63 protein-coding genes, 1 pseudogene and 1 riboswitch (2 of these 65 running past the window's edge) are annotated in these 56,813 nt (G+C 47.3%); of the genes and pseudogenes, 37 read left to right on the forward strand and 27 right to left on the reverse strand.

The genetic code is table 11. The features are described from left to right. The 8 genes and pseudogenes from CWC46_RS14340 to CWC46_RS14375 form a co-directional block, all read right to left on the reverse strand. Positions 1-732, reverse strand: the beginning of a protein-coding gene (locus CWC46_RS14340; RefSeq protein WP_021015869.1) for a DNA cytosine methyltransferase. 1,008 nt of this gene lie to the left of the window's left edge; only the first 732 of its 1,740 coding nucleotides appear in the window; the start codon lies at positions 730-732; its stop codon lies off the left edge, out of view. Positions 733-1,013: 281 nt separating this feature from the next. Beyond that, a pseudogene (locus CWC46_RS23300) lies at positions 1,014-1,487 on the reverse strand (class I SAM-dependent methyltransferase); the annotation flags it as partial. After that, positions 1,480-2,169, reverse strand: a complete 690-nt coding sequence (locus CWC46_RS14350; protein ID WP_021015867.1) for a hypothetical protein — start codon at positions 2,167-2,169, stop codon at positions 1,480-1,482. The pseudogene CWC46_RS23300 and the gene CWC46_RS14350, both read right to left, overlap by 8 nt. Next, positions 2,166-2,450 carry a MarR family transcriptional regulator gene (locus tag CWC46_RS14355; RefSeq protein ID WP_021015866.1) on the reverse strand — a complete coding sequence of 95 codons (285 nt, stop codon included), beginning with the start codon at positions 2,448-2,450 and terminating at the stop codon, positions 2,166-2,168. Before CWC46_RS14355 ends, CWC46_RS14350 begins: the two co-directional genes overlap by 4 nt. 49 nt (positions 2,451-2,499) lie before the next feature. Continuing rightward, positions 2,500-3,045: a replication protein P gene (locus CWC46_RS14360; RefSeq protein ID WP_084297634.1), complete on the reverse strand. Its 546-nt coding sequence runs from the start codon at positions 3,043-3,045 to the stop codon at positions 2,500-2,502. Next, on the reverse strand, positions 2,954-3,931 hold the full coding sequence (locus CWC46_RS22895; protein ID WP_021015864.1) for a DnaT-like ssDNA-binding domain-containing protein: 978 nt from the start codon (positions 3,929-3,931) through the stop codon (positions 2,954-2,956). The genes CWC46_RS14360 and CWC46_RS22895 overlap by 92 nt, the downstream gene beginning before the upstream one ends. A gap of 73 nt (positions 3,932-4,004) precedes the next feature. Then, positions 4,005-4,565 (reverse strand): toxin YdaT family protein, encoded by a 561-nt coding sequence (locus CWC46_RS14370; protein WP_021015863.1) that lies wholly within the window; start codon positions 4,563-4,565, stop codon positions 4,005-4,007. Positions 4,566-4,567: 2 nt separating this feature from the next. Beyond that, positions 4,568-4,798 carry a transcriptional regulator gene (locus CWC46_RS14375; RefSeq protein ID WP_021015862.1) on the reverse strand — a complete coding sequence of 77 codons (231 nt, stop codon included), beginning with the start codon at positions 4,796-4,798 and terminating at the stop codon, positions 4,568-4,570. 102 nt (positions 4,799-4,900) lie between these two features. Here CWC46_RS14375 and CWC46_RS14380 point away from each other — a divergent pair, with 102 nt between their 5' ends. From CWC46_RS14380 to CWC46_RS14425, 9 genes are all read left to right on the forward strand, one after another. Continuing rightward, positions 4,901-5,293, forward strand: a complete 393-nt coding sequence (locus CWC46_RS14380) for a helix-turn-helix domain-containing protein (RefSeq protein WP_021015861.1) — start codon at positions 4,901-4,903, stop codon at positions 5,291-5,293. 550 nt (positions 5,294-5,843) lie between these two features. Then, on the forward strand, positions 5,844-6,035 hold the full coding sequence (locus tag CWC46_RS14390; RefSeq protein ID WP_101377507.1) for a DUF1482 family protein: 192 nt from the start codon (positions 5,844-5,846) through the stop codon (positions 6,033-6,035). A 281-nt stretch (positions 6,036-6,316) separates the two neighbouring features. Beyond that, positions 6,317-8,002 carry a RecE family exodeoxyribonuclease gene (locus CWC46_RS14395; protein ID WP_101377508.1) on the forward strand — a complete coding sequence of 562 codons (1,686 nt, stop codon included), beginning with the start codon at positions 6,317-6,319 and terminating at the stop codon, positions 8,000-8,002. Between the two features lie 320 nt (positions 8,003-8,322). Beyond that, positions 8,323-8,985 (forward strand): exodeoxyribonuclease X, encoded by a 663-nt coding sequence (gene exoX, locus CWC46_RS14400; RefSeq protein WP_021017448.1) that lies wholly within the window; start codon positions 8,323-8,325, stop codon positions 8,983-8,985. After that, complete coding sequence (locus CWC46_RS14405; RefSeq protein ID WP_101377509.1) at positions 8,985-9,653, forward strand: DEAD/DEAH box helicase family protein; 669 nt, start codon at positions 8,985-8,987, stop codon at positions 9,651-9,653. The genes exoX and CWC46_RS14405 overlap by 1 nt, the downstream gene beginning before the upstream one ends. 17 nt (positions 9,654-9,670) lie before the next feature. Next, positions 9,671-10,375: a hypothetical protein gene (locus CWC46_RS14410; RefSeq protein WP_101377510.1), complete on the forward strand. Its 705-nt coding sequence runs from the start codon at positions 9,671-9,673 to the stop codon at positions 10,373-10,375. Between the two features lie 60 nt (positions 10,376-10,435). Next, positions 10,436-10,654, forward strand: coding sequence for a TraR/DksA family transcriptional regulator (locus tag CWC46_RS14415; RefSeq protein ID WP_037381585.1), 219 nt, complete (start codon positions 10,436-10,438; stop codon positions 10,652-10,654). 97 nt (positions 10,655-10,751) lie between these two features. Beyond that, positions 10,752-11,006 carry an excisionase family protein gene (gene xisR, locus CWC46_RS14420; protein ID WP_021015858.1) on the forward strand — a complete coding sequence of 85 codons (255 nt, stop codon included), beginning with the start codon at positions 10,752-10,754 and terminating at the stop codon, positions 11,004-11,006. 33 nt (positions 11,007-11,039) lie between these two features. Then, a complete protein-coding gene (locus tag CWC46_RS14425; RefSeq protein ID WP_021015857.1) occupies positions 11,040-12,323 on the forward strand; it encodes a site-specific integrase in 1,284 nt (427 codons plus the stop codon). 26 nt (positions 12,324-12,349) lie between these two features. Here CWC46_RS14425 and CWC46_RS14430 read toward each other — a convergent pair whose 3' ends face one another. The 3 genes from CWC46_RS14430 to CWC46_RS14440 form a co-directional block, all read right to left on the reverse strand. After that, positions 12,350-12,796: a YcgN family cysteine cluster protein gene (locus tag CWC46_RS14430; protein ID WP_021015856.1), complete on the reverse strand. Its 447-nt coding sequence runs from the start codon at positions 12,794-12,796 to the stop codon at positions 12,350-12,352. A gap of 100 nt (positions 12,797-12,896) precedes the next feature. Beyond that, positions 12,897-13,553 (reverse strand): fumarylacetoacetate hydrolase family protein, encoded by a 657-nt coding sequence (locus tag CWC46_RS14435; RefSeq protein WP_021015855.1) that lies wholly within the window; start codon positions 13,551-13,553, stop codon positions 12,897-12,899. 364 nt (positions 13,554-13,917) lie between these two features. Continuing rightward, complete coding sequence (locus CWC46_RS14440) at positions 13,918-14,196, reverse strand: YcgL domain-containing protein (protein WP_021015854.1); 279 nt, start codon at positions 14,194-14,196, stop codon at positions 13,918-13,920. Positions 14,197-14,332: 136 nt separating this feature from the next. Here CWC46_RS14440 and minC point away from each other — a divergent pair, with 136 nt between their 5' ends. From minC to minE, 3 genes are read left to right on the forward strand one after another with little or no spacing between them, the layout of a single operon-like run. Continuing rightward, positions 14,333-15,013, forward strand: coding sequence for a septum site-determining protein MinC (minC, locus tag CWC46_RS14445; RefSeq protein ID WP_021015853.1), 681 nt, complete (start codon positions 14,333-14,335; stop codon positions 15,011-15,013). 21 nt (positions 15,014-15,034) lie between these two features. Then, entirely contained in the window at positions 15,035-15,847 is an 813-nt protein-coding gene (gene minD / locus CWC46_RS14450; protein ID WP_021015852.1) for a septum site-determining protein MinD, read from the forward strand. A gap of 3 nt (positions 15,848-15,850) precedes the next feature. Further along, positions 15,851-16,120, forward strand: coding sequence for a cell division topological specificity factor MinE (gene minE / locus CWC46_RS14455; protein WP_021015851.1), 270 nt, complete (start codon positions 15,851-15,853; stop codon positions 16,118-16,120). Between the two features lie 205 nt (positions 16,121-16,325). Here the strand turns inward: minE and rnd are convergent, their stop codons facing one another. The 5 genes from rnd to CWC46_RS14480 all read right to left on the reverse strand — a co-directional run bounded on the left by rnd (position 16,326) and on the right by CWC46_RS14480 (position 22,917). Further along, the gene (rnd, locus tag CWC46_RS14460) at positions 16,326-17,447 is read right to left on the reverse strand and encodes a ribonuclease D (protein WP_037381580.1); all 1,122 of its coding nucleotides are present in this window, start codon (positions 17,445-17,447) and stop codon (positions 16,326-16,328) included. Between the two features lie 232 nt (positions 17,448-17,679). Next, positions 17,680-19,350: a long-chain-fatty-acid--CoA ligase FadD gene (gene fadD / locus CWC46_RS14465; RefSeq protein ID WP_037381577.1), complete on the reverse strand. Its 1,671-nt coding sequence runs from the start codon at positions 19,348-19,350 to the stop codon at positions 17,680-17,682. Between the two features lie 206 nt (positions 19,351-19,556). Then, positions 19,557-20,138: a Slp family lipoprotein gene (locus tag CWC46_RS14470; protein WP_101377559.1), complete on the reverse strand. Its 582-nt coding sequence runs from the start codon at positions 20,136-20,138 to the stop codon at positions 19,557-19,559. A 98-nt stretch (positions 20,139-20,236) separates the two neighbouring features. Then, entirely contained in the window at positions 20,237-20,935 is a 699-nt protein-coding gene (gene tsaB, locus CWC46_RS14475) for a tRNA (adenosine(37)-N6)-threonylcarbamoyltransferase complex dimerization subunit type 1 TsaB (RefSeq protein ID WP_021015847.1), read from the reverse strand. Positions 20,936-21,003: 68 nt separating this feature from the next. Then, positions 21,004-22,917 carry an ATP-dependent DNA helicase gene (locus CWC46_RS14480; protein ID WP_021015846.1) on the reverse strand — a complete coding sequence of 638 codons (1,914 nt, stop codon included), beginning with the start codon at positions 22,915-22,917 and terminating at the stop codon, positions 21,004-21,006. Positions 22,918-23,082: 165 nt separating this feature from the next. Between CWC46_RS14480 and CWC46_RS14485 the strand changes: the two genes are divergently transcribed. After that, complete coding sequence (locus CWC46_RS14485) at positions 23,083-23,427, forward strand: RidA family protein (protein WP_023278719.1); 345 nt, start codon at positions 23,083-23,085, stop codon at positions 23,425-23,427. Between the two features lie 18 nt (positions 23,428-23,445). Here CWC46_RS14485 and CWC46_RS14490 read toward each other — a convergent pair whose 3' ends face one another. Next, positions 23,446-23,643, reverse strand: a complete 198-nt coding sequence (locus tag CWC46_RS14490) for a YoaH family protein (RefSeq protein ID WP_021015844.1) — start codon at positions 23,641-23,643, stop codon at positions 23,446-23,448. Positions 23,644-23,793: 150 nt separating this feature from the next. On the opposite strand from CWC46_RS14490, the gene pabB reads away from it, so the two are divergent. The 3 genes from pabB (at position 23,794) to CWC46_RS14505 (ending at position 27,461) form a co-directional block, all read left to right on the forward strand. Then, positions 23,794-25,185: an aminodeoxychorismate synthase component 1 gene (gene pabB, locus CWC46_RS14495; protein ID WP_021015843.1), complete on the forward strand. Its 1,392-nt coding sequence runs from the start codon at positions 23,794-23,796 to the stop codon at positions 25,183-25,185. Between the two features lie 11 nt (positions 25,186-25,196). Beyond that, on the forward strand, positions 25,197-25,793 hold the full coding sequence (locus CWC46_RS14500; protein ID WP_037380940.1) for a CoA pyrophosphatase: 597 nt from the start codon (positions 25,197-25,199) through the stop codon (positions 25,791-25,793). 306 nt (positions 25,794-26,099) lie between these two features. Further along, positions 26,100-27,461: an L-serine ammonia-lyase gene (locus CWC46_RS14505; protein WP_021015841.1), complete on the forward strand. Its 1,362-nt coding sequence runs from the start codon at positions 26,100-26,102 to the stop codon at positions 27,459-27,461. Positions 27,462-27,692: 231 nt separating this feature from the next. Here the strand turns inward: CWC46_RS14505 and CWC46_RS14510 are convergent, their stop codons facing one another. Further along, complete coding sequence (locus CWC46_RS14510) at positions 27,693-29,246, reverse strand: TerC family protein (RefSeq protein ID WP_021015840.1); 1,554 nt, start codon at positions 29,244-29,246, stop codon at positions 27,693-27,695. Between the two features lie 832 nt (positions 29,247-30,078). Between CWC46_RS14510 and manX the strand changes: the two genes are divergently transcribed. The 5 genes from manX to mntP all read left to right on the forward strand — a co-directional run bounded on the left by manX (position 30,079) and on the right by mntP (position 34,227). Next, positions 30,079-31,041, forward strand: a complete 963-nt coding sequence (gene manX / locus CWC46_RS14515) for a PTS mannose transporter subunit IIAB (protein ID WP_021015839.1) — start codon at positions 30,079-30,081, stop codon at positions 31,039-31,041. Between the two features lie 67 nt (positions 31,042-31,108). Further along, positions 31,109-31,909, forward strand: a complete 801-nt coding sequence (locus CWC46_RS14520; protein ID WP_021015838.1) for a PTS mannose/fructose/sorbose transporter subunit IIC — start codon at positions 31,109-31,111, stop codon at positions 31,907-31,909. Between the two features lie 14 nt (positions 31,910-31,923). Beyond that, a complete protein-coding gene (locus tag CWC46_RS14525; protein WP_021015837.1) occupies positions 31,924-32,766 on the forward strand; it encodes a PTS mannose transporter subunit IID in 843 nt (280 codons plus the stop codon). Between the two features lie 47 nt (positions 32,767-32,813). Beyond that, positions 32,814-33,272, forward strand: coding sequence for a DUF986 family protein (locus CWC46_RS14530; RefSeq protein WP_021015836.1), 459 nt, complete (start codon positions 32,814-32,816; stop codon positions 33,270-33,272). A 194-nt stretch (positions 33,273-33,466) separates the two neighbouring features. After that, positions 33,467-33,605, forward strand: a riboswitch (yybP-ykoY riboswitch). A 49-nt stretch (positions 33,606-33,654) separates the two neighbouring features. Beyond that, positions 33,655-34,227 (forward strand): manganese efflux pump MntP, encoded by a 573-nt coding sequence (mntP, locus tag CWC46_RS14535; RefSeq protein ID WP_021015835.1) that lies wholly within the window; start codon positions 33,655-33,657, stop codon positions 34,225-34,227. A gap of 52 nt (positions 34,228-34,279) precedes the next feature. Here mntP and rlmA read toward each other — a convergent pair whose 3' ends face one another. After that, on the reverse strand, positions 34,280-35,107 hold the full coding sequence (gene rlmA, locus CWC46_RS14540; RefSeq protein ID WP_037381574.1) for a 23S rRNA (guanine(745)-N(1))-methyltransferase: 828 nt from the start codon (positions 35,105-35,107) through the stop codon (positions 34,280-34,282). Between rlmA and CWC46_RS23010 the strand changes: the two genes are divergently transcribed. Continuing rightward, positions 35,038-35,187 carry a hypothetical protein gene (locus CWC46_RS23010; RefSeq protein ID WP_162300156.1) on the forward strand — a complete coding sequence of 50 codons (150 nt, stop codon included), beginning with the start codon at positions 35,038-35,040 and terminating at the stop codon, positions 35,185-35,187. The genes rlmA and CWC46_RS23010 overlap by 70 nt on opposite strands. Before the next feature lie 8 nt (positions 35,188-35,195). Here CWC46_RS23010 and cspE read toward each other — a convergent pair whose 3' ends face one another. Beyond that, positions 35,196-35,405 carry a transcription antiterminator/RNA stability regulator CspE gene (gene cspE, locus CWC46_RS14545; protein WP_005968829.1) on the reverse strand — a complete coding sequence of 70 codons (210 nt, stop codon included), beginning with the start codon at positions 35,403-35,405 and terminating at the stop codon, positions 35,196-35,198. Positions 35,406-35,444: 39 nt separating this feature from the next. Further along, a complete protein-coding gene (locus CWC46_RS14550) occupies positions 35,445-35,561 on the reverse strand; it encodes a DUF2627 domain-containing protein (protein WP_071790862.1) in 117 nt (38 codons plus the stop codon). A 1,147-nt stretch (positions 35,562-36,708) separates the two neighbouring features. Here CWC46_RS14550 and CWC46_RS14555 point away from each other — a divergent pair. Next, positions 36,709-37,575 (forward strand): fructosamine kinase family protein, encoded by an 867-nt coding sequence (locus CWC46_RS14555; protein WP_021015833.1) that lies wholly within the window; start codon positions 36,709-36,711, stop codon positions 37,573-37,575. A 37-nt stretch (positions 37,576-37,612) separates the two neighbouring features. Here CWC46_RS14555 and CWC46_RS14560 read toward each other — a convergent pair whose 3' ends face one another. Beyond that, a complete protein-coding gene (locus tag CWC46_RS14560) occupies positions 37,613-38,161 on the reverse strand; it encodes a YniB family protein (RefSeq protein ID WP_021015832.1) in 549 nt (182 codons plus the stop codon). A 193-nt stretch (positions 38,162-38,354) separates the two neighbouring features. Here CWC46_RS14560 and hxpB point away from each other — a divergent pair, with 193 nt between their 5' ends. Next, on the forward strand, positions 38,355-39,020 hold the full coding sequence (hxpB, locus tag CWC46_RS14565) for a hexitol phosphatase HxpB (protein ID WP_021015831.1): 666 nt from the start codon (positions 38,355-38,357) through the stop codon (positions 39,018-39,020). A gap of 46 nt (positions 39,021-39,066) precedes the next feature. On the opposite strand, the gene CWC46_RS14570 is transcribed toward hxpB, so the two are convergent. After that, positions 39,067-39,399: a cupin domain-containing protein gene (locus tag CWC46_RS14570; protein ID WP_021015830.1), complete on the reverse strand. Its 333-nt coding sequence runs from the start codon at positions 39,397-39,399 to the stop codon at positions 39,067-39,069. A gap of 337 nt (positions 39,400-39,736) precedes the next feature. Between CWC46_RS14570 and kduI the strand changes: the two genes are divergently transcribed. The 10 genes from kduI to CWC46_RS14620 all read left to right on the forward strand — a co-directional run bounded on the left by kduI (position 39,737) and on the right by CWC46_RS14620 (position 50,529). After that, positions 39,737-40,573, forward strand: coding sequence for a 5-dehydro-4-deoxy-D-glucuronate isomerase (gene kduI, locus CWC46_RS14575; RefSeq protein WP_021015829.1), 837 nt, complete (start codon positions 39,737-39,739; stop codon positions 40,571-40,573). Between the two features lie 82 nt (positions 40,574-40,655). Continuing rightward, the gene (kduD, locus tag CWC46_RS14580; RefSeq protein ID WP_021015828.1) at positions 40,656-41,417 is read left to right on the forward strand and encodes a 2-dehydro-3-deoxy-D-gluconate 5-dehydrogenase KduD; all 762 of its coding nucleotides are present in this window, start codon (positions 40,656-40,658) and stop codon (positions 41,415-41,417) included. 258 nt (positions 41,418-41,675) lie between these two features. Next, complete coding sequence (gene pelW, locus CWC46_RS14585) at positions 41,676-43,307, forward strand: pectate disaccharide-lyase PelW (protein WP_021015827.1); 1,632 nt, start codon at positions 41,676-41,678, stop codon at positions 43,305-43,307. Between the two features lie 42 nt (positions 43,308-43,349). Then, entirely contained in the window at positions 43,350-44,240 is an 891-nt protein-coding gene (locus tag CWC46_RS14590; RefSeq protein ID WP_021015826.1) for a carbohydrate ABC transporter permease, read from the forward strand. Beyond that, positions 44,233-45,135: a carbohydrate ABC transporter permease gene (locus tag CWC46_RS14595; protein ID WP_021015825.1), complete on the forward strand. Its 903-nt coding sequence runs from the start codon at positions 44,233-44,235 to the stop codon at positions 45,133-45,135. Before CWC46_RS14590 ends, CWC46_RS14595 begins: the two co-directional genes overlap by 8 nt. Positions 45,136-45,148: 13 nt before the next feature. Further along, positions 45,149-46,276: an ABC transporter ATP-binding protein gene (locus CWC46_RS14600; RefSeq protein WP_021015824.1), complete on the forward strand. Its 1,128-nt coding sequence runs from the start codon at positions 45,149-45,151 to the stop codon at positions 46,274-46,276. A gap of 15 nt (positions 46,277-46,291) precedes the next feature. Further along, positions 46,292-47,581 (forward strand): ABC transporter substrate-binding protein, encoded by a 1,290-nt coding sequence (locus tag CWC46_RS14605; protein WP_021015823.1) that lies wholly within the window; start codon positions 46,292-46,294, stop codon positions 47,579-47,581. A gap of 251 nt (positions 47,582-47,832) precedes the next feature. Beyond that, a complete protein-coding gene (locus tag CWC46_RS14610) occupies positions 47,833-48,546 on the forward strand; it encodes an oligogalacturonate-specific porin KdgM family protein (RefSeq protein ID WP_021015822.1) in 714 nt (237 codons plus the stop codon). A gap of 316 nt (positions 48,547-48,862) precedes the next feature. Then, positions 48,863-49,828 (forward strand): pectin acetylesterase PaeX, encoded by a 966-nt coding sequence (paeX, locus tag CWC46_RS14615; RefSeq protein WP_021015821.1) that lies wholly within the window; start codon positions 48,863-48,865, stop codon positions 49,826-49,828. Positions 49,829-49,959: 131 nt separating this feature from the next. Continuing rightward, positions 49,960-50,529: a metal-dependent hydrolase gene (locus CWC46_RS14620; RefSeq protein ID WP_021015820.1), complete on the forward strand. Its 570-nt coding sequence runs from the start codon at positions 49,960-49,962 to the stop codon at positions 50,527-50,529. Between the two features lie 95 nt (positions 50,530-50,624). Here the strand turns inward: CWC46_RS14620 and osmE are convergent, their stop codons facing one another. Further along, complete coding sequence (gene osmE, locus CWC46_RS14625; RefSeq protein WP_037380933.1) at positions 50,625-50,954, reverse strand: osmotically-inducible lipoprotein OsmE; 330 nt, start codon at positions 50,952-50,954, stop codon at positions 50,625-50,627. A gap of 225 nt (positions 50,955-51,179) precedes the next feature. Here osmE and nadE point away from each other — a divergent pair, with 225 nt between their 5' ends. The 3 genes from nadE (at position 51,180) to CWC46_RS14640 (ending at position 53,470) form a co-directional block, all read left to right on the forward strand. After that, complete coding sequence (nadE, locus tag CWC46_RS14630; protein ID WP_021015818.1) at positions 51,180-52,004, forward strand: ammonia-dependent NAD(+) synthetase; 825 nt, start codon at positions 51,180-51,182, stop codon at positions 52,002-52,004. Between the two features lie 82 nt (positions 52,005-52,086). Beyond that, entirely contained in the window at positions 52,087-52,968 is an 882-nt protein-coding gene (gene yddG / locus CWC46_RS14635; RefSeq protein ID WP_037381572.1) for an aromatic amino acid DMT transporter YddG, read from the forward strand. Positions 52,969-53,113: 145 nt separating this feature from the next. Continuing rightward, positions 53,114-53,470 (forward strand): nitrous oxide-stimulated promoter family protein, encoded by a 357-nt coding sequence (locus CWC46_RS14640; RefSeq protein WP_021015816.1) that lies wholly within the window; start codon positions 53,114-53,116, stop codon positions 53,468-53,470. 54 nt (positions 53,471-53,524) lie between these two features. On the opposite strand, the gene ihfA is transcribed toward CWC46_RS14640, so the two are convergent. The 3 genes in view from ihfA to pheS are tightly spaced (at most 15 nt apart) and all read right to left on the reverse strand, a layout consistent with a single transcriptional unit that may run on beyond the window. Next, positions 53,525-53,821, reverse strand: coding sequence for an integration host factor subunit alpha (ihfA, locus tag CWC46_RS14645; protein WP_009112984.1), 297 nt, complete (start codon positions 53,819-53,821; stop codon positions 53,525-53,527). 4 nt (positions 53,822-53,825) lie between these two features. Continuing rightward, complete coding sequence (pheT, locus tag CWC46_RS14650; protein WP_021015815.1) at positions 53,826-56,213, reverse strand: phenylalanine--tRNA ligase subunit beta; 2,388 nt, start codon at positions 56,211-56,213, stop codon at positions 53,826-53,828. Positions 56,214-56,228: 15 nt separating this feature from the next. Then, positions 56,229-56,813, reverse strand: the 3' portion of a protein-coding gene (pheS, locus tag CWC46_RS14655) for a phenylalanine--tRNA ligase subunit alpha (protein ID WP_021015814.1). The gene runs 399 nt beyond the window's last position; 585 of the gene's 984 nt are visible here — the last part of the coding sequence; its start codon lies off the right edge, out of view; it ends in the stop codon at positions 56,229-56,231.

Raw genomic sequence — 56,813 nt, forward strand, 5'->3', positions numbered from 1 at the left:
CCACGGCACCAGCTTCCCACTTTGCACGTCCAGTGATTTCGGATCCCCGTGGCTCGCAGCAGGCCATTCAACTGGCTGGCCGTCACAACGCATCACCATGAAGAACCGGCGCCGCCTGGTCGGCGCGCCGAAGTCGCAGGCGCGTAACTCTTTGTGGTCAACAACGTAGCCCAGACCGGCGACCAGGCGGCAAACGTCGTCGCTGTTAACATCGATGTTCAGCACTTCGCAACACTCAGCAATTGCCGGATGATCCGCTGCAATGCCGGTGGTCAGCATGCCGATGAAAGCAGCAAAGGTTTTACCAGCGCGCGCCGGATCCGGATGCTCTGTGCCATCTTCGGTGGCCAGCAGTGGCCCCCACGTTTTAAACTCCTCGACGTTCTCCAGCATCATGACGCGTGGCCGCACGGCCAGCGCCCAACGCAGCACAATCCAGGCAAGTCCACGGATAGCCTTTTCAACAGGCTTCGCGCCTTTGGCCTTTGAGAAATGACGGCAATCAGGGCTGAACCATGCTAGGCCCACCGGGCGGCCAGAAGTTGCCGCCATGGGATTAATATCAAACACGCTTTCGCAGTAGTGCAAGGTGTCAGGGTGATTCGTCGTGTGCATGGCAACGGCGTTTTCGTCGTGGTTGATGGCGATATCAACGCTACGGCCAATCGCCAGCTCAATGCCGGTACTGGCTCCGCCGCCGCCCGCAAAATTATCAACAATGATTTCACTCACGAGTAATTCTCCATGGCATTGACCAGTGATTTGGTCGCTTTGACGATGTCCGGTACCGACATTTTTTCCAGCCACATACGATTAATGTGATGATGTAACCGACGCTGATGATGCGCCGGAATTTCCCCAGCGCGTTCAACCTGCGAGTAGACCATTTCAACTTCTGCAGGCCATACCGTTTCCGGCACATCCACCAGCATCATCGATTCCAACTCGATAATACGTCTGGTGGCGTATTGCAGGAGTGGATCGGTATCCTCCGCCACCGCTGGCAACACGCCGTCTTTCAGAAAACAGATCCAGTGTGTATTCGAGCGTTTGCCGGATTTATGCCCTATTACAGGCTTATGCTCCGTCAGAGTCAGAATCAGGCTTACAGGAATATGCGTTTCGTTCCATTTGAAAATAAGCGTACCTCTAGGCCGCAGCACCCGAAATGCCTCACGAAAACCAGCACGCAAATCATCTCGCCATGTTTCTTTGTTCAGCGCTCCATACTTGGCGCGCATGTAGCTGTCGTCACCAGCACGAGCAAGATGCGGCGGATCGAATACTACCAGGCTAAAATTTTCATCGGCGAACGGCAGGCTGCGAAAATCAGCGATCACATCAGGTGAAATCTCCAACGTCCGTCCATCACACAATGTATGCGTTTCCTGACGGATATCGCTGAAAACGGCACGCTGATCGCTCTTATCGAACCAGAACGCGCGGCCACCGCAGCACATATCAAGAATTGGTGATACATCAGTCATGCATCACCGTCCTTACGTTCAGTGCGTCTGTGTAGCGTACCCAGCACGCAGCCGCGCCATCTTCTGTATCGAATATACTCACTAGTATCCAGCCTGTGCCGTTCGGCGGTGTTGGGTTCCATGCCGAAACCGTGTCGCTGTTGTAAACGCATTCTTCACAAAAATCGAAAGACATAAACGTGTAGTCGTGCTCCATACCACGTTCAGCGTGCCAATTACGCACCTCTTCTGCCGTAGCCCCTTCTTCAAACGGCGGGTTGTATGCGGGGTGATACCAAAATCCACTCTCATCGCGCTCAGGGAGCGCAGGCCTAATGCGGGGATCATTCACGGACTGCGGGTCTACGGCGTCATTGCAGGCTTTTTCGATTAATGGAATGACCTCTGGCGTGGCACCATCCAATAATTTTCTCAATTCCGATCGTTCAGAGCGTAACGAAAGAATCTCCGCATTCATCCGAGTGTATTCCGTCACAACAACAGCCTGTACAGACTGGTCTGGTGGAATATCCAGCGCATGACGAATACATTCCACCTCACGTGACATACTGGATTCGGTAGACAAAAGCCGTTCAAGTCGATTGGCAATGGAAGCCAAAAACTGCCCTTTTAGTGATTGATCATTCGTGGCCATTGAGCGAATAACCTCAATCATCACCGCTGTAGACATTTCAGGTTTCATGCCCGTACCTCCGCCAATAGCTGATTAAATTGTTCCTGCCGGGGGTGTACGCCAAATTTCGGTACTTCAGCATATCCGTCGAACGTCGGATAATGCAGGTGACGACCATTAGCACCGGTGCCATTTACACAGACAATCCCTTCATCTTTCAATTCGCGGATTTCCTGGCTTACTACGGAGACACTCAAGTTTAATCGGCGAGCTATTTCTCCAATAGTCGACCCCTCGCTGGTCTTGATATAGCGAGCAACACGCTGTTTAGTCGTTAATTTTTTGGTCATTGGTCAAATCTCGATTTGTTTATCATTCGCCCATAATTCGGGCCGATTATTAATCAAAATATCCAGCGGCTTTTTTCCGCAGATACTCCGCGTGCAGCAATTGCGCCGGTGTTGGCCCACTCGGGTGCTGGGGTGCTGCCAGTTGGCGACGAATCGGCGGGATACTCATGCCATTACTCACGTTTTTTACCCACTTCGTCAGCAGCCGTTCTGCTAGCCGCTCCAGTTCTCCAGTCGTCATGCGTTTCTCAACACCAGCACGCCGCATTTCGATGCAGATGTGATACAACACCGGGTGGTGCCAAGGGAATTTGTCACTGCTGGAATAGCGATATGACTCGTTTCTCCAGCGCTTGTATTCAGCCATTACGTCATCGGTATTTAGGCCAAACGGGTTGGCGCCGCACTCTGCGGTCAGCGCCATAAATTCGGCCAGGTCTGGTGGCCACGTGTTTCCAGCGGCACAACGCGAAACGCAGCCATTACACACTCGAGTTATCTGGTCACTGGTCATGCTCCCAATCTGAGTAATCCACAGCTCGTTCGGCCGATTGCCATTCTTCGTGATCCAACGGTTCGAATAGATCTTTCCCATCGTTTCCCACATTGCCCATGCCATTTCCTGCGCGTTCACGTTCCCAACGTTCACGTTCTGCCCTGATTTGCTGTACTGCTGTTGATTCGCCACTGTTGTTGGCCTGATTTGTTTCTGCATTTGAACCTCCGATTGGTTTTCTCATTGACTCCTGACGGCGCTCGTACAGCACGCTGTCAGCAAATTTTTGTTCCCACTGGACGTGATTGAATACTTTCCCATCCGCTTTCCAGAACGCAGTAAACCTTTCCAAATCTGTAGTGGTGTACCCTGGATCCGGCCCGTCAAGAATTCGGTTCCAAAGCGCAACCCGTTTTCGGAAGTCCGGAGAAGGTTGCCAGCCCGAGTACATCGTGAATTTTCCAATCGGGATGTCTATGTCATCCAGGTAGTCCGGCAGTGTCGGTTCAGGTGGTGTTTGAGTTTCTGATTGAACCTCTCCGCTTAAATTTTCATCGCCCCCTATAGAGAGAGGTTTATCTTTTAGATCTTCTCTTCTCTTCTCTTCTCTAGTCCGCTTTTTGTCTGCATTGGGTGCGGACGATTTGCGGATGTTTCTTTTCCTGTCTGCCTCCTGCGCCCGACGTTTTGCCGATTGCCCGTTATGCTCAGAAAACCTTGGCATACATAGGCTTGCATCAACGTAATCGAGCCAGCCAACGGCAATCATTGCATCAGCGAAACCGGGAAAACCGATCATGTCGTCGAGTGTCTTTGGTGAGTACCCGTCTAGCATTCCGTCAACTGAATGCGCGTCAAACAGACACCATGCGGCATGCAATGCGCCGATTACGCGCAATCTGTCCGCATTGAGTGCGGACGCAATGCGGACGACTTTCGGATGCGTATGCAAATCAGCGCGCATCTTTATCCAGTCTCCGGCCATCAATTAACTCCTGGTCATTAGTTACTAATGTCTCTCATTCAAAAGACGGTGTTGGTTATTGGTCAAAACTCGATTAAAAACATTGCCCCAGCATTGTGGCCACGCTGCTGAGAACCGGTCCCCAGCTATCCGGCGGCATTAAGCGCATCAGCGCTTCAACGCCTTCCCTAACTTCTTTTTCAAGAACATGAACCTTGGCACCGAGCATTTTTGCCTGTTGAGCTTCGGAACATTCTTTGATTGCAGCAGCCACCAATTCCGCCTCCGTTCGCCCCTTCTTCAAACCATACCGTCGGGCAATTTCAATCGGCATTACGTCGGCAATCACTGGCGTTAATTGCGCGATATATCCGGCGTATCGTGCCGAGTTGAACGGGTTGTCCAGCCAGCGAAAAATGTTCTGCCTGTTGTTGCGGGCAGAATCGCCCAGTTGCAAGCCACGTCCACCATGACGACGCCATTCATCAACAACCAACTGCGCGATAGTGTCCTGCGCCCTGCCCGGCAATGTTTTCTGCCACGCTTCCACGGCTTCACGAACGACTGCATGAGCGGCGACAGAACGACGAGACTGATTCTGGGATTTCAAAAATCCTGCTTTTGCGTAGTTATCATCCTGAGAAGAGATGTGCATGGTTAGGCTTCCTGCTCCTTGGATAGGCCGTCGGTTGGATTTGGGTAAAGGTCAGGGCGTAGTTCGTGGGGGGTTACTCCTGTTGTGTTGTAAATAGCGAATACATGATTTGATGGGATCGCTCCCTTATGACGTCGTTTCCAGTGGCTTATGGCCATAGATGAAATGCCTAGTAATTCAGCCAATTTAGTGGCGCTACCGGCATTGTGGATGGCTTTATCAAGGGCGTTCATATGTTCTCCTGTATATCAACACCAATAATTAAACAATAAGTTTAATAAAAAATCAACATTATGAATGTTCATGACCTTAAACATATGGTTTAAAATGACCTCATGAAAGAGAACTCGCACCAAGTAGAACACCCGCAAGTAAAGCGACTAACGGAGTTGATGGAACTGAAGGGTATCTCGAAAGCAGAGATGGCCAGGATAGCTGGCGTCAGCCCACAATCCGTCAACAACTGGTTTAATCGTGGGACGGTGGGAAAAAGTTCAGCTTTAAAGTTAGCTGACGCGCTCGGCGTATCCGTTGCGTGGCTGCTGGGCGAGGATGTGGAAGAATCGACTGGGTTGAGTAGTGATGAAATGAAGATGCTTAATCTTTATCGTCAATTACCAAAAGCAGAACGCGAAAGAATGATTGACCTATTCCAGCTCCGATTGAAAGAAATTGATGACTACGTGGATAAATACCTCAGGGGCAGATATAAGCCCGTTGATGAGTGATCTATGCTGTAGTAAAGCCATAGGCACTGGACTAGCAATATTGCGACTCGCCAAATTCAGCTTTTAATCTAACCTGTGTTCATACATCTCCTCATCCCGCTCCGGCGGGATTTTTTTTACCTAAAATTCCCCTACCACAACCCGTCGGCTAACTCTCACTCAGGAAGGTAAACTTTTTGTTTATTTTTATATATTCATAAAGTTGACAAGAAGATAAACATTGTGTTTAATAATCCTAACAAAACGCAGTAACGCTACGACGCATAACACACTGAGCAATACCCCGAGTTACTCAGTAATGCGAAGAGGCTAAGTAGCCAGCCCGAGGCGTACGAACATGACGGCAGTTGCTGAAATTGGAATAGACGCGCAGCAGGTTAGAACCGTTCCGGCGACCCGCCGTTAAGGGCAAAGAGGGGCTGATGATTAACCACCAGCAGTTACGAGAAGCACAACGCATGGCCGCAGCCGCAGTATCAAGCCGCGACAAAAAAAAATGGGAAGAGGCTAAACGCCTTTTTCGGCAGGCAACAGGGAGGACTTTGCACTAATGGGAACATTATTCGCGCTCGTTATCAGCGTTTGCATGCTGAACGGCAACTGTGATGACGCAGTTCTGGGCGTTTATGGGTCCAAGCAGGAATGCGTTCAGGACATGTATGTTCAGCGCGTTCACGGTGAATGTTATCCAGTTGAGGGGATTGTCCCCACAGGAGATGGCCAGCGCCCCGCTACACGTTAATCGAGTTTTGACCAATTGCCATTTGTTGGCCTGTTTGCCAGCACTGGGGAAACGCCCGCTCCACGTTACGGAGCACCAATTGCTGTGTGTAGTCTTTCGGCGGTGCGGGTTTATTACTTTACCAATCCGCCGCTTTTTAAAACGCAAAAAACCGCCGAAGCGGTTTAATGCGCCGATTCGCCGACCAAAGCAAATCGGAATCGAGTTTTGACCAATAACCACTCCCTAAGGGCGCAATCAATGGCTCAGGGGATTCTACAACCCGAAGGAGCAAAAACGCAATGAACAACTATGCGTTTGTCATTAAAGCGAAAGCAAAATCGGACAAAAAAAGTCTGTTCTGCTGGTTCTCTGCAAAATCTGATTCACGCGCCGAGCGCGAAATTGCCAATATTCTTGAAGATGCCGAAATTGAAACTGGCCGCGGTACCGATTATCTCTTGCCCGTCCGTACCAACTGGCACGTTGTTGATGACCTGCCGGACGAGGGTGTCATTGATGATACGTGGTGCGATCGCTACGAGCTGAGTGAAGATAGCCTGACGTGGAAGCGGATCCCCGCGCCGCCGCCATCAGTTAACATTCATGACGACCACGCAACCGTAGCCGCTGCGCAAGTGGAACATTCTGGCGCGCAACTAGCACAGGATACAGAGCAGACCGGCACGCAATCGGAGCCGCAGCAAGACAGCGCCGTTACATTTGAACAGGCTACGTTTACTCAGCGAGTTCTTGGCGCGTGGCTATATAGTAAATTCACGGCTCTCGGGCCGCAAGGCCTGCGCGATATTGCTACGTTGCAGCACGATATGGACGCAGCATACCCACAAAACCTGCTGCTGGCGCTGAACAATGCAAAAGACTTGCTACAGCTCAAGCACTGCTTCCCTAAAACGCTTTTCGATCTGATTCGTGACATCAAAAGTGTTTGGCCGGTGGACGACAAGGCGCCGGACGTCGGCCACTTGCTGACGTTTGCAAAAGAATGGATTAACGCACACAACAATCAGTCCGAATCATCTAATGGTCCGTTACGTGAAGATATTACCGCGAAGTGGGTCGCAAAACAGGGCATAAAACGCACTAATGCAGGCACGAACGCAGGTGGTAACAATCAAACTGATCGCGGCAATGACATCACGCACTCTCTTGATTTGCTGAATAAAGAAATAGCGATGGCCACCCTGCCGATGGATTTTGATATCTATGAAATACCCGGCCCCATACTCCGCCGGGCCAAAGAGATTATTGCTAACAAAGAAGAGCCATTTAATACGTGGAGCCAAAAGTTACTCAACATGCCCGGTATTCTGGATTTTTCCCGTGCCGCGATTTTCGCGTTAATTCGCAATGCGATCCCAGACATCACCAAGATGCCCGCATCAATGCAGCCGTATATCAATTCCAGCCTCACAGAGTCAAACCACGCACACCCCTCACTGGAATTATTAACGCTAGCACGTCACCTGCCCGCCATCACTGAACCGGGCAACACCACCGAAACCAATAATGGCACCGATTCAACGTTGGAAAATACCAAACTAGGCAGCACTGACGCTCAGCCAGAAATGAAAAACCTTGGCTGCGGCATGTTCTCTATTGATGGATTGTCTCAGAAAGCCACCTCAAATGAGGGAGAAAAACCGGAAAATCATTCCGAGGAGGTTGGTGATGTGCAGATGGAAACGAATGTCGGTCAGTCGAGCGAAGCTGTTACTTCGTTACCACCAGCAACGAGCGAACATGGCACGGTTGAAGAAGCGGCCGCAAATCTGGCGAATGCGATGAAGCGCTGTACTGATGCTATCCCGTCAGTACAAAAAATCGAACCACGAAATATTTCAGAAAATATTCCTGCCAGGACTGATAGCGAACACGTCGAAAAACTCGAGGCCCGTATAGCTCGTCTGGAGGGGATTCTGGCGTCATTTGCTGCTGCGTTTACAACTGCGGAGGACACGCTGTGAAGAAATATTGCGACCATTGTCTGGTACAGCGTGAAAGTGACGAACTACGCGCTTACCCAGTGAAACGCTATATGGGCATAACTCAGATGCACTTCTGCAAAGACAAGCCCTGTTATCAAGAGTACGTGAAAGCAAATTTTTCACGCCTCAATTTCCGGAGGCGTGCATGTTAACTCACCCACTAGAGCATCAGGTAGCGCTGCAGTGCATCGCGTTGATATGCCTGAATAGCGGTATTTCGCCCACAGACCTTGAATTTATCGCTCTCAAGCTCGCGGAGTATGACGCAGTTTGTGACGCTATTACGGATGGAGAAAATCATGTTACGAGTCATTGATACGGAAACCACCAGTTTTGAGGGTGGCATCGTCGAGATTGCCAGTGTCGACATTGTTGATGGCGTCATTTGTAATCCTATGAGCGATCTGGTTTGTCCGCCTGAGGCTATCAGTTTTGAAGCAATGGCGATTCACCATATCACTGAGGATATGGTTGAAAGCGCGCCACTAATTAGCGAGGTTATTGGTCGCTATTTGGGGGCCGATGCGTACGTTGCTCATAATGCGGCGTTTGATAAAGCAAAACTGCCACAAATTGATTCCCCATGGATTTGCACAATGAAGCTGGCACGGAAACTATTCCCGGAACATGCCAGCCACAGCAACCAGTACCTGCGTTACAGCCTGGGACTTAAGCCCGAATTACCGGAAGGTCTCTACGCCCACCGCGCACTATATGACTGTTATGTCACCGCTGAATTGCTCATCTATATGGGGCGCATGGCGCAATGGACTATGAGGGAAATGCGGGAAATAACAAACAACCCGTCCCTGCTCCACGCCATGCGCTTCGGCAAGCATAAAGGGAAAACCTTTGCGGAACTGTCAAAAGGGGATCCCGGGTATCTGCGCTGGTTGATTGCCAGTGACATGGATGAAGACATCAAATACACGGCCAGGCATTGGCTTAACGGGGGCATCTAATGGGAACGCCAGTGCTGATCCTCGGTGACTCTGGTGCAGGCAAGTCATACAGCTTGCGCAATTTCAATCCCGATGAAGTGATGCTGCTGCAATGCATTCCCAAAATGTTGCCATTCAAATCTGCAGGTTGGAAATTGCACGGTAAAGAATTGCCGGACGGCACCAAGCAGCGTGGGAACGTTCTGCGTTCTGATAACTGGGAAATTGTACTGGATACAATTTATCGAATGGTCAAGTCACCTACACGCCGCGTGCTGATCATTGACGATTTCCAGGTTGTCATGCAGCACGAAAATATGAATCGGGCCTATCAGACCGGGTATGCAAAATTCACAGAAATGGCGGATCACGTCTGGCGGGTCATTACTGCGGCCACGCTGTTACCTGACGATTTCCGCGTTTATTTCCTAGCTCACACAGAAGAGAGCGAGGGAAAAATCAGGATGAAAACCACCGGGAAAATGTTGAATGAAAAGCTGACGCCTGAAGGATATTTCTCAATCGTGCTGAGGGCTATCAAGAAAGACGGCAAGCACGTATTCCTGATTAAAGGCGATGACAATGATACGGCCAAGGCACCGCCAGATATGTTTCCAGATAAAACGGAAATGGATAACGACCTGAAAGCGGTCGATGTGGCAATCACCGAATTTATGACAGATTTATAAAGATTAAGGATCACACCATGAATCAACCAATGAGTTTTGTCTGGAATGCCGACGCTGCAGAAATGGCGAAAAAAGCTGGAGCATCTGCCGGAATAAGTGAAACAGGTGCGTACGAGGGCGTCATAACCTCTGCAATCTATACATTTGGCCGGGATGGGAGTCAATCCCAGGCGCTGGAACTGTCTCTTGATTCGAATGGAGTCAAGGCTAACTACTTGCGCATTAATTTCATCGGCAAAGACGGGCAGCAAACGTTCGGAATGGGATTGGTATCTGCTCTTATGTGGGTTGCTCAAGTGAAGCAAGCTCAACCTGTGCAGGTACCGACTGCCGAAGGCACAGAATGGCACTGCCCTGCATTGGAAGGGAAAAAAATCGGTTTGTTTCTGCAGAAAGTCCTCTACACGAAACAGGATGGATCGGATGGGTATAAATTTGAAGTGCGTCACGTGTTCCAGCCAGGAACGCGCCGGACGTATGCCGAACACGCCGAGAACGCGCCTGCAGAAGCAATCGCAAATCTTGAAAACTCAATAAAAGACAAAGACGAACGAAATCACGACCACCGGCAATCAACAGGTCAACGCGGCGGACAGCAAGGAAACCCTTACACATCAGGAAATCCCTATGATCGACAAAATGGCATTCCCCAATCCAAGCTCCAGCAGGCCGCAGCACAGCAACAATCAGAACCCATTTACGACGACGATATTCCGTTTTGAATGCCGGAAATTTTAATGGTCTGGGAGGTGGAAACCTCCCCATTAATAGAAGAGAAATTTATGGCAGATGATATCGATCGCGCTAGTGAAATTGAGGATTTACAACGTTCCGTGGCTATAAGCTCTCACCGCATAGATAGAACTGCTGTGTCAGCAACCGAATGCAAAGAATGCGGTGATGCAATCGAAGAGGCGCGGCGCCAGGCATACCCAGGCTGCACGCTGTGCCTCACCTGCAAAGAGGCCAGCGAGTCCCGCGCGAAGCATCGGAGGACATGATGTTACGCCTTACCGATCAAACATACGCAGCCCGGTCAGATGGACTGTCTGATTTTGAATTATCAATGACCCCGGACGGGGCTAACTGAGGGAAATCATGAGTGAAGTAATGATGATGATCGTCTCCCCAGGGAAATGGGTTTCAGAAGAACAGCTCATTGCGCTGAAAGGCATAAAAAAAGGAACCTTAAAGAAGGCTCGTGAGAAATCTTTTCTTGAAGGGAAAGAATACAAACACGTCTCGTTCGACGGGCAACCGTGGGATAACAGCCCCTGTTTTTACAATCTAGATGAAATTGATCGCTGGATCGAACGTCAGGCATCAGCGAAACCGCGTCGGCAATTTGCTTAAATACCCTTACCATCAACCAGACGAGGAATCGTTATGAGTAAATACCCAACAGGAGTAGAAAACCACGGCGGTACGTTGCGACTGTGGTTTATCTATCAGGGTGTGCGTGTAAGGGAAAGTCTGGGTGTTCCTGACACACCCAAAAACAGGAAAGTGGCAGGTGAATTACGTACATCCATCTGTTACGCCATAAAAATAGGGATGTTCAACTACGCGGTGCAGTTTCCGCAGTCACCTAATTTGCGTAAATTCGGTTTTGTTCAGCCAGAGGTCACACTGAAAGAATTGGCTGTACGGTGGTTGGAACTGAAACGCATGGAAATAACAAAGAATGCTCACACCAGATATGTTTCATATATCAAAATATGTACAGAAATACTCGGGCCAGAGAAAACTGTCGGTAGATTTAACAATGAAGACATGCTACTTGTCCGAAAAGAACTGTTGACCGGTTATCAAATTTGCGGAAAGCATCAGAAAAACCGTTCGGCTAAAAAGGGGCGTACGGTAAGAACAGTAAACGTCTATATGAACTGTCTGGGCGGAATGTTTCGTTTTGCCGAACTCAATGGATATATAGAAAAATCACCATTTTCTGGCGTTGACCCTCTTCGCAAAAGCAAAGCCGAACCAGACCCATTAACGAAAGATGAATATGCTCGCCTACTTGACGCGTGTCCCTCTGAGCAAATCAGAAACCTATGGATCCTCGCGGTGAACACAGGTATGCGCCATGGTGAAATATGCGCACTGACATGGGAAGACATTGACCTAAAACACTGGACGATAACTATCAGCAGAAATATTGCTATCAAAGGACACTTCACGCCGCCAAAGACCGATGCGGGCAATCGGGTTATTAATCTGACTCAGTCAGCCATTCAGGCATTGAAAAACCAGATGGCATATACGCGCATGGGAAAACAACACGATATAGAAGTGCATCTGAGGGAATTCGGGAAAACACGAATCGATTTATGCAGCTTCGTCTTTGTGCCTAAACTTACGGCGAGAAACGGGAAAGGGGGAGACTGGTATGCTCCAGGTTCATTCGGCGCGACATGGAATCAATTATTGAAACGTGCGGGTATTCGGCATCGCAAAGCATATGAATCCAGGCATACTTTCGCGTGCTGGGCGCTCAGTGCTGGAGCAAACCCAAGTTTCATCGCAACACAAATGGGGCACACTTCGGCTCAGATGGTTTACAGCGTTTATGGAAAATGGATGACCGACAACAACGTGGATCAGATGAGTATTTTGAACGCGAGTTTTATCTCTGATGCCCCACCCATGCCCCACGCATATTCTATGTAATCAAAAACACTATATAAATCAGATGTTCAACGTGCCCAATCAGGCTTGTTGAGGACATGATCTTGCCAGTCCACCACATCGTTTTCCCGTACGGCAATATAGCGTACCGATATTTGCGCCTGATGCATCGCCGCCTTTGAGCCAACAATCAGTGGATGCCAATGTGGTAAGCTTTTCCCTTCATGGACCAGACGATAAGCGCACGTTTCCGGTAGCCAATTGAACGTGACTAAATTCTCTCGCGTCAGTTTGATGCAATCCGGTTCATATTCAAAACGACGTGAATAATTGCGGCACTGACAATTTTTGATATTCAATTGATTACATGCCACATTGGTGAAATAGACCTCTTCGGTGTCCTCATCAATAAGCTTATGCAAGCAACAACGCCCACAACCGTCACAGAGAGCTTCCCACTCCTCATCAGACATTTCAGCCAGCGTTTTTTGTTCCCAAAAAGGTAATTGCTTCATTGAGGTATCCATGGTGACAAACGGGAAGCACTATATAACGGTTTTATTGATGCTAAACAAGGGCCCACCCCTCCCGTTGTCACAGCAGGCAGCATCCTGCTCATATAACGCGGGTATTCAGGGTATTTTCGTTCAAGGTAATGGTCAGTATATCCCCGGATTGAAGTGGTCCCACGCCCTGAGGTGTTCCTGTCAGTATGATATCTCCGGCACGTAGTGTGAAAAAACGGCTCATGTAAGCGATCAACGGCAGGATCGGCGTGATCATGTCACGTGTATTCCCTTGCTGACGTATCTCACCATTAATACTAAGCCCTAATTCAGTCTGCTGTGGATCACCAAATTCCGACACGGAAATAAAGCCAGAAATAGGACAAGAACCATCAAAACCTTTGGCCTTTTCCCACGGTTGCCCCGCCTTTTTGAAATTCGCCTGCAAATCACGCAAGGTCAAATCCAATGCCACCCCATAACCGGCAATTGCACGGGCCACAAGCTCTTCATTCGCCTGTTTTAGTGGTGTACCGATCAATACCGCCAGCTCCACTTCATGATGTACGGAACCCAAATGCTTGGGAATGGCCACAGGTTGACACATATCGCACAAAGCCGTTTCCGGCTTAATGAACAGTACTGGCTCAACGGGGGTCGCACTACCCATCTCCCGGATATGCTCCGAATAGTTGCTGCCCACACACACTACCTTGTTGACCGGGACATCCAACAACGCGCCCTGCCAGTCTCTATGCTGATACATGTTTCTTCTCCTGACCTGTTTATTAGTGAACTATTGCGTCATTGACACCATCACCTTGATACCAATAGCAATTAAAGGCAATAACTCAAACCATGATAGTACAAAAACTGTCATGTACTGAAAAGGGTCTGCGCTACATTCTACGGGAGGAACCGGTCAGATATCTGAGCACAAAGCACGCCATATGATACAGAAAATGTAAAATAGCATCCTGCATCTTCAGCCTGACACCCCTGTATATAAATCAGTATAAAACAGATAAAAAGGACGATATTACTTTTTCCCCTGACTTATTCTGACTACAGACTTAATGAAATTAAGTCGCTAATTATGTCTACATCCTCAGGTATTATCCTAAAATAATTCAGGTATCACTTTTTACACTTACCTGATGAGCATTTAATAAATTCTCTGTCACTGGCGGTAACTGCAGATAAAATCCCTGCTCATTCAAACACTGCTTTACTTTTTCTATATCGGCTGAAGCCAGTTTTTTACTGCCATTCAGCGGTAATAACATTACCAAATGAGGTTCACCGAAACTTTTCATTAACGTTTCCGGCACACGGGAAAAATCGTCTTTTTTTTCGACATACAGATATGTTTGGTCGCGTTTAGCGCTTCGATAGATCACACAAAACATTTTTTTTACTCTAATTAATGGAAGCGGTGTCTTGCCTGTATATTCATGTAACTATAACATGCTTGCAGCGCTCTGGAATATCATGCCTCGAATGTTAGTTCGGGGATTTAAAGATGCTGAAACTGAGTCAGGATAGATGTCACAAACGCCAATTGAGCTAAAAGGCAGTAGCTTTACCTTATCGGTTGTTCATTTGTATGATCAACAACCCGAGGTGGTTTATCAGGCACTGCAAGAAAAGATCGAGCAGGCTCCCGCGTTTTTTAAAAATGCGCCGGTCGTAATTAATATTTCGATGCTGACTGCAGAAGCAAACTGGACAAAACTGCAGCAAGCCATTTCGTCCACCGGGTTACGTGTTGTCGGCGTCAGCGGGTGTAAAGATGCAAAGTTGAAAGCGGCGATCGAACAAGCCGGTTTGCCGCTGTTAAGCGAAGGGAAAGGCAAACATCGGGTGACGGAGCCTGTTGCACCAGCGACAGTCAAAACCAAGATGGTGAACACTCCGGTGCGTTCCGGTCAACAGATTTATGCTCGCAACTGCGATCTTATCATCACCAGCAGCGTTAGCGCAGGCGCCGAAGTGATCGCCGACGGTAACATACATATTTATGGCATGATGCGGGGCCGCGCCCTGGCAGGCGTATCTGGCGATGTTCAAAGCCAGATTTTTTGCACGCATCTGTCTGCTGAACTGGTATCCATCGCCGGTCGATACTGGCTCAGTGACCAGATACCGGAATCCTATTTAGGACAGGCTGCACGGTTAAATCTCAACCTGCTGGATAACGTTCTAAACATCAAACCTCTAGATTAAGCCCTTGACAAGGAATCATTTATGGCACGCATCATTGTTGTTACATCGGGTAAAGGGGGCGTTGGCAAGACCACTTCAAGTGCGGCCATTGCTACCGGTTTAGCCCAAAAAGGGAAGAAGACGGTTGTCATTGATTTTGACATCGGTCTTCGTAACCTTGACCTGATTATGGGATGTGAACGCCGGGTGGTTTACGATTTTGTGAATGTCATTCAAGGTGATGCCACTCTAAACCAGGCATTGATCAAGGATAAACGCACCGAGAATCTGTACATTCTGCCCGCTTCCCAGACCCGAGATAAAGAGGCGTTAACCCGCGATGGCGTGGAAAACGTACTTAACACTCTGGCCGAAATGGAGTTCGAGTTTATCATCTGCGACTCGCCAGCCGGTATTGAGACTGGAGCGCTGATGGCGCTTTATTTCGCTGATGAAGCCGTTATCACCACCAATCCGGAGGTTTCTTCAGTACGCGACTCCGATCGCATTCTGGGTATCCTCTCTTCCAAATCACGTCGTTCTGAACGCTCCGAAGAGCCGATTAAAGAGCATCTGCTGCTGACCCGTTATAATCCAGGCCGCGTTAATCGTGGTGATATGCTCAGTATGGAAGACGTACTGGAAATTCTGCGCATTCCCGTGCTTGGTGTTATTCCGGAAGACCAGTCAGTGCTCCGGGCATCAAACCAGGGTGAACCCATCATTCTGGATGGGGACTCCGATGCCGGGAAAGCGTATGCTGATACTGTGGATCGTTTGTTAGGAGAAGAACGGCCTTATCGCTTCATTGAGGAAGAGAAGAAAGGTTTCCTTAAACGACTTTTTGGGGGATAAATAATGGCCCTACTTGATTTTTTTCTGTCCCGAAAAAAAACGACAGCAAATATTGCCAAGGAACGGCTGCAAATTATTGTCGCGGAACGACGTCGGGGGGACAGTGAGCCCCATTATTTGCCGCAATTAAAGCGGGATATTTTAGAGGTCATCTGTAAATATGTACAGATAGATCCCGAAATGGTGACAGTTCAGCTAGAACAGAAAGGCGATGATATATCGGTGCTTGAACTGAATGTGACATTGCCTGAACCTGAAGAAACACCTAAATGATCCCTCCGTTCTAATTATCCCCTGCAGAAATTGCAGGGGATTCCATATTTATCTAGCGTTACTGCTTGTTCTTATTTTAACCTTCCTACGAACAATTTCATTACTATTAATAAGCCAGACTAATTATTCTCTCTGAATTACCATAACAGGACAGCAGCAGAGAATATTCATGGTGGGATAAAATATCACCTACGCTGACAAAAAATTAATAGTTCGCCAAAATTTCTCGCAATGCGTCACCCAATAATTCATTACGCCAACCAGCAAGCAGCTCGGGTTTGCTTTCCTGATGTGCTAATTTCCAGTGCCAATTCAACAGACGATTAATTTGGCGGCGGGAGGCCAGCAATTCAGCAGATAAACCACTATGCTCACTACAGCTTTGAATTAGCGACTTGATCTCTTTAAAGACTTTTTTATAACCAGGATATTCGATCAGATTGATTACTGGTGGTGGATAATCCGCCTCGGCCAAATTACGGCTCTCCTCCACCAGCATTAACAAGGTTTTACCATGATAGCGGATTTCCGGACCGCTTAATCCCAAAGAATCCATCTCACCCAATGAATTTGGCAGGAAACGAGCAACCTGCCAGAGATGTTCTTCCCTGACAATAAAATTAACCGCACTATCACGCTCTCGGGCTTTACGTAACCGCCAATCGGCCAATCGCTGCAAACAAGCCAGATGGCACCCCCGCAACTGCCAGGCATTATTGATATCTCGATACGCCAGCGCTGGATCGACAACCTCTTGACGACGCTGACAAAGCAGCTTGCATTCATCCAGTGCCGCCTCTAACCAGCCCGCTACTTTAGCTTCCTCCACCAGCCTCAAGGCCATCGGTAACAGATAAAACACATCGGCGGCGGCATAGTCACACTGTTTCTCACTTAGTGGACGAGCGATCCAATCCGTGCGTGACTCGCTTTTATCCACTGTAACCTGCATATACTCCTCTACCAGCGTTGCAAAACCACAAGAAAGCGGACGGCCAAGGAAAGCCGCCAGGATCTGGGTATCAATAAAAGGTGTAGGAGTCATACCGAACGCATTGAGAAACACTTCAAGATCTTCACTGCCTGCATGCAGGAATTTCACTACCTGCACATCCTGTAACAACGCCTTAAACGGCGTCCAATCGCTGATAGCCAACGGATCAATAAGCGAAAGCGCATCACCGTCATACAATTGAATCAATCCCAATTGCGGATAATAAGTGCGGGTGCGGACAAATTCGGTGTCCAGCGCCACATGAGTGACACGGCGCGCCTGCATACAAACCTGCTGTAACCCGGCATCGGTAGTGATTAACTGATAATTCAAAACATCGTTCTCTTGGTTGTGTCCAACAAATGGTTGTGACAATAAAAATAAAGCCGGTCAAACCGGCGTTCAGAATAGTGCGCCAGACTGCCCAATAATGGGCACAATACGAAGGAATGGGTATCACCCTTGGCTTAGAAACACTGGCTGTGACTGATGAGGCTATCATAACGTGTTCTGCTGATTCAGTCAGGCCTGTTCAATATACCTTTTTCGCAAGAGCAGGCATCATTCAGGCGGCTGATTGATCACTACGTAATTCCCGGCGCAGGATCTTACCGACCATAGACTTCGGTAATTCATCTCGAAACTCAAAAAGTCTGGGGACTTTGTAACCCGTAAGGTTTCGACGACAGTGCGTAATCAGTTCATCTTCCGTCAGAGAGGGATCCCGGCGGACCACAAAAACTTTTACCGCCTCACCGGAAAACTCACTGGGCACACCAATAGCTGCAACTTCAGACACTTTGGGATGTTGACTGACCACTTCCTCAATTTCATTCGGATAGACATTAAAACCAGACACCAGAATCATGTCTTTCTTGCGATCGACAATTCGCAAAAAACCCTGTTCATCTGCGGTCACAATATCACCGGTGAGCAGCCAGCCCTCTTTCAATATATCCTCGGTTGCTGCAGGCTGTTGCCAATAACCCCCCATCACCTGTGGCCCACGTACCCATAACTCACCAGGTTCACCCGGTTCAACATCATTGCCATCTTCACCTACAATGCGAACATCGGTAGAGGATACCGGTAAACCGATACTGCCATTGTAATGTTTCAGATCATAAGGATTACCCGTTACCAGTGGTGAGCTTTCTGTCAGTCCATAGCCTTCCAGTATGTGATGTCCGGTCAGCTTTTCCCAACGCTCAGCCACCGTTTTCTGTACTGATGCCCCACCGCCCACCGACAGGCGCAGTGTGGATAAATCCAGTTGTTGAAATTCACGGTTATTCAACAGCGCGTTGAATAGCGTATTGACACCCGTCATCGCGGTAATAGAGTATCGGCTGAACTCTTTCACCATTTCCGGGATGTCTCGAGGATTGGTAATCAGCAGATTCTGTCCACCCATTTCAACAAACAACAGGCAGTTCACTGTCAGGGCATAAATGTGATACATCGGCAATGCAGTGACAACCAGTTCATGTCCCTCTTGCAATAGCGGACTGTAGGCCGCCTTCGCCTGCATCAGATTAGCCTGCATATTGCGGTGCGTCAGCATCGCTCCTTTGGGTATACCGGTCGTACCACCGGTGTACTGCAAAAAAGCCAGATCATCGTTAGTAATATCCGGCTTCACATACTGTAGCCGGCGCCCCTGCTGCAAAGCGAGACGGAATGAGATGGCACCCGGTAGGTGATATTTCGGTACCAGTCGCTTGATATATTTCACCACAAAGTTAACCAGTGTCCCCTTGACCGTAGAAAGCTGATCTCCCATACGAGTCAAAATAACGTGCTTAACTTGCGTGTTATAAACCACTTTTTCCAGCGTATGCGCAAAATTGGAAACAATCACAATAGCACTGGCACCACTGTCTTTAAGCTGATACTCCAACTCGCGAGGGGTATAGAGCGGGTTGATATTTACCACAACCATACCGGCACGCAAAACACCGAATAGCGCCACCGGATATTGCAATAAATTAGGCATCATCAGTGCAATGCGATCACCTTTCTGCAGTTTCAGTTGGTTTTGCAAATAGGCGGCAAACGCTCGACTGCGCTCTTCCAACTTGCGGAAGGTCATCACCTCCCCCATATTAATAAACGCAGGTTGAACGGCATAGCGTGTCACCGCATTTTCAAACAACTCAATCAGGGATGAATAACGATCCGGATCAATTTCAGCCGGCACATCGACCGGGTAACGGGCTAGCCAGATTTTTTCCAAGGCGACACTCCCTAGATTTTTTCTTAGTGGCATGCTCAGTCCCAGTCTTGAGTGGCTTTTAACATTATTTTAACGCGACTTGCTCACTGGAAAATAAACAATGTCCAGGTTGAGAGGCCGATCACTTATTTCAACATCTTACAATCAATGCAAAAAATAAGGCGACCAAAGTCGCCTCTACAACAACAAATAGCATTACGCCATTGTTATTCTGTCACTACTGACTCAATCTGGGCAGGTCCGTATTCCATACTATCGCCCCAACCAGGTCCCCAGCCATATGGATATCGCTGTCCCCACCACGGATCATAAGCACGCGGCGGCAGAATCACCTGTTGAACCACACGCCAACGCTTATAACCCTGGACATCAATTACCACATAACGATAAGGCCTATGACCAATTGTGCCTTGTTCTGTCCCGGTAATAGGTCCGACAACTGTCACCAGTTGGTTTTTAAAATCCACTGGTTCGAGGAAACCTTTTACATAAGCAATAAAACGCCCATCGGAGAGTGCGCCCAGGCGCGGACGAGCGCCATCATCTAGCGGCATACTGCTGATTTCCAAGCGAGTTCTATCCGCCTCATTACGAATACCAACCACTCGTCCACCGAAACGTGACTCTTGGCCGACGTACAACGAAGGAGCATTCATTACTCGAACCAAATCAGTCTGCGGTGTCGGAGAGGTTCCCCTAATCGCTTCCGGCACCGTCACACAGCCAGTTAACAATCCGCCGGTCACCAGCAGTACACCATACATTTTGAAACGTAGTGATGAATACATGATCTGAACACCACACCAAGAGTGATTGATTGCCATAGCACGCACCTTTTTCATAACCTGATAGTTAGACTATAAGGCATTCCCTAAGTTGCGGTTTACTACCGGCCCGGTAACTTTTTCCATGTGACTTCATTGCGTAAATAGCATGGCTGAGCCATCTCGACACTCACTGACAGCCCCGCCTGCCACTGCTGGATAGCCAGTGGCAACATATCTTCAGCATGTGGCAACAGCACGCCACTATCCTGTAATGAAATAACCGGATGACGCACTAAATCCGGATAAGTTTGCCAACCAGTACCTGCTGTGGCCCAGTTGCCTTCAAGTGTTGCCGTCTGCATCTGTACCTGTTGCGGTGTCAACACCGCTTCCGTATCACCACCTAACCAGGCACCGTTAGCATCGTGGCGATACTCTGCCCAATACACTTCGCTCATTCTGGCATCAATAGCGGCCAGAACCTGGGTAGCACCGGTAAGCCGGAATGCACCCTGCGCCATTGTCGCCAGCGTAGAAATGCCAATCATCGGCAAATTTGCGCCCAAGGCCAGCCCTTGCGCAATACCAATACCAATGCGAACGCCAGTAAAACTTCCCGGCCCTTGTCCGAAAGCCAGCACGTCCAGGTCGCAGAGCGACAGACTGGATTCGGTCAGGATTTGTTGCACCATCGGCAATACACGCTGGGTATGTTCGCGGGGACAAACTTCAAATAACGAATGGATTTCACCATCATTCCATAGTGCAACAGAACAGGCTTCTGTTGCGGTATCAAGCGCTAAAATTCGCGTAGACATGCCGACCTCAGGCAGGGAGAAAAAATCTTAACGGCGCGCATGATAGCACAGCGCCAAATGGATTGCCGTCACGGTTTCATCGTCAGGAAATCAATTGCCTGAGCGATATCCCGCGTGCGAGGTGCAGGTGGCAGGCTATTGAGAAAAACCTCGCCATAAGGACGCATAACCAAACGGCTGTCGCAGATAACCAGCACGCCGCGGTCATCAACATCGCGGATCAGGCGTCCCACACCTTGCTTCAGTGTGATCACTGCATCTGGCAGTTGTATTTCACCAAAAGGATCACCGCCATGCACACGACAATCTTCCATTCGTGCTTTCAGCAATGGGTCATCTGGTGAGGTAAAAGGGAGCTTATCGATAATCACACAGGATAGCGCATCCCCACGCACATCAACGCCTTCCCAGAAACTGCTGGTTGCCACCAGTAACGCATTGCCAGCGGAGATAAACTGAGACAACAACTGTGGTTTACTGGTTTCTCCCTGTAATAACACGGGTAGCGTCAATGATGCACGAAACTCAGCCGCCAGATCGCGCATCATCTGATGCGAGGTACACAACATAAAACAGCGCCCCTGATTCGCCTCAATTAACGGACACAATATGCGGGCGAGCTGTTTTGCCGCACCAGGGCGGTTAGTTTCCGGCAGGTAACGCGGGACACACAGTAATGTCTGACGCGTGTAATCAAAAGGGCTAGGCAATAACAACGTAGTGGCATTATCCAGACCAAGACGCGACGTAAAATGTGCAAGCTGATCATTCACTGACAGGGTGGCTGAGGTAAATATCCAACTGACGGGTTTTTCTTTCATCACATCACGGAAGCGATCCGCCACCGACAAGGGTGTCAGTGCCAATACAAAATGGCGGGCATTGCATTCATACCAGTAGCTATAACCTGATTGCTGAACATCCAACAGACGTTTCAGACGGCTACGAAACAGCGTTGCGCGATCAAAAGCGGCATCAAGCAATGCCGAACGTCCCAGGGATAGTTTTGCCACGTCATAGCAAAGCTCAAGCGCATCATCAAGCAGTGTCAGTGAGCGTTGAAGAGATGCGTCTGTGACAATGTCACGTAAGTTACCCCGAAAACCGGGATCACCCAGCGCCAGACGAAAATCCTGTGTACTTTGCGTTAACCGATCAGCACTTTTCTGCAACTGTGCGGCATCACGGACTTCGGTGCGGTAGGCAATAATCATGTCTTTCGCCAGGTCCATCAGTTGGCGACTGGAAAGCTGCTGACCAAAATATTGGCTGGCGATATCCGGAATCTGATGTGCTTCATCAAAAATAACCACATCGCTATCTGGAATCAGTTCGGCGAAGCCACTCTCTTTTACCACCATATCAGCCAGATATAGATGATGATTTACCACGACAACATCCGCGTCCATCGCACGCCGACGTGCCTTGACGACAAAACAGTCTTTATAGTGAGGGCAATCGCTTCCCAGGCAATTGTCGTTGGTACTGGTGACCAACGGCCAGACCTGACTGTCTTCGGCTACTTCACCACAGTTACCGATGTCGCCATCCAACGTTTCTGATGACCACCGCCGTAGCCATACCAGTTCTCTCAGGGTTTCCACCGGCAGATCCCCCCCCGCCAGTGATTGCTGTTCAAGCCGCTCGGTACACAGATAATTAGCGCGTCCTTTCAGCAACGCCAACGATCCCTGATAATTCAGAGCTTGTGCCACGGTAGGCAAATCGCGGCTATAAAGCTGATCTTGCAAGGCTTTTGAACCGGTGGAGATAATGACTTTCTTGCCGGAACGTAATGCCGGGGCCAAATAGGCATACGTCTTACCGGTGCCGGTTCCCGCTTCCACCACCAATGGTTGTTGTTGTGCGATGGCCTTTTCTACCGCCGCTGCCATTTGCCGCTGTGGCTCACGCGGTTTAAATCCGCTGATGGCCAGTGCCAACACACCATCGGTTGCAAAATCGTCGCTTACTGATGCCACTCTGCCTCTCTTGATTTCTGATGTTCCAGAACAGATATTGGAGGCTGATTATGTCAAGCCTGTCCTCAGGGCACCACTTTAATCAACCGCTAAAGAATGCAGTGGTGAAAGAATATGGTAGTCTCATGCACTTTATCGTCATGGCTGAATACGAGGTCACCAATGATGTCAATCACCCGCATCAATCCAGAACAACGCTGGTCGGATGCTGTCATTTACAATCACACGTTGTACTATACCAGCGTGCCGGAAAATCTGGATGAAGATGCACAGGCGCAGACTGAAAACGCGCTGGCTGCACTGGATAGTGTTTTACAACAAGCAGGAACGGATAAAAGCCGTCTGTTGGATGTCACCATTTTTCTGGCTGATGCAGGGGACTTTGCGGCCATGAATGTCGCCTGGGATGCCTGGGTCGTTTCCGGCAGTGCCCCGGTTCGCTGCACCGTACAGGCAAAACTGATGAACCCGCGATTTAAGGTCGAAATCAAAGCTATTGCGGCGATCTGACTGACAGAGAATGCGGTGTTATTCCTGGTCCGCATTCTCATCATCTTCATCATCAAACATGGCGGAAACGTTCTCCCCCTGATGGCTCTGACGTAGCGCCGCAGCAACCAGAGCGATTGCTTCACCACTACTTAACCCTTCAGCCATAAGCGCGTGAATTTCCTCCACTGCCTGCTGTTGCTGTTCATGCGTCAACGCCGGGGTACCTGCGTACATTGTTATTCTCCTGAAACGGTTTTCATCATGATACGTTGTACGGCTGCGCCGTATGCCTACAATTTATGGTACGCTTACATGTCTGAAATTGGCCATTAATCTACATTAACCACATACTCCGGCCATCAGCATGATAAGAACCGAGAACCTATGCAAACCCCGATAGTCTACCATGCACTTCCATACCAGCCTGATGCTTTATTAACGCTTTTCGCTGCATTATCACACCGCCCCTGGTCGATGCTGTTGCATTCCGGCTTCGCCGAACACGTGCATAACCGGTTCGACATACTTGTCTCCGACCCATTAGTCACCTTGCAGACCCGTGGAAACAGCACCGAAATTGATGCAGATGGTCACTGTCATATTTCTGAACAAGACCCGTTCAGTCTGCTAAAACAGCAGATGGACACGCTTGGCCTTCACGCGGACTCCCATCCTGATTTTCCATTTCAGGGCGGTGCACTGGGATTGTTTGGTTATGACTTAGGACGCCGGGTAGAGCGAATCCCCAGTATTGCCCTTCAGGATATCGATGTACCGGATATGGCTGTAGGCCTCTATGACTGGGCATTGATTGCCGACCACCATAAGCAAACCTTGACACTGGTGGTACATGGCAATCCCGATGCCCGACTAACCTGGCTTAATGCGCTGCCTGCCGCGGTTCACCCCCGTGATTTCAGACTCAGTAGTCCCTGGCAAGCCAATATGTCCCGGCAGCAGTACGGTGAAAAATTCCGCCGTATTCAGGATTATCTGCACGCTGGTGATTGTTATCAGGTCAATCTGACACAACGTTTCCACGCACATTACGACGGCGATGAGTGGCAGGCATTTCTGCGTCTTTCAGCCAGTAATCGCGCACCATTTTCCGCCTTTCTCCGGCTACCTGAAAACACGATCATCAGCACCTCGCCAGAACGTTTTCTGTGGTTGCATGATAACCAGATCCAGACTCGCCCAATCAAAGGGACATTGCCGCGATTAGCTGATGCGAAAGACGATGCCAGACAAGCTGAGCGGCTGGCATCGTCAGACAAAGACCGAGCAGAGAACCTTATGATTGTCGATCTGCTGCGCAACGACATTGGCCGGGTGGCTGTTCCTGGTACTGTCAGCGTCCCTGAATTGTTCATCATTGAGCCATTCCCGGCAGTACATCATCTCGTCAGCACCATTGAAGCCACACTACCGGACCACCAGCATGCCACGGATCTGCTTCGGGCCTGTTTTCCCGGTGGTTCTATTACCGGTGCACCGAAAGTCCGAGCGATGGAGATTATTGAAGAACTGGAGCCACAACGACGTACTGCATATTGTGGCAGTATTGGTTATTTGAGCGTCTGTGGCACAATGGATACCAATATTACTATCCGTACCCTGGTCACCGCTCAACACACGATTTACTGCTGGGCAGGTGGCGGTATTGTCGCCGACAGTCAGGAGCAATCGGAATATCAGGAAACATTTGACAAAGTTGGGCGGATCTTACCGTTACTAGAACAAACTATTCCGGACAAAACAGGCATTGATTCGTGACACATTCAATAATGGAACACAACGTGTTACACCCTTACTCATTGCAACAGCCGTTCAGTCTGGAACGGTTCATCACCCGTTTTCAATTGCAAAGCGCACCTTTGCTGACCCCCGCCCGTAATCATCGCCATGCAGCGGTACTGGTGCCAATTATTCGTCGTGCCGAACCCACATTACTGCTGACCCGTCGTGCCCCCTGGTTGCGGAAACATGCCGGACAGGTCGCCTTTCCCGGCGGTGCTGCCGATCCGGGAGATAGCTCTCTGATCGAAACCGCATTACGCGAGGCTCAGGAAGAAGTTGCAATATCACCCAACGCGGTTCAGATACTAGGCACGTTGCCCGCACTGGACAGCAGCAGTGGCTATCAGGTCACGCCTGTCATTGGCTTATTACCAGCAGATACACCGTTTCATCCCAGCGAAGATGAGGTTGCCGAGCTATTTGAAATACCGCTCTACGAAGCCTTTTCTCTAGCCCGTTACCATTCATTGGACATTGAACGAAATCAACAGCGTCATCGGGTTTATCTATCATGGTATCAGCAACAGTTTGTTTGGGGACTGACTGCCACGATCATCTGTCAGCTTGCATTACAGGTATCCTAATTGGTCAGTACAGATCTTGCTCTTTATTGCGCGGATAATTGACGATTGCGTTCTTATGTTCATATCATTTCAATAACGGCTTAATCTATTAGTGGTATTTATTTTGCCCTGCATGCTAATTGCAACGTAACCCACCTTTTTCCCCTAAACAAAACAGATGTACTATAAGTTCTATTGCAAGATGGCATAAGTTTATTTCATGCGAAAAAAAGAACATGTCAGTATACTCCCCTCTACAATAGCGGCGATCCATCGAGTTTTATTCTAGCCATCGGCAGCATCCTGCGCTTTTAAAGGAGTTTCAGTGTGATAAGCGTATTCGACATGTTCAAAATCGGTATTGGCCCCTCTAGCTCTCATACGGTTGGACCGATGAAAGCCGGTAAGCAATTTGTCGATGAATTAAAACAGGCATCGCTATTGGTCGCCACTACTCGCGTATCAGTTGACGTCTATGGTTCCCTTTCATTAACCGGCAAAGGACACCACACCGATATTGCGATTATCCTTGGTCTGGCGGGGAATATGCCAGATACAGTGGATATTGATACGATTCCCGCTTTCATCCGCGATATAGAGCAACGCGAACGACTGCTGTTATCCGGTGAACATGAGGTCGATTTCCCCCGCGAAGGTGGGATGGTTTTCCGCAGTGAAAATTTACCTTTGCACGAAAACGGAATGACTATCACGGCTTTTGCCGGTAACAAAACACTCTTCAGCAAAACCTACTATTCCATTGGTGGCGGTTTTATTGTGGATGAAGCCAACTTTGGTAAAACCATTGATAGCACCATTAGCGTACCACACCCCTATCGCTATGCCCTGGAGATACTGGCTCACTGCAAACAAGGCGGTTTATCCATCTCAGGCATGATGATGCGTAATGAGCTGGCACTGCATAGCCGTCAGGAAATTGACGACTATTTTGCCGCCATCTGGCAAACCATGCGTGCCTGTATTGATCGTGGCATAAATACCGAAGGCGTACTACCTGGTCCGTTACGGGTTCCCCGTCGAGCAGCGGCATTACGCCGTATGTTAGTCTCTTCTGACAAACTGTCTAACGACCCGATGAATGTGGTGGATTGGGTTAATATGTTTGCGCTGGCAGTCAATGAGGAAAACGCTGCTGGCGGACGTGTTGTCACCGCCCCCACCAACGGCGCTTGCGGTATTGTTCCCGCTGTACTGGCTTATTATGACCATTTTATTGAACCAGTAGGTCCGGGAATCTATCTGCGTTATTTCCTGGCAGCCGGTGCCATCGGTACACTCTACAAAATGAACGCCTCGATTTCCGGCGCAGAAGTGGGTTGTCAGGGAGAAGTCGGGGTAGCCTGCTCAATGGCAGCGGCCGGACTGGCAGAATTGCTGGGTGCCAGTCCAGAACAAGTGTGCGTCGCTGCGGAAATCGGGATGGAACACAATCTGGGGTTAACCTGCGATCCGGTTGCCGGTCAGGTACAGGTTCCCTGCATTGAACGTAATGCAATCGCTTCAGTAAAAGCCATTAATGCCACACGCATGGCAATGCGTCGTACCACCGAGCCACGCGTTTCGCTGGATAAAGTGATCGAAACCATGTACGAAACGGGTAAAGACATGAACGCCAAATATCGAGAAACCTCACGAGGTGGCCTGGCAATTAAGGTACAGTGCGACTGACTACCATTTTCGACACCCGTCGTTATCGCATCATTTCATCGTTCGATTGTCTGCAACAAGATCAAACCTGACGCGGGTAGTCGCCATACCCGCCCATTAAGACGAAAACCAGGGATGGCATACGGAGCAGCATCCATCAGCTAACTGCACCCGTATGCGCCCTTAATTATCACGTTCAAATGATTAGCATTACCGTGCTGGTAACACGTTCTTCTATCCACTATCTGGTAATTAACGCGCATCTTCCCGAGTCGGGTCAGGAATACGTTCAACCCGGACCAGCTCAACTCGATAGTCTGTCGCCGCTATAACCTGAAAACGCAGTCGATGCAGCTCAACGATATCCCCCACTTTAGGAAATTCATCACTGTGCGCCAGCAGCAATCCTGCCAGCGAGGTGTAATCTTCTTTCGGGTCCACCAGCTCGCTGCTGTTGAGTACCTGCTGCAATGCGTGTAGCGCCGTTCCCCCTTTCACCAGCCAGCCATTGCCATCTGCCACAATATCCAGTGTTTCGTCTTCATCCGGAAATTCACCGGCAATCGCTTCAAGCACGTCCAATGGTGTCACCAGCCCTTGTATAACGCCAAATTCGTTGCTTACCATGACTAAACTGCCCTTGGCCCGGCGCAATACCGGCAACAAATTAATGACGTCAAGCGTCTCCGGTACAACAATTGGCGGGTTGGCAGCGGCAAAATTTTCGACATCCGCATGTTCTTCCAGAGCAACCAGCAAATCTTTGGCGCGCACTACCCCAACCAGTTCATCCAACTCACCCCGGCACACCGGAAACAAACTGTGCGGCGTATCTAGCAATTGTATGCGGATTGCCTCAACCGAACGCTCACAGTTCACCCAGGAAATATCCGTGCGTGGTGTCATGACACTACGTAATGTTCGGGAAGCCAGCGTCAATACACCACTAATCATGTAACGCTCTTCCTCAGCGAATGTCTCTTCGGACTTCAGCAGTGGCTGAGCCTCATCATGCTCAATCATGGCTTTGCGAGCGCCCATCAAGCGCAAAATGGCTTCAGCTGTACGCTCACGCATCGGACGATGTGATTGATGCTTGATAAAGTTATGACGGGCTATCTGATTAAACATCTCAATAAGAATGGAGAAACCGATCGCCGCATACAGATAGCCTTTAGGAATATGGAAACCAAAACCTTCAGCCACCAGGCTCAAACCAATCATCAGCAGGAAACTCAGGCACAGAACTACCACCGTCTGATGAGCATTTACAAAACGAGTCAATGGTTTGGAAGCCAGTAGCATCATGCCCATGGCAATCACCACCGCCGTCATCATGATACCAAGGTGATTAACCATACCTACTGCGGTAATCACGGCATCCAGTGAAAAAACCGCATCCAGAATCACTATCTGCGCCACAACCACCCAAAAGCTGGCATGGGTTCGTCCATCATTTACATCAAGTGGTCGATTTTCTAACCGTTCGTGCAACTCCATCGTGGCTTTAAACAATAAAAATATCCCCCCGACGAGCAGAATCAAATCGCGGCCGGAGAAACTGAAATTACCTACATGAAATAATATCCGGGTCAGCGTCACCATCCATGAAATCAACGAGAGCAATCCAAGCCGCATCAGCAACGCCAGCAATAAACCGATAATGCGTGCTTTATCACGTTGTTTTGGCGGAAGTTTATCCGCCAGTATGGCAACGAAAACCAGATTATCGATACCCAAGACAATTTCGAGTACCACCAACGTCAGTAAGCCTGCCCAGATTGAAGGATCCAGCAAAAATTCCATGTCAGACTCCAGGAAATGAACGAGCAAATGACAACGATGTCACTGCAATGGGGGAAATTAATAAGGAAACGGAATCAGCAAAATGCCAAGGATCACCAAAACAGCTGATTGAAGGAAAAGGAAAAACGCCAGCAAAGGCTGACATAAAGAGAAAAAATCGTCGGTGACAGTCCATGGGATGGGCGTCCGCCCGAAACTCCTCTGAAATATTAGGGATATCAACTTTATCAGGTTGTTTATCCTTTTCACAAAGATTTTCTCAATCACTGTTTTTGGGCGTAAATTTGTAACATCTCAGTGAGTTATTCCATGTTTGCATAACAGATCACTCATCGTTCCTCTAATTATGGAGCGATATCACATAATTTATTTTTTCACTCCGTAAAATAAATCCCGTTAATACACGTTCGCGCCTGTTTCGGTAGGCATATAATATGCTTCATAAATTTCAGGATGCAGGAAGACGGCAATCGAGCCACTGGAGACAGACGACAAACGGCAACTTGAAAGATGATGGGTATATACAAACAGGTTGATTGCACTAACATTCAACCGTTGCAACACATCATATGCGCATGGAGATAGCGAGCCCAGTCCGATTCCCGGATCAATCGACTCACTGTTTGAAGTAAACTATTGAACAAGGAACAACCTGAATCGATTCATGAATAGTGCGATGCCATACATATATTTTTGTATCAAAAAAATAAGCAAGAAAGTTTCTTACGACCATACTGATATCACTGCGGATAAAAATTCATCCCGATGATTTATCCGCATTATCTGACACATTACACACTCTACGAGATAGTGACTAATGAGGAGGTAGCAAGTGAGTATTGCGATTATGTTGTGCACTCACGGAGCCACTGCCGGTCCGCTGTTAAAAACAGCTGAAATGATTCTCGGCGAACAGAGCAACGTTGCCTGGATGGATTTCGTGCCCGGAGAAAATGCTGAAATATTAATTGAGAAATACCAGGTCAAATTAGCTGAACTGGATACATCTCAAGGCGTACTTTTTTTGGTTGATACCTGGGGAGGTAGCCCGTTTAACGCAGCCAGCCGTATCGTTACCGATAAAGAAAATCATGAAGTTATTGCCGGGGTAAATATTCCTATGCTGGTGGAAACTTTCATGGCCCGTGATGATAACCCCGGATTCGCTGAACTGGTTGCCATTGCAGTGGAAGCAGGCCGTGCTGGGGTAAAAGCACTGAAAACCGCCGATACGGAAGAACCGTCGGCACCCAAAGCAATATCATCAACAACAAAGGCTGTTCCCGTGGCAGGTGCTGGTGGACATATGGAAATCGGTCTGGCCCGTATTGATGACCGCCTGATTCATGGGCAGGTTGCCACCCGCTGGACGAAGGAAACCAACGTTAAACGCATTATCGTTATCAGTGATGAAGTGGCAGCGGATACCGTTCGTAGAACGCTGCTGACACAAGTCGCCCCACCGGGAGTCACAGCTCACGTGGTTGATGTTGATAAAGCAATTCGTGTTTATAACAATCCAAAATATGCCGCAGACCGCGTCATGCTGCTTTTCACCAACCCAACTGACGTGCTTAAACTGGTGGAAAACGGTGTCAAGATCACGTCGATCAACATTGGTGGTATGGCTTATCGTCAGGGAAAAATCCAGGTGAATAATGCCGTTTCTATTGATGAGAAAGACATTGAGGCCTTCAAGAAACTTAATGACCGTGGTATCGAGCTGGAAGTCCGAAAAGTCTCAACCGATAGCAGACTCAAGATGATGGATTTAATTAACAAGATGGCGAGTTAACGCAGCAACAAAATAGGGTTTATAACGGTTTAATTACTCAGAAATCTATTCTCACAGGAGAAGTACAATGGAGATCACCACACTTCAAATTGTGCTGATATTTATCGTAGCTTGTGTCTCGGGCATGGGATCTATTCTTGACGAATTCCAGTTCCACCGCCCGTTGGTCGCCTGTACGTTAATCGGCTTTGTATTAGGTGATGTAAAAACAGGGGTTATTATCGGCGGTACGTTGGAAATGATCGCGTTGGGTTGGATGAACATCGGTGCAGCTGTCGCACCTGATGCCGCACTGGCTTCTATCATTTCCACCATTTTGGTTATTGCTGGTGGTCAAAGCATTGGGGCCGGGATTGCCTTGGCTATTCCTCTGGCTGCTGCAGGCCAGGTGCTCACCATTATTGTTCGTACTATTACTGTCGCTTTCCAACATGCCGCAGATAGCGCGGCGGAACGCGGTAATCTCTCCGCTATCAGTTGGATTCACGTTTCTGCTCTGCTGCTACAAGCCATGCGTATCGCCATCCCGGCAGTGATTGTCGCCGTTTCTGTGGGTACGGAAGTGGTTCACTCCGCACTCTCGTCTATCCCAGAGGTGATTACCAATGGGTTGACTATCGCCGGGGGGATGATCGTTGTCGTCGGTTACGCCATGGTCATCAATATGATGCGTGCTGGCTATCTGATGCCATTCTATTATCTGGGCTTTGTTACCGCAGCTTTCACCAACTTCAACCTGGTCGCACTGGGTGTCATTGGCGTGGTAATGGCGGTGTTATATATCCAGCTCAACCCGAAATATAACAAGATGCAAGGCTCCTCTGCTGAGGCATATAGCAAAAACGACCTTGATAACGAACTGGAATAACAGGAGTGAGAGAAATGGTTGATTCAACACATGATAAAAAACTCACGGCCAGCGATATCCGCGCGGTATTTATTCGCTCCAACCTGTTTCAGGGGTCGTGGAACTTTGAACGTATGCAGGCGTTGGGTTTCTGCTTTTCCATGGTGCCGGTGATCCGTCGCCTCTACCCGGAAAACTCGGAGGAACGGAAACAGGCTATCAGACGCCATCTGGAGTTCTTCAATACTCAACCGTTTGTCGCCGCCCCGATTCTTGGGGTAACGATGGCGATGGAAGAAGAACGTGCTAACGGTGCACCAATTGATGATGCTGCCATCAACGGTCTGAAAGTTGGGTTGATGGGGCCTCTGGCTGGTGTCGGCGATCCAATATTCTGGGGAACCGCTCGTCCGGTTTTTGCTGCCCTCGGGGCCGGTATCGCAATGAGCGGTAGTCTGCTTGGCCCGATTCTGTTCTTCGTACTATTTAACCTGGTGCGTTTGCTGGTCCGTTACTATGGCGTAGCGTATGGCTACCAGAAAGGCGTCGCCATTGTTGGTGATATGGGTGGTGGACTGCTGCAAAAACTGACAGAAGGTTCATCTATTCTCGGCCTTTTCGTCATGGGGGCACTGGTTAATAAGTGGACACACGTGAATATACCACTGGTGGTTTCACGAATAACCAACGCAAACGGACAAGCAACCGTTACTACGGTACAGTCTGTTCTGGACCAGTTAATGCCCGGTCTGGTGCCATTATTACTGACCTTTGGGTGTATGTGGCTGCTACGGCGTAAGATTAATGCGCTGTGGCTGATTATTGGCTTCTTTGCCATTGGTATTTTTGGTTATTGGATCGGCCTGTTGGGGCTGTAATTTGTACGTCCGGGGGGAAACCCCCGGCACGCTTCACGGAGCCATACATGTCAGTTACCGATATTGCCTTGATAATTTCTATTATCATTGCCCTGCTTTACGCTATCTATGATGAATTCATCATGGCTCGACTTCAAGGCACTACCCAGCTCTGTGTCTATCTTCGTCGCAGCAATCGTCTGGATACATTTATTTTTATCGGTCTTATCGCCATTCTTATTTATAAAAACATCACCACTCAGGGAACACCATTGACGACCTTTTTACTTTCTTTTCTGGCGTTAGTGGCAATATATATCGCTTATATTCGACATCCAAAATTATTGTTCAAATCACAGGGTTTTTTCTATGCCAATATTTTTATTGCGTATCGTCGTATTAAAAATATAAATTTATCTGAAGATGGCATTCTGGTGATAGAACTTGAACAACGGCGTTTGCTAATTAACGTTCAACAATTGGATGATCTAGAAAAAATATATAATTTTATGATTGAAAATCAGTAAGTTATATAATTTTTATTTATTCGCATCAACCGACAAATACTCCACAAAGAATATGGTGTTATTTTAACCACATTGTTTTGTTGCTATTTTAACCAACTATTTCATTTATATCAGAAATGAAAATTATTATCACTTGCCATTATTAAACCCTACCATCTTTGCTGTTGTTTCCTGCCTGAATAATATGTTAGTGTTGCGCAGTCATTGGGGAGTAGCCGATTCCTGAAGAATTTATCAGGAATGTTCGTGTCAACATACTCGTTTTCTAAAAACGTGGTGCGAACGGCCAAGCTGGCAGGCGAGACCATAGACACGGGATTCACCGTTATGGTTGGGGGTGAATGACGTGGATATGGGAACCGTCCAGCCGAGGCTATGAACTATGAATTTATCTGCAACGCTTATTCTTGCTTTTGGCATGTCAATGGATGCTTTTGCTGCTTCCATTGGTAAAGGTGCCACACTGCACAAACCTCGCTTTAGTGAAGCTATCCGCACCGGTTTAATCTTTGGCATCATCGAAGCCATAACACCGCTTATCGGTTGGGCACTGGGGTTTTATGCCAGCCGTTTTATTGCCGAATGGGACCATTGGATAGCGTTTAGTCTGCTGTTAATACTTGGCGGACGTATGATTGTGGGAGGCATGAAAAACAAGGACACCTGTCAGTGCGAAAAGATCAGTAAACACAGTCTGTTTATTTTAATTTGCACTGCGATAGCAACCAGCCTGGATGCATTGGCAATAGGCGTGGGACTTGCTTTCCTACAGGTTAATATTTTTCATACCGCAATGGCGATTGGGTGTGCGACCATGATTATGGTAACGTTCGGCATGTTAATTGGTCGCCACGTTGGGCCTATTCTTGGCAAGAAAGCAGAGATTATTGGTGGTCTGGTGCTGATAGGCATTGGCTGTAATATTCTTTATGAACACGTGATCAATTTAGCCTGATATTTTATCCGCAGCAGTTTTTGTCTGCGGGTAAAACAACACTAGCTGTTTTTCATTCAACCTGACGCTGATGAGTACGAATAATAAAATCGGTTTCACACGCGAAACTTTCCCGTTCTTTTAATTGCTGTCCCACATCTGGCGCCGCCCGCCATGCGAATGGTGTCATCTGTAATAATGCGGCGCTTTCTTGCCCGGTGAGCACCATTTGATATTGCACGCTATGCTCATCAATTTGATTGAAACCAGACAATGTTTCTTCTCTGATCGGATGCAGCATCACATCCTGATATACCAGGGCCTTCAATTGATAAAGATGTCTAGGGCCTGGCGATACCGTGATAACAATGCCGCCAGGTTTCACCACCCTCTTTAGCTCTTCGTCATTGCAAGGCGCATAAATTTTCAGCACAGCATCCATTGATCCAGGATTAAATGGCAAACGCTGGCTGGATGCTACGCAAAAACACACCTGCCGGTAACGTTTGGCGGCTCGCTGAATAGCCACTTTGGAGACATCCAGTCCATATACTTGTATAGCATTGTGTTGCGACAGACAGTCGGCTAGCGCCGCTGTGTAGTACCCTTCCCCACAGCCGATATCCAGAACGGTTGTCGCAGACGGAGACAGTCGGTAATCAAGATGACCCGTTAGATAGTCTCGCAATGGCTGATAATGCCCCGCATCAAGAAATACGCGTCGGGCTTGCATCATTTCGGCACTATCACCTGGCTGTTTTGAGCGTTTGAACTGTACTGGTAATAAATTCACATACCCTTCTCTGGCACAATCAAAGTGATGATGGCCACATGACCAACGTTGTGATTCCAGGTTCAAAGGCTGATGGCACAATGGACATTGGTATGGTGCTAAAAACATTCCCATTCTTTTTCTTTTTGATTAACTGTTGGAAACCAGAAAAACAAAAAACCCGCACCAAGGCGGGTTTTGCTACGTAGGCTGAAAATTACAGCGCAGTAACGTTAACGGCAGACGGACCTTTCTGACCATCCTGAATTTCAAACTCTACATTCTGGCCTTCTGCCAGTGTTTTGAAGCCGTTACCTTGAATTGCAGAGAAGTGAACGAACACATCTTTGCTGCCATCAGCCGGAGTGATAAAACCAAAGCCTTTAGACTCGTTGAACCACTTAACCTGACCTTTAATCTTTGCCATTTCAAAATTTCCTTTAATAGTTTAAACCGCACAGAGGCGTCATACATACAAATCAGAGTCGTTACTGCTTGAGGCACTAAAATAAGGATCGGCAGAGAAGTGGTATTCAACGCTAACGTTTGTACTCATAACTTCTTTACTGAAAATGCCATTCATATACAGAACTGTACCTCGTTTTACCCAGATGCGTTATTACACACTCTGTAATCATTGGCAAGCCATTTTTTGCCAGTGATGGACATGCCGCACAAATTAGGTCTTTTAATGTCTTACTAATATATCAATTCGCATTAAGTTGCTATATTGAACACAGAAATACATCATCAGACGGCACGCCCAATGATTTGATTATGTGCATAATATCGTGATTACGCAAGTCGATACGCTTAATTAATTGAGCTGACACGTTAAACATAACAAAACATTATTACTATACTGTGTAGAATGTACAAATTCAGTACAGGAAATTGTGTTCGCGCCCACTAACTACTGTGTAAGTGGTGTTACTTATTCGTTGAAAATGATAAGAAAATCTTTCTCATGCGATCAGGTGCCAGAATGGTTTGTTACAGTTACCTCATGTGATTGCTTGTCAAGGCAATAATAATGAAACAAAGATAATATAAAGCCTCTTATTTTATTGTCATCACTACTTGCATGATGAAATTGTTTGCTAAAATAAATAGTTCAACGTTGCATCAGCACTTTCCCTAAACCGTTCGAATAGCTATTCAGTAATCTCGATAGTGAACTTTTTTAATGGTGATAACACTATTATTTCTAATCAGTCAGGTTTATATGCTTGGCAGCAAACAGAAGGAATTAACGCGCAATATGCCTGGTTAACTTAGCGTCACATTGATACCTTGAGGTGAATACAGTTTGAGCAGACGCGGCTGTAAGCCACAACATCAGGATTATCAATAAAATAAAAATTCGGTGTTGGCTATATTTTCTGTTTCATTGCTTATACTTTCATGCTCCCTGTTGGTTTCCTCATTCGGGCAATGTCGTTTCCGTCTATTGGAAGAGCAGCTAAGGGATGCCGATGAACCGTCGGTCATCACGTCAAAATGCACTGTCATACTCCGCAGTTGCTAATCGATCCCTGATGATTATTATTGTGGTTCACAGTGACAACAGCGGATTATCGACGATAGTGTATTCCACAGCATCACGACTTTTCGCTCAGCTATCCCGTTAATAAACACGTAAAGTCTCGGGTGTGCGTCAGATTCAGTTTTTGTACTGCATAAATCGCTAACGTAATGATATATCGGAAACATCGACAGGAGATGACCCCATGTGGCAAACAATTAGCCAATTACTGGAAGAACGGCTGGGACCTGGCGAAATGCTGGAACGTCGGGAGCTACCCGGAGGTGAGACTCACCCTGCATGGTACCTGCGCTATGGTGAGTATACGATTTTTGTAAAATGCGATGTACGGGAAATGCTGCCAAAATTCATGGCGGAGGCCGAACAGCTTGAGCTACTGGCTCGCAGCAAAACCGTAAATGTACCCAAAGTTTATGGCGTAGGTCACTTTCGGGATGACAGCTTTTTGTTGCTGGAATATCTGACCATCAAACCATTAGATGCCCACAGCGCCTGGTGTCTGGGGGAACAACTGGCACACTTGCATCAGTGGAGCGATCAACCCCAGTTTGGTCTCGATTTTGACAATGATCTATCAACAACAACTCAACCCAATAGTTGGCAACGACGCTGGTCAACATTTTTTTCAGAACAACGCATTGGCTGGCAACTGCAACTAGCCGAGGAAAAAGGTATGCATTTCGGTGAGATTAATACACTGATTGCACAGGTCGAGGAGCGTCTCGCTGGCCACCAGCCGCAACCTTCATTACTACACGGTGATTTATGGCCCGCAAACTGTGCCGCCAGCCCTCAAGGAGCCTATCTGTTTGATCCGGCCTGTTACTGGGGAGACAGAGAATGCGATCTGGCCATGTTGCCACTTTATCCCGCCTTACCGCCACAAATATACGATGGTTATCAAAGCATCTGGCCGCTGGATAAAGGGTTTGTGGAACGACAACCTCTTTATCAGATTTATTATCTGCTTAATCGCGCCAATTTATTTGGTGGTAGACATATTGTTGCCGCTCAACAGGCTATCGAACAGCAACTCTACTCAGCGGACTGACTACGGAGCCGACATTTATCTGCTCCGTAATAAACGCTCAGACCGCCAGCCCTAGCAGTTTCAATACCATATAGCCAATGACGGCCACGATGACCGGCAATACATACAGGGGGAAATACTGAACCAAAATCGTATGTCGGGGCAGTATTATCAGCGATTCCAGTTGCGTTTTTGTTTTACCGTCGACGCCTTTTATTTTCTCCAGGATGAGTTGATCTTCCAATCCTTCACGGATGTGTATCACCTGCCGGGACAGCCGAGCGCCGGATACTTGCATTGCCAAACCAACAAACATGAGCATGTAGATTAACCAGAACATTATGGTAGAAATAGCCTGTAACTGGTTGAAATCAGGAACCGGTGAGTTATACCAAAAAATATCCAGAAAAGGTGTATTAAAACGTAGAACTTCCACAACCAAATGCAGAAAGTCCTGCATCACCCCATTAATTCCTTGTTTTCTCTCTGTAAAGGCATGGATAAGATTTGCCAGTGAAATCAGTGTCGAAAGCATAGCCGGAATAAAAACAATCCATCCCGCGATACGTTTAACCACGGCAACACGGCCAGCCTGTTGATACGTCATGAGTTCCCCTTGTGAGTGACGCAGTATAAAAATGTCGCCAATCCGATAACAAACAGTGTAGACACATAAAAACCCGTTAGCAGGGTACTTCACGTTTACACCGAGTCAATATTTCTTTCTGTATCTCCTTTATTGGTAATACGTTAACGTATAATGATGGCTTTTAGCGTTTCTTTCCCCAAGGAGCTTGGTGATGACCCCTGTTTACCCGATTAACGCCGTGATTTTTGATATGGACGGATTACTGATTGACTCGGAACCACTATGGGAAATGGCTGAACTGGAAGTGATTGCATCACTGGGCATCGATACTGCGTTAAAGGAAACCATGAGCGACACACTGGGGCTACGTATTGATATGGTAGTTGATCTCTGGTATCAACTGGCTCCCTGGTCCGGTCCGGATCGCGAAGAAGTTGTCTCCCGTATCATCGATCGCGCAATAGCGTTAGTGGACGAACGTCGCCCACTCCTTCCTGGTGTTGAACATGCCTTACAACTGTGTCGCCGGCAAAACCTGAAAATCGGACTTGCGTCGGCATCTCCCGATCGAATGTTGCTGCAAGTACTACATATGTTTAACCTAGAACATTATTTTGACGTACTTGTATCAGCAGAACATTTGCCTTACAGCAAACCGCATCCGGAAATTTATCTACAGACGGCACGGGATCTCGGAGCTCATCCCTTGCAATGTGTCACGCTGGAAGATTCCATCAACGGTATGCTTGCCACCAAAGCAGCGCGAATGCGCTCAATCGTGGTTCCTGCCAAAGAATTACAACATGACCCACGCTGGGTACTGGCAGATAAGAAACTGATGTCTCTGCAACAGTTACATGTGAATGATGTGATGTGATGACGGAAGGAGCATCGGTCAAAACGTGACCGATGCTGACACACTGTCAGAGGAAATCTGCGCGTTTGGGAGAAAATGTGTCGATCAACACACTGCCCTCTTCCAATGAGATAACGCCGTGCATTTCATTTTTCACAGCCATATAAGCATCACCGGTTTTCAGAATTCGCTTTTCACCTTCAATCATCACTTCAAAGCTACCCGCTGCCACATAAGCAATCTGATCGTGGATATCATGTTTGTGAGGCGTGCCTATTGCCCCCTTGGCAAAATGTACGCAAACCATCATCAAATCATCGCTCCAGCTGATGATTTTGCGTTTGATGCCATCACCCAACTCTTCCCAAGGTGTTTCATCGTCAATAAAGTACCGTCTCATGCTTTCTACCTCCTTATTCATCGTATCTCTGGTCCACCTGTTGCTGATTTACAGGAATGGAATAATTGTAAATACCGACATTCTAGTAACATCGGTACAGGATGAAATATAAAATAAGCAAAACCATGACGATCCTCAAGAAATAAATAAAACATTATTTCATTTTTATTGAATTAACATCCCAACCACACTATCATCGCACTATAACAAGAAAGCACCGGGCAACACAGGCACAGGTGCCGTTGTCACTGCCACGCAATGACACTTGTGCCGCTTGGCGCTTTCATTCAGGGCTTAATACCCATTCTTTATTCTGTCTGAAAAACGAGGCTCATTAATGCAAGTTCGTCAAAGCATTCACTGCGACCATGCCAGACAACTCGATACAGCTGGCCTGCGTCGTGAATTTCTGATTGAGAGAATCTTTGAAGCTGATGCCTACACCATGACATACAGCCATATTGACCGCATTATCGTCGGCGGTGTTATGCCGGTACATGCTGTCATCACCATCGGTGATGAAGTTGGCAAGCAATTGGGTGTCAATTATTTTCTGGAACGCCGTGAATTGGGCATCATTAATATCGGTGGTGCTGGCGCTATCGTGGTTGATGGCGAACGCTATGACATCGGCAACGAAGAAGCGCTATATATCGGCAAAGGGGCCAGTGATATTCGGTTCCAGAGTATATCGCCCAAGCATCCTGCCAAGTTTTATTATAACAGTGCGCCGGCACATACCACCTACCCGACACGCAAAATCACACAGTCAGAGGCATCGCCGCAAACACTCGGTGAAGACGTCAGCAGCAATCGCCGCACCATCAACAAGTATATCGTTCCTGACGTTTTACCAACTTGTCAGCTCACCATGGGCCTGACCAAACTGGCAGAAGGTAGTCTCTGGAATACCATGCCGTGCCATACACATGAGCGTCGCATGGAAGTTTACTTCTATTTTGATATGGATGAGGAAACAACCGTATTCCATATGATGGGGCAACCGCAGGAAACCCGTCACATTCTGGTTCATAACGAGCAGGCGGTGATTTCACCGAGCTGGTCAATTCATTCCGGTGTTGGCACCAAACGCTACACCTTCATTTGGGGCATGGTTGGCGAGAATCAAGTTTTTGGAGATATGGATCACGTCAAAGTTAGCGAATTACGCTAATCGCTATTAACCGGAATTACTGATATTCCCCTACAGTAACAGCGCACGACGAGGTATTGTCGTTTACAGAGAGATTAAGGCTATGATTTTAGATTCCTTCAATTTGCAAGGTAAAGTTGCACTTATCACAGGTTGTGATACAGGACTGGGACAAGGTATGGCTATCGGCCTGGCACAGGCTGGTTGTGATATCGTCGGCGTCAACATTGTTGACCCCAAAGATACCATTGAAAAAGTCACTTCCCTGGGGCGCCGTTTCCTGAGTCTGACTGCGGATATGAGCAACATTGCCGGCCATGCAGCACTGGTTGAAAAAGCGGTTGCTGAATTCGGCAAGGTAGATATCCTGGTTAACAATGCTGGTATCATTCGTCGTGAAGATGCGATTGATTTCAGTGAGAAAAACTGGGATGACGTGATGAATCTGAACATCAAGAGCGTATTCTTCATGTCTCAGACCGTTGCCCGGCAGTTCATCAAGCAGGGTCACGGCGGTAAGATCATTAACATTGCGTCTATGCTGTCCTTTCAGGGTGGGATTCGTGTACCGTCTTACACTGCATCCAAAAGTGCCGTTATGGGGATCACTCGCCTAATGGCCAACGAATGGGCAAAACACAATATTAACGTCAATGCTATCGCCCCTGGTTATATGGCAACCAATAACACCCAACAATTGCGTGCCGATGAAGAACGTAGCAAAGAAATTCTGGATCGTATCCCGGCTGGTCGTTGGGGTCTGCCGCAGGATTTGATGGGGCCATCAGTATTCCTGGCTTCCAGCGCCTCTGACTACATTAATGGCTATACCATTGCTGTTGATGGTGGCTGGTTGTCGCGTTAAGTTTTTTTGGATCTTTAATGTGATGCAAGGCACAATCCTGAATTGTGCCTTTTATTTATCTATCAATATCTTACTTATAAATTTCGATTTCTCTCACGCTTCCAAAGCCTTTCAAAAAATTTTCAAAACAACGTTCCGACTTTGATCACACTTTCGATATTGTGTGCATGACGGATGGGCGGGTAGCGCAATATAATCAATCGAAACAGCGTTTCTATTTATAAGGAACCGTCTAACAGTTCCATGAGAAGGTGCTCCATGAGTATTTTTAGTCACTTAGACACCAGCAAAGAAATACAGCTCGATTTATGGCTCGCCGCGCTGAACAGCCATATTGAAAAAATACAGCAATATGGACACAGCCACAGTAATCCGACACCGTTATTGGCTGATGGCTTCGATGTACAAACGAGAACGCCAGTTGTCTGGAAATTTCCTGATGGGCACGATGCTCCCATTTCTAATTTTGCCAGCCAGCAAAATTGGCTTCGTTTGTTAGATTCCATGAGTATCGTCACAGAAATAGAGAAATATCAGAAAACGGCTATTTCCCAATGTGAATTTTTCTTTTCTCACTTTGTTGACGAAAATAGTGGTCTTTTCTATTGGGGTGGACATCGCTTTATTAATCTGGACTCGTTGAAAAGCGAAGGACCAGAGTCAAAATCTCTGGTGCATGAATTAAAACACCATTTACCCTATTACCCGTTCTTGCACCGTATTAATGCCGAAAAAACACTTCATTTTCTACAGAGCTTCTGGAACGCACACGTCGAGGATTGGAACTCACTGGATTTAGGTCGTCATGGTGATTATGCCAAACCACGCGATCCACACGTTTTTATGCACACGCACCACGATGTGGTAGACCCTGCAAAATGGCCTGAATTACCGCTGACGAAAGGGCTTACTTTTGTCAATGCCGGTACCGACCTGATTTATGCCGCCTTTGCCTATGCACAATTTAGCGGGGATAAACAAGCGGCCTTATGGGGAAAACATCTCTATCGTCAATATGTATTGGCGCGCAATCCGGAAACCGGAATGCCGGTGTACCAATTCAGCTCGCCCTTGCAACGCCAGCCGATTCCGGACGACGATAATCAGACACAGTCCTGGTTCGGCGATCGCGCCCAACGCCAGTTTGGCCCGGAGTTCGGCGCCATTGCCCGTGAAGCGAATGTGTTATTCCGGGATATGCGTCCATTGTTGATCGACAGCCCACTGGCGATGCTGGATATCCTGCATCAGCACCCTGACAGTGACATGCTGGAATGGGTGATTTCCGGGCTGAAAAACTATTACCAATATGCTTACGACGCTGACAGTAATACGTTGCGCCCCATGTGGAATGACGGTCAGGACATGACCGGTTATCGTTTCAAACGTGATGGTTACTACGGAAAAGCAGGGACAGAGCTTAAGCCCTTTCCACTAGAAGGTGATTATTTATTGCCACTGGTGCGTGCTTACCGACTGAGTGGTGATGTGGAATTGTACACACTGATCACTACCATGCTGGAGCGTCTGGGAAAAGACGGATTAAGTACGGTTGCGACCCCATTTCTACTGCTTGCCATGATAGAACTGGCTGAACATCAGCAATCAAAAAAATGGGCTGATCATGCCTGGGCACTGGCAGAAATATTATTTGATCGTCATTTTCATCATGGTCTGTTAACCCGTTCAGAAAAGCATCGTTATGTTCGTCTGGATGACCCCTTCCCTTTAATTTTGCTGGCGCTGGTTGCCGCCTGCAAAAACAAACTGAACAAATGCCCGCCCATACTGACACAGGGGGGGTATGTACACGGAGACTTTCGCATTAATGGGGAAAATAGGGTCATCTATGACATAGAGTTTATTTATCCTGAATTATTAACACATTAATTTTATTTTTACTGGTTCACAATTACTAAGTAGGTAAGCATTATGAATGAAAACAGAATGCTGGGGTTAGCCTATATCTCTCCTTATATAATAGGGCTGATAGTTTTTACCGCTTTCCCCTTTATTTCTTCTTTCATACTCAGTTTTTCTGAGTATGACCTGATGAGTCCGCCAACATTCACCGGCCTGGAAAATTACCACCGGATGTTTTTGGAAGACGATCTCTTTTGGAAATCCATGGGTGTTACATTTGCCTATGTATTTTTGACCATTCCTTTGAAACTGATATTCGCGTTGTTAATCGCGTTTGTTCTTAACTTTAAATTACGTGGTATTGGTTTTTTCCGTACTGCTTACTATGTTCCCTCCATTCTGGGCAGCAGCGTAGCCATTGCTGTATTGTGGCGAGCACTGTTTGCTATCGATGGACTTTTGAACAGTTTCCTTGGCGTACTGGGTTTCCATGCCATCAACTGGCTTGGTGAACCTTCTCTGGCACTGTTTTCTGTGACCCTATTACGTGTCTGGCAATTTGGTTCCGCCATGGTGATCTTCCTTGCCGCACTACAGAATGTCCCTCAGTCACAATATGAAGCCGCGATGATAGATGGGGCTTCCAAGTGGCAGATGTTCATGAAAGTTACCGTACCATTGATTACACCGGTTATTTTCTTCAACTTCATCATGCAAACCACACAGGCATTCCAGGAATTTACCGCGCCTTATGTCATTACTGGCGGTGGGCCTACCCACTATACCTATCTGTTCTCACTTTATATTTACGATACAGCATTCAAGTATTTCGATATGGGGTACGGCGCAGCGCTTGCCTGGGTTTTGTTCTTGGTTGTAGCCGTGTTTGCGGCAATTTCCTTCAAATCATCTAAATACTGGGTGTTCTACTCCGCCGATAAGGGAGGAAAAAATGGCTGATATGCATTCACAAATGTCTGCACAGGATATTGCAGCAGAAGAAGTACGCCGCACACTGCGTAAAGAGAAACTCAATGCAGGCATTCGTTATGTAATTCTGTTGTTTGTTGGCTTGCTGATGCTCTACCCATTGGTCTGGATGTTTTCAGCGTCTTTTAAGCCAAACCGTGAAATTTTCACCACGCTCAGCTTATGGCCGACACACATCACGTGGGATGGTTTTATTAACGGCTGGAGAACGGGGACGGAATACAACTTCGGTCACTACATGATTAACACGTTCGAGTATGTGATTCCGAAAGTCATCCTGACCATTATTTCCTCCACCATCGTGGCGTATGGCTTTGCCCGCTTCGAGATCCCGTGGAAAAACTTCTGGTTTGCCACACTGATTACCACCATGTTGCTGCCCAGTACCGTGTTGTTGATCCCTCAGTACATCATGTTCCGTGAAATGGGCATGCTGAACAGCTACCTGCCATTGTATCTACCGCTGGCATTCGCAACACAAGGATTCTTTGTGTTCATGCTGATTCAGTTCCTGCGTGGTGTTCCACGTGATATGGAAGAAGCCGCTCAGATTGATGGTTGTAACTCCTTCCAGGTGTTGTGGTATGTGGTAGTGCCAATTCTGAAGCCGGCCATTATCTCGGTAGCACTATTCCAGTTCATGTGGTCCATGAACGACTTTATCGGCCCGCTGATTTACGTTTACAGCGTTGATAAATACCCGATTGCGTTGGCTCTTAAGATGTCTATTGACGTTACAGAAGGCGCACCGTGGAACGAAATTCTGGCAATGGCAAGTATTTCAATCCTGCCATCCATCATCATTTTCTTCATGGCTCAGCGCTACTTCGTTCAGGGCGTTACCAGCAGCGGAATTAAAGGTTAATTGAGGATCTATCATGGCTGAAGTTGTTTTCAACAAACTGGAAAAAGTCTATTCCAACGGTTTCAAAGCAGTGCACGGTATCGACCTAACGATCAAAGACGGTGAATTCATGGTTATCGTTGGTCCGTCTGGCTGTGCTAAATCCACAACCCTGCGCATGTTGGCTGGTCTGGAAACCATCAGTGGCGGTGAAGTTCGTATCGGTGAACGCATCGTCAATAATCTGGTACCCAAAGCACGTGGCATCGCAATGGTGTTCCAGAACTATGCCCTCTACCCACACATGACGGTACGCGAGAACCTGGCGTTTGGTCTGAAGTTGAGCAAAATGCCCAAAAAACAGATCGAAGATCATGTCAACGAAGCGGCTAAAATTCTGGAGTTGGAAGACTTGATGGACCGGTTACCGCGTCAGCTCTCCGGTGGTCAAGCGCAGCGTGTCGCTGTCGGTCGCGCCATTGTAAAAAAACCGGATGTATTTCTATTTGATGAACCCTTATCAAATTTGGATGCCAAACTGCGCGCCTCAATGCGTATCCGTATCTCGGATTTGCATAAAGAGTTAAAGAAAAGCGGTAAACCAGCCACCACAGTCTATGTAACTCATGACCAGACCGAAGCCATGACAATGGGTGATCGTATCTGCGTCATGAAGCTAGGCCACATCATGCAGGTGGACACGCCAGATAACCTGTATCACTACCCGAAAAATATGTTTGTGGCCGGTTTCATTGGTGCGCCGGAAATGAACATCAAGCCCGGACAGTTACTTGAACACGATGGTCAGATCGGATTGAAAGTCGGTCACTATCCCCTGCTACTCAACCAGTCACAACAGAGCAAAGTTCAAGATTATGTAGGCAAAGAGATCTGTTTCGGTATACGTCCCGAATACGTCACTGTTTCAGAAACCCCTTTCGAAACCAGTCACTCACAGGGTGAATTGGTCCGCGTAGAAAATATGGGCCATGAATTCTTTATGTACATAAAAGTTGATGGCTTTGAATTAACCAGCCGTATGCCTTCCGACGAAGCCAGGCTGATTATCAAGAATGGCCTGCATCGCCAGGTATTCTTCCAGTTTGATATGGATAAATGCCATATCTTTGATGCAAAAACAGAACAAAATATCTCTCTATAACAGGAGTAGTAATCGATGAAAAAAGTGATCCTACGCACATTAATTGCCTCATCTCTGGCACTGTTGGCACATCAATCTTTTGCAGCAGATCAGGTTAATCTGCGTGTGTCATGGTGGGGCGGTAACGGACGTCACCAAGCGACACTGAAAGCCATTGATGCATTCCACAAACAGTACCCAAACATTGACGTTAAGGCAGAATATACTGGTTGGGATGGACATCTCTCTCGTCTTACCACACAGATTGCCGGTAATACTGAACCCGATGTAATGCAGACCAACTGGAACTGGTTGCCTATTTTTTCCAAAAATGGCGATGGCTTCTATGATTTGAACAAAGTGAATGGCCCGCTGGATCTATCACAGTTCAGCCCCAAAGAACTGCAAGCTACGACTATTGACGGAAAATTGAACGGCATTCCCATCTCCGTCACGGCCCGGATGTTCTACTATAACGACGAAACCTGGAAAAAAGCGGGGCTGTCCTATCCGAAAACCTGGGATGAACTGCTGAACGCCGGTAAAGTATTCAAGGAGAAACTGGGAGATCAATACTATCCCGTCGTTCTGGAACATCAGGACTCGTTGGCGTTGTTACGTTCTTACATGGTGCAGAAATACAACATCCCTGCCGTGGACGAAAAGGCGAAGAAATTCGCTTATACAGAGGCACAATGGGTTGAGTTCTTCCAGATGTATAAAAAAATGGTCGATTCCCATGTTATGCCATCATCGAAATACTATGCCTCGTTCGGCAAGAGCAATATGTATGAAATGAAACCGTGGATTGCGGGTGAATGGGCGGGTACTTATATGTGGAACTCTACCATTACCAAGTACTCTGATAACTTGAAAGCGCCTGCCAAGTTGGTACTGGGAGACTACCCCATGTTACCAGGTGCCAAAGACGCAGGTCTGTTCTTTAAACCTGCACAGATGTTTTCTATCGGTAAATCTACCAAGCATCCGAAAGAAGCCGCGATGTTAATCAACTTCTTACTGAACAGTAAAGAAGGTGTACAGGCCATGGGCCTGGAGCGTGGCGTACCATTGAGCAAATCCGCCGTCGCGCAATTACGTGCTGATGGCGTAATTAAAGATAGCGATCCATCGGTAGCAGGCCTGACTATGGCACTGTCTTTACCACATGCAATGAAGACATCGCCTTATTTTGATGATCCGCAAATCGTAGTACTATTCGGTGATGCCATTCAGTATATTGACTACGGTCAGAAGTCGGTGGAAGAAACAGCAAAATATTTCCAGCGTCAAGGTGATCGTATTCTGAAACGTGCCATGAGATAAGAATAGAAGTTATTTTTTATATTAATAACCCTGCCATACCCATGGCAGGGTTATTTTATTAAAACTGAAACAGATTATATATTCCAATTGATCGCCATCACAAATTGAAACCAAGTTTCAATTTTTAATACTCAAGCCGATCTTGATCACAAAATAGATTTAATATGTCCTTAAAATAGAACCTGCTTTAAAACGAAATATTGCGTCTTTCAATTTTTGCTTCACTCCTTAATTAATAGGGAAAATTAAAAATGAAATTAAAACTACTCGCTCTGGCTGTAACTTCATTAATTAGTGTAAATGCACTGGCTGTATCAATTGATTACCGACATGAATGGCGGGATACTGCGAAAGGTGACCAACGAGATCGCTTATTAATATCAAACCGCTTCGCCAATGGTTTTGGATTATCTTCAGAAGTATCATGGAAACAATCCAGTGCAGACAGCACGCCGAATAAGCCGTTTAATGAACAGGTTAGCAATGAAACTGAAGTGATTGCGAGTTATCTCTATAAATTCAATCAAACTTTTTCTCTGGAAAGTGGCTTTAGCTTAGTCTCCGGGTCCACATACCGTACTTATCGTCCTTATCTTCGCGGTGGAGTAAAATTTGCCGATGACTGGACTGCCACACTGCGTTATCGCCCTTATTACAAACGTATCAGTGGTAATATTGGTAGTTCAAGTAATACGGCTGAAAATGGCTATAATATTACCGCAAATGTCGGCTATACATTCCTCAAAAATTATAATATTTCTTATGAATATGACTTCAAGAAAATTAACCATGCCGGAGCAAAGAGCTATGACAACCATAGCTACAATGCCGATCACCAGGTTAAATTGTCTTACAAATGGGATAAAAACTGGAAGCCTTATATTTCTTTATCCAACCTCGCAGATAACGGTACCAGCGATCATCGTCAAACCCGTTATCGTGTAGGTGTAGTCTACACATTCTAATAGGTAACGGCAGACTGCCTTGCTTGTTATAGAAGGCGGTTTATATTTTCGGATAAATTAAATTCATAACTGGTTTGGTTTTAAATTACATATTTATAATCATTGCTTGTGAATTTATTTTAATAACGCTATCATTAATTGAGTTTGATATTCCTGTGTCTAACTACCCTCTTTACGAATGAACGTTATTTGTTTAGTCATTATTTTATAGCGGACATTTTCTCCGATAAATGTCCGTTTTTTTTTGCTGAAAAAAACAATATATCGAAACTGACTCTTTTCACTATTGCACCTATTACAAACCAAAAGGTATATCATGATTCTCCGTTTATTAATTGCCGGAACCATTATGATGTCAGTTAATGGATTCAGTTACTCCCAGTCGGCTTTCCCCGTCTGGCCACAAGGGGAAGCTCCTGGGGCAGCGACCTCACACGCACAACCACAGGTCGTGGAAAGAAGCAAAAACCCGGCGTTACCCGATCGAGCCGCCACCGGCGTTCGTAGCCCGGAAATTACTGTCTATCCAGCGAGTAAACCTAATGGAATCGCGCTACTCATCACACCAGGCGGCGCCTACCAACGAGTTGTTCTGGATAAAGAAGGCAGTGTATTAGCCCCTTTCTTTAATCAACAAGGCTATACCCTGTTTGTGATGACCTATCGAATGCCTGGTGAAGGTCACAAAGAAGGTGCAGATGCTCCGTTAGCCGATGCACAGCGAGCTATTCGTACCTTACGCGCCAACGCTGTCAAATGGCATATCAATCCACAACAAATTGGCATTATGGGTTTTTCTGCCGGTGGCCATGTTGCTGCCAGTCTTGGTACACGATTCGATCAGGCTGTTTATCCCGCCCAGGATGCTATTGACAAACTAAGTGCCCGACCTGATTTTATGGTGTTGATGTACCCTGTCATTTCCATGCAAACAGCTATTGCCCACAATGGCTCCAGGATTGCACTGATAGGTCATCATCCTACCAATGCACAGATTAATCGCTATTCTGCCGAAACACAGGTTACCGATCAGACACCCCCAACATTTTTGGTCCATGCGGTGGATGATCCTTCCGTTGCTGTTGATAATAGTCTGGTTATGTTTTCGGCATTACGGGCGCATCATATCCCGGTTGAAATGCATCTGTTTACGCAGGGTAAACATGGTTTTGGTATCCGTGGGACCCAGGGATTACCCGTCGCCACCTGGCCGCAATTACTGGATAACTGGATTAAATCATTGCCAGCCATAAAAAAAGAAAATGATCATGCGGAGAAATAATCTTTATTGATGAATGGTTACCGATAATATGATTAATGTCATCAATAAAAATAAATAGTTACGCTGTCACTGCTTTCGTCACTCATCACGATCTCCTATACTGTATAAAATAACAGTTTTCGAGACGTTTCATGACTGCGGAAGGACACCTTCTCTTCTCTATTGCTAGTGCTATCTTGGCTAAAAAAATAGAACTATCGCCCGCGCTGGCCGCAGGAGACTGGTGGCATATTATTCCAGGTGCGTTACTGACGGCCTTGTTGCCAGATATCGATCATCCTAAATCAGTGCTGGGGCAACGGTTAAAGTGGATTTCCGTTCCTATCGCCCGGGCATTTGGTCACCGTGGTTTTACCCACAGTTTGTTGGCAATCATGCTCGGGCTCTATTTTATCCATACCCAGTTACCTACTGACTGGCTAATACCCACTGATGCCTATCACGCCATGATCGTTGGTTATCTTAGCCATATCGCTGGCGATATGCTGACTACCGCAGGAGTTCCGCTACTATGGCCATGTCGCTGGCGCTTTCGTTTGCCTATCCTGAACAGTCAAAAAGGTAATCAACTGGAGCGTATCCTCTGCATTGGATTGATTGCCTTTTCAATCTTTCACCCCCAACAACCGCTCGATGGCTGGAACGACACGCTGTCAATTAAGCTTTTCCAGCACCGTGTTCATCAATTACTCATCCCATAACATACAAAACTGGCACAATATTAATATCTGACCATTTTCACAAAAAAAAACCAGAGGCGGTTACTCACCTCCGGTATGATTATACTCAACCTGAATTAATGCTGTGGATTCGTATCGTACTCCTGACAGCTTTGGAAACCCTTGTTCATAACGTGGCCCGTTTCATCAAAGCTAACGAAATAATGCTGAATCTTGCCATCATGCGTTCCCAGGATATAAGTATCACACGTTCCCCTGGCATTGACCATTGTAACGGTCGTCGAAGGAGAACCGGCAATTTGGTTCACTTGCTGTCTGGTCATACCCTTATTCACATCTCTTACCACGGGTTTTGTTAAATAATTTTCAGCCCGATTATATGCTGTACATCCGGAAAGCATCACCGCACCTGCGGCAATACACATGATGAGTCGACCATTTTTCATTGAGGTACCCCATTTTTATATCCATTAGACTTAAGACTAGATGAGAATGTGTGACTTCTCAAACCGAAACGCTGCTTTTGATAAGATAAAAGTTGGCACCAATACCACTAATCTCGTGTAAAACTCTCCCCACATGACTTGTTCTTTTACTCTGTGGCAGTTAACGTTAATCTTTAGCAATGAGAATAATTATTCTGGCGTATCAATAAGTTCAGGAGGGGTTGTATGTCATTACAGCAGGAAATCATCCAGGCGCTAAGTGTAAAAAGCACCATCGATCCAGCGCAGGAAATCCGTGTGAGTGTTGATTTTTTAAAAGATTATCTTAAAGCACACCCATTTATCAAAAGTTTGGTATTAGGAATTAGTGGCGGCCAGGATTCGACCCTCACTGGCAAACTATGCCAAACCGCCATTAGCGAATTGCGCAATGAAACCGGAAAAGACGATTACCAGTTCATCGCTGTTCGTTTGCCGTTCGGTGTACAGGCCGATGAACATGACTGCCAGGACGCCCTTGCATTTATCCAACCAGACCGAGTGTTGAAAGTAAACATCAAGCCAGCCATAGAGGCCAGTGAAGCGACCTTGCGTGAGTTAGGTATTGAACTGTCCGATTTTGTAAAAGGCAATGAAAAAGCACGTGAACGGATGAAAGCTCAGTACAGTATTGCGGGCATGAACGCAGGTCTGGTGGTGGGAACGGATCATGCTGCTGAAGCCGTAACGGGTTTCTTCACCAAATACGGTGATGGAGGTACGGATATCAATCCAATCTTCCGTTTGAATAAACGCCAGGGGAAAGCGTTGTTAAAACTGCTTGGCTGCCCGTCCCATCTCTATACCAAGACCCCCACAGCAGATTTGGAAGATAATCGGCCGGCTCTGCCTGACGAAGTGGCGCTTGGCATCACTTATGAAAAAATTGATGATTATCTGGAGGGCAAACAGATTGATCCGAAAGATGCAGCAATCATCGAAAACTGGTACAGCAAGACCGAACACAAACGTCGTCCGCCAATTACCGTTTTTGACGACTTCTGGCGTTAATTGACATAACTCAATACGTTATGCGGATGCCATTATGACATCCGCTTTTCATTGGACCCCATCTTAAGCCCTCATCATGGAAATAACGTCACAACGCGCTACGCTGGTTGGATTAAGTGCCATACTGCTTTGGAGTACGTCTGTTGGACTAATACGGAGGTTGACAGAATCGCTGGGCCCTCTTGGCGGAGCCGCAATGATTTACTCCTCCAGCGCACTATGCCTTATTCTGTTCAATGGTTTTCCTCCCATTAAAAGTCAATCCAAAATCTATTTACTGCTAGGTGGAGCCCTGTTTGTCTGCTATGAGATCTTTTTTTCTCTGGCTATCGGCTTTGCAAGTAATCGTATGCAGGCTATGGAATTGGGAATGATTAATTATCTCTGGCCTTGTCTGACTATTCTGTTCGCCATCGTTATTAACCAACAGAAAAGTCGCTTTTTCCTGTGGCCAGGTATTGCGCTGTCATTAGCCGGTATCGTATGGATCATGAAAGGCGATGGTGTCTGGTCACTATCACTCATGTGGCACAACATTATTGCCAACCCCGTAGCTTATGGATTGGCCTTTGCCGCCGCCATTGTTTGGGCACTGTATTGCAATGTTTCTCGCCGTTTTGGTGGTGGTAAAAGCGGTATTTCACTGTTCTTTGTTGCGGTATCAGCGGTGTTGTGGCGTCAATATCTGTTCAGCGAAGAACCCGTGCTTTCTTTTTCTCTGACCACGGTGTTGGAATTGCTGTTTATCGCAGGCTCTACGGCATTATCGTATATGGCGTGGGACATCGGCATACAGCGGGGTAATCTCACATTGCTGGCCACCGCATCTTACTTTACGCCAATGCTATCTGCATTACTGAGTGCATTATGGCTGAATATTATCCCCACCTTTTCGTTCTGGCAGGGAGTTCTCATGATCACGGTAGGATCACTGCTGTCCTGGATGGCAACACGTTCCTCATAAACGTATTTTTTCGCCCCTTGGTCGATAATGTGCATTCCATCTTTATTCTTGTGGTGTGAACCACTATTTCATCATTGATAAATTGTATATAAAATATATCTATGAACTCAAGCGCTGTGCAGCAGGAGATGGGAGAAATAATATTATGCCGGGGAAACGAATCCAACGAGAAATCCATACTGTCAGCTTGATGATTGATCTGTATGAAAAAAGGCATCCAGCACCAGAAAACGATGCCGACCGTTATGTTCATCTATTCCAATATGCGGTGAATCGTCTGGAAAGATGTTACTTTAAGGAAGGAAAACCGGCCTGCAAACAATGCCCCATCCACTGCTATCAACCAGCAAAACGCGAAGAAATCAAAACAATAATGCGCTGGTCAGGACCACGAATGCTGTTATATCACCCTATTCTGGCTATCCGTCATTTAATGGATGACAATCGCCCAGTGCCCCCTCACCTTGTACCCAAAACAAAGAAACCCTCTAACGATACCTAAAGTTCAGCGCTCACTCAAAAAAAAGGCCGCTTACGCGGCCTTTGGTTTAACTCTTCATTCTTTGGGTGAAGCGTTTTCTACCCGACTTTTCAATTTCTGCCCCGGACGGAACGTGACCACACGACGCGCCGTAATCGGAATATCTTCGCCAGTTTTTGGGTTACGTCCCGGTCGTTGGTTCTTGTCTCGCAAGTCAAAATTACCAAAACCAGACAATTTGACTTGCTCGCCATTTTCCAAAGCGCGACGAACTTCTTCAAAAAACAGCTCGACTAGCTCTTTGGCATCCCGTTTGCTCAGCCCAAGCTTTTCAAACAGGTATTCTGACATTTCAGCTTTTGTAAGCGCCATAGGTTCAATCCCTCAAGGATGCTTGGAATCGCTGTTTTAATGCCGCCACACATTGCGCAACCGTAGCGGCAATTTCCTCTTCTGCCAGTGTACGAGAGGTATCCTGCAATATCAGGCTAATAGCCAGGCTCTTATACCCTTCCGCTACGCCCTTTCCTCGGTACACGTCAAATAAGTTTACGCCAACTAACTGATTTGCGCCAACTTTCTTGCATTCGGTTAAAACATCGCCTGCGAGCACGTTTTCAGAGACGACCACAGCGATGTCGCGACGATTAGACGGGAAGCGTGAAATGTCCTTCGCATCAGGCACCACGCGGTCTGCAAGCCGATCCCAGCAGACTTCAAACACTACAGTACGCCCATTCAGATCCAGTTTACGTTCCAGCTCAGGATGAATGACACCAATAAAACCAATGCGTTCTTCACCTAAATAAATTGCAGCACTTTGCCCTGGATGTAATGCCGGGTTCGCCTCAGCGCGAAATTCAATGGCTGACTGCTTACCTGTCAATGCCAGAATAGCTTCCAGATCACCTTTCAAATCATAGAAATCAACAGCCTGACGGGTCAGATCCCAGTGCTCTTCATACCGCGTTCCAGTAATCACCCCTGCCAGCATCATATCCTGACGAATGCCCAGGTCTGCACTTTGATCCGGAACAAAGCGTAAACCGCTTTCAAACAGGCGTAGACGGCTTTGCTGACGGTTCTGATTATAGACTATCGCTTCCAGTAAACCGCTCCACAGTGAGAGTCTCATCGCGGACATTTCAACCGAAATCGGACTAGGCAGAATCAAAGCCTCTTCATCTGGATGAACCAGAGACTGAATTTTGGGATCAACAAAACTGTAAGTAATTGCTTCCTGGAAACCACGGTCAACCAACATGGTTTTCACTCGTTTGAGCGACAAATCCGCTTCACGATGCTGAGTCATTGTCAGTGGTGCCAGCGTCGCCACATTGGGAATATTGTCATAGCCATATATGCGTGCGACTTCTTCCACCAGGTCCTCTTCGATTTCCATATCGAAACGCCAACTTGGTGCTACCGCCTGCCATCCAGCATTGGTTTTCGTTACCTGACAGCCCAGATGGCTCAGGATAGTGCTGACTTTTTCATCGACAATATGATGACCAATCAACCGATCCAGCTTTTCTCGGCGCAGTTCAATGGTGGCTCGAACAGGTAAGTCTTTTTCGCTAGTAACATCAATGACCGGCCCGGCATTGCCGCCACAGATATCCAAAAGTAAACGGGTAGCACGCTCGATAGCCTTATGTTGCAAGGCCGGGTCAACACCACGCTCATAGCGATGGGACGCATCCGTGTGCAGACCATAACGACGGGCACGACCAGTGATAGACAGCGGGTTGAAGTAAGCACACTCCAGCAACACATCCTGTGTGTCCTCATTTACACCCGAGTGTTCCCCACCGAAAATTCCACCTATAGCCAGAGCCTTTTGGTGGTCCGCAATCACCAGTGTGTCACTGTTCAATGTGGCATCACTACCATCCAGCAGGCGCAGAACTTCGCCGTCTTTGGCCATACGCACGACAATACCTCCGTCCAGACGGCTCAGATCGAAGGCATGCATGGGTTGTCCCAGTTCCAACAAAACATAGTTGGTAACATCCACCACCGGATCGATAGAACGAATACCGCAGCGTCGCAGTTTTTCACTCATCCACAGCGGTGTTGTCGCCTTAATATTAATGCCCTTCACTACCCGGCCCAGATAACGCGGACAAGCTTGAGTCGCCTCAACGCTAATCGGAAACGTATCCTGAATAACGACATCAACCGGTACAATTTCCGGTTCAGTCAACGCCAACGCATTCAATACGGCCACATCACGTGCAACCCCCAGGATGCCCAGGCAATCCGCACGGTTCGGTGTCACACTGATTTCGATAGTGTGGTCATTGAGCGCTAAATAGTCACGGATATCGCTACCTACTGGGGCATCCAGTGGTAACTCAATGATACCACTGTGATCATCGGTAATAGCCAACTCCGAAAATGAACACAACATCCCTTCCGAAGGTTCACCACGCAATTTTGCCGCTTTGATTTTAAAATCGCCGGGAAGAACAGCCCCCACGGTTGCGACTGCAACTTTCAAGCCCTGACGACAATTCGGTGCGCCACAAACGATATTCAGCAGGCGCTCACCTCCAACATTAACCTTTGTTACACGCAACTTATCCGCATTAGGGTGCTGTGCGCACTCCATCACTTCCCCTACAACAACACCATGGAAGGCACCAGCAACAGCTTCAACGCCATCGACTTCAAGACCCGCCATAGTAATTTGTTCAGATAAGGCATCGCTGCTGATTGCTGGATTAACCCATTCGCGTAACCAGAGTTCACTGAATTTCATGATGATGTATCCGCCTTATTTAAACTGTTTGAGGAAGCGTAAATCGTTTTCAAAGAATGCACGTAAGTCGGTGACGCCATAACGCAACATCGTCAGACGTTCCATACCCATGCCGAATGCAAAACCGGAGTAAACTTCTGGGTCGACCCCCACATTACGTAGCACATTCGGATGCACCATGCCGCATCCCAAAACTTCGAGCCATTTACCATTTTTACCCATTACATCCACTTCAGCTGAAGGCTCTGTAAAGGGGAAATAGGAAGGACGAAAACGGACCTGTAAATCTTCCTCAAAGAAGTTGCGCAGAAAATCATGCAGCGTTCCTTTCAGATTGGTAAAGTTGATATTTTTGTCAATAATCAACCCTTCCATCTGATGGAACATCGGCGTGTGCGTTTGATCATAGTCGTTACGATAAACGCGGCCTGGCGCAATAATGCGAATCGGCGGCTGCTGTTTTTCCATTGTACGAATTTGCACGCCTGAAGTCTGTGTACGTAACAAGCGCCCGGCATCAAACCAGAATGTGTCATGATCGGCGCGTGCAGGATGATGACCGGGAATATTCAACGCATCAAAGTTATGATAGTCATCTTC

It is taken from the genome of Prodigiosinella confusarubida, assembly GCF_002847015.1.
Taxonomy (GTDB): Bacteria; Pseudomonadota; Gammaproteobacteria; order Enterobacterales; family Enterobacteriaceae; genus Prodigiosinella; species Prodigiosinella aquatilis.

Coding starts and splice junctions, on each gene's coding strand:
- CWC46_RS14350 (WP_021015867.1), bottom strand. CDS start 2,169: ATGAAACCTGAAATGTCTACAGCGGTGATGATTGAGGTTATTCGCTCA.
- CWC46_RS14355 (WP_021015866.1), bottom strand. CDS start 2,450: ATGACCAAAAAATTAACGACTAAACAGCGTGTTGCTCGCTATATCAAG.
- CWC46_RS14360 (WP_084297634.1), bottom strand. CDS start 3,045: ATGGGAAAGATCTATTCGAACCGTTGGATCACGAAGAATGGCAATCGG.
- CWC46_RS22895 (WP_021015864.1), bottom strand. CDS start 3,931: ATGGCCGGAGACTGGATAAAGATGCGCGCTGATTTGCATACGCATCCG.
- CWC46_RS14370 (WP_021015863.1), bottom strand. CDS start 4,565: ATGCACATCTCTTCTCAGGATGATAACTACGCAAAAGCAGGATTTTTG.
- CWC46_RS14375 (WP_021015862.1), bottom strand. CDS start 4,798: ATGAACGCCCTTGATAAAGCCATCCACAATGCCGGTAGCGCCACTAAA.
- CWC46_RS14380 (WP_021015861.1), top strand. CDS start 4,901: ATGAAAGAGAACTCGCACCAAGTAGAACACCCGCAAGTAAAGCGACTA.
- CWC46_RS14390 (WP_101377507.1), top strand. CDS start 5,844: ATGGGAACATTATTCGCGCTCGTTATCAGCGTTTGCATGCTGAACGGC.
- CWC46_RS14395 (WP_101377508.1), top strand. CDS start 6,317: ATGAACAACTATGCGTTTGTCATTAAAGCGAAAGCAAAATCGGACAAA.
- exoX (WP_021017448.1), top strand. CDS start 8,323: ATGTTACGAGTCATTGATACGGAAACCACCAGTTTTGAGGGTGGCATC.
- CWC46_RS14405 (WP_101377509.1), top strand. CDS start 8,985: ATGGGAACGCCAGTGCTGATCCTCGGTGACTCTGGTGCAGGCAAGTCA.
- CWC46_RS14410 (WP_101377510.1), top strand. CDS start 9,671: ATGAATCAACCAATGAGTTTTGTCTGGAATGCCGACGCTGCAGAAATG.
- CWC46_RS14415 (WP_037381585.1), top strand. CDS start 10,436: ATGGCAGATGATATCGATCGCGCTAGTGAAATTGAGGATTTACAACGT.
- xisR (WP_021015858.1), top strand. CDS start 10,752: ATGAGTGAAGTAATGATGATGATCGTCTCCCCAGGGAAATGGGTTTCA.
- CWC46_RS14425 (WP_021015857.1), top strand. CDS start 11,040: ATGAGTAAATACCCAACAGGAGTAGAAAACCACGGCGGTACGTTGCGA.
- CWC46_RS14430 (WP_021015856.1), bottom strand. CDS start 12,796: ATGAAGCAATTACCTTTTTGGGAACAAAAAACGCTGGCTGAAATGTCT.
- CWC46_RS14435 (WP_021015855.1), bottom strand. CDS start 13,553: ATGTATCAGCATAGAGACTGGCAGGGCGCGTTGTTGGATGTCCCGGTC.
- CWC46_RS14440 (WP_021015854.1), bottom strand. CDS start 14,196: ATGTTTTGTGTGATCTATCGAAGCGCTAAACGCGACCAAACATATCTG.
- minC (WP_021015853.1), top strand. CDS start 14,333: ATGTCACAAACGCCAATTGAGCTAAAAGGCAGTAGCTTTACCTTATCG.
- minD (WP_021015852.1), top strand. CDS start 15,035: ATGGCACGCATCATTGTTGTTACATCGGGTAAAGGGGGCGTTGGCAAG.
- minE (WP_021015851.1), top strand. CDS start 15,851: ATGGCCCTACTTGATTTTTTTCTGTCCCGAAAAAAAACGACAGCAAAT.
- CWC46_RS14470 (WP_101377559.1), bottom strand. CDS start 20,138: ATGTATTCATCACTACGTTTCAAAATGTATGGTGTACTGCTGGTGACC.
- tsaB (WP_021015847.1), bottom strand. CDS start 20,935: ATGTCTACGCGAATTTTAGCGCTTGATACCGCAACAGAAGCCTGTTCT.
- CWC46_RS14485 (WP_023278719.1), top strand. CDS start 23,083: ATGTCAATCACCCGCATCAATCCAGAACAACGCTGGTCGGATGCTGTC.
- CWC46_RS14490 (WP_021015844.1), bottom strand. CDS start 23,643: ATGTACGCAGGTACCCCGGCGTTGACGCATGAACAGCAACAGCAGGCA.
- pabB (WP_021015843.1), top strand. CDS start 23,794: ATGCAAACCCCGATAGTCTACCATGCACTTCCATACCAGCCTGATGCT.
- CWC46_RS14500 (WP_037380940.1), top strand. CDS start 25,197: ATGGAACACAACGTGTTACACCCTTACTCATTGCAACAGCCGTTCAGT.
- CWC46_RS14510 (WP_021015840.1), bottom strand. CDS start 29,246: ATGGAATTTTTGCTGGATCCTTCAATCTGGGCAGGCTTACTGACGTTG.
- CWC46_RS14520 (WP_021015838.1), top strand. CDS start 31,109: ATGGAGATCACCACACTTCAAATTGTGCTGATATTTATCGTAGCTTGT.
- CWC46_RS14525 (WP_021015837.1), top strand. CDS start 31,924: ATGGTTGATTCAACACATGATAAAAAACTCACGGCCAGCGATATCCGC.
- CWC46_RS14530 (WP_021015836.1), top strand. CDS start 32,814: ATGTCAGTTACCGATATTGCCTTGATAATTTCTATTATCATTGCCCTG.
- mntP (WP_021015835.1), top strand. CDS start 33,655: ATGAATTTATCTGCAACGCTTATTCTTGCTTTTGGCATGTCAATGGAT.
- CWC46_RS23010 (WP_162300156.1), top strand. CDS start 35,038: ATGACCAACGTTGTGATTCCAGGTTCAAAGGCTGATGGCACAATGGAC.
- rlmA (WP_037381574.1), bottom strand. CDS start 35,107: ATGTTTTTAGCACCATACCAATGTCCATTGTGCCATCAGCCTTTGAAC.
- cspE (WP_005968829.1), bottom strand. CDS start 35,405: ATGGCAAAGATTAAAGGTCAGGTTAAGTGGTTCAACGAGTCTAAAGGC.
- CWC46_RS14550 (WP_071790862.1), bottom strand. CDS start 35,561: ATGAATGGCATTTTCAGTAAAGAAGTTATGAGTACAAACGTTAGCGTT.
- CWC46_RS14555 (WP_021015833.1), top strand. CDS start 36,709: ATGTGGCAAACAATTAGCCAATTACTGGAAGAACGGCTGGGACCTGGC.
- CWC46_RS14560 (WP_021015832.1), bottom strand. CDS start 38,161: ATGACGTATCAACAGGCTGGCCGTGTTGCCGTGGTTAAACGTATCGCG.
- hxpB (WP_021015831.1), top strand. CDS start 38,355: ATGACCCCTGTTTACCCGATTAACGCCGTGATTTTTGATATGGACGGA.
- CWC46_RS14570 (WP_021015830.1), bottom strand. CDS start 39,399: ATGAGACGGTACTTTATTGACGATGAAACACCTTGGGAAGAGTTGGGT.
- kduI (WP_021015829.1), top strand. CDS start 39,737: ATGCAAGTTCGTCAAAGCATTCACTGCGACCATGCCAGACAACTCGAT.
- kduD (WP_021015828.1), top strand. CDS start 40,656: ATGATTTTAGATTCCTTCAATTTGCAAGGTAAAGTTGCACTTATCACA.
- pelW (WP_021015827.1), top strand. CDS start 41,676: ATGAGTATTTTTAGTCACTTAGACACCAGCAAAGAAATACAGCTCGAT.
- CWC46_RS14590 (WP_021015826.1), top strand. CDS start 43,350: ATGAATGAAAACAGAATGCTGGGGTTAGCCTATATCTCTCCTTATATA.
- CWC46_RS14595 (WP_021015825.1), top strand. CDS start 44,233: ATGGCTGATATGCATTCACAAATGTCTGCACAGGATATTGCAGCAGAA.
- CWC46_RS14600 (WP_021015824.1), top strand. CDS start 45,149: ATGGCTGAAGTTGTTTTCAACAAACTGGAAAAAGTCTATTCCAACGGT.
- CWC46_RS14605 (WP_021015823.1), top strand. CDS start 46,292: ATGAAAAAAGTGATCCTACGCACATTAATTGCCTCATCTCTGGCACTG.
- CWC46_RS14610 (WP_021015822.1), top strand. CDS start 47,833: ATGAAATTAAAACTACTCGCTCTGGCTGTAACTTCATTAATTAGTGTA.
- paeX (WP_021015821.1), top strand. CDS start 48,863: ATGATTCTCCGTTTATTAATTGCCGGAACCATTATGATGTCAGTTAAT.
- CWC46_RS14620 (WP_021015820.1), top strand. CDS start 49,960: ATGACTGCGGAAGGACACCTTCTCTTCTCTATTGCTAGTGCTATCTTG.
- osmE (WP_037380933.1), bottom strand. CDS start 50,954: ATGAAAAATGGTCGACTCATCATGTGTATTGCCGCAGGTGCGGTGATG.
- nadE (WP_021015818.1), top strand. CDS start 51,180: ATGTCATTACAGCAGGAAATCATCCAGGCGCTAAGTGTAAAAAGCACC.
- CWC46_RS14640 (WP_021015816.1), top strand. CDS start 53,114: ATGCCGGGGAAACGAATCCAACGAGAAATCCATACTGTCAGCTTGATG.
- ihfA (WP_009112984.1), bottom strand. CDS start 53,821: ATGGCGCTTACAAAAGCTGAAATGTCAGAATACCTGTTTGAAAAGCTT.
- pheT (WP_021015815.1), bottom strand. CDS start 56,213: ATGAAATTCAGTGAACTCTGGTTACGCGAATGGGTTAATCCAGCAATC.